Annotated in this window: 49 protein-coding genes and 1 pseudogene (1 of these 50 running past the window's edge); 23 read left to right on the top strand and 27 right to left on the bottom strand. The window is 66.7% G+C overall.

The window, feature by feature from the left end; all coding sequences use genetic code 11:
• Positions 1-148 precede the first annotated feature (148 nt).
• Positions 149-478, bottom strand: coding sequence for a DUF4148 domain-containing protein (locus DIE03_RS10195; protein WP_124449906.1), 330 nt, complete (start codon positions 476-478; stop codon positions 149-151).
• 511 nt (positions 479-989) lie between these two features.
• Here DIE03_RS10195 and DIE03_RS10190 point away from each other — a divergent pair.
• On the top strand, positions 990-1388 hold the full coding sequence (locus DIE03_RS10190; protein ID WP_124449904.1) for a GreA/GreB family elongation factor: 399 nt from the start codon (positions 990-992) through the stop codon (positions 1386-1388).
• 181 nt (positions 1389-1569) lie between these two features.
• Here DIE03_RS10190 and DIE03_RS10185 read toward each other — a convergent pair whose 3' ends face one another.
• Complete coding sequence (locus tag DIE03_RS10185; RefSeq protein WP_124449902.1) at positions 1570-2652, bottom strand: porin; 1083 nt, start codon at positions 2650-2652, stop codon at positions 1570-1572.
• 577 nt (positions 2653-3229) lie between these two features.
• Between DIE03_RS10185 and DIE03_RS10180 the strand changes: the two genes are divergently transcribed.
• Entirely contained in the window at positions 3230-3601 is a 372-nt protein-coding gene (locus DIE03_RS10180) for a YXWGXW repeat-containing protein (RefSeq protein WP_124449900.1), read from the top strand.
• Between the two features lie 292 nt (positions 3602-3893).
• Here the strand turns inward: DIE03_RS10180 and DIE03_RS10175 are convergent, their stop codons facing one another.
• Positions 3894-4280, bottom strand: coding sequence for a helix-turn-helix domain-containing protein (locus tag DIE03_RS10175; RefSeq protein WP_124449898.1), 387 nt, complete (start codon positions 4278-4280; stop codon positions 3894-3896).
• Between the two features lie 336 nt (positions 4281-4616).
• Between DIE03_RS10175 and DIE03_RS10170 the strand changes: the two genes are divergently transcribed.
• The 3 genes from DIE03_RS10170 (at position 4617) to DIE03_RS10160 (ending at position 8051) form a co-directional block, all read left to right on the top strand.
• Positions 4617-5093, top strand: coding sequence for a nuclear transport factor 2 family protein (locus tag DIE03_RS10170; protein ID WP_124449896.1), 477 nt, complete (start codon positions 4617-4619; stop codon positions 5091-5093).
• Positions 5094-5219: 126 nt separating this feature from the next.
• Positions 5220-6035: a helix-turn-helix transcriptional regulator gene (locus tag DIE03_RS10165; RefSeq protein ID WP_124449894.1), complete on the top strand. Its 816-nt coding sequence runs from the start codon at positions 5220-5222 to the stop codon at positions 6033-6035.
• A gap of 390 nt (positions 6036-6425) precedes the next feature.
• Complete coding sequence (locus DIE03_RS10160; protein WP_124449892.1) at positions 6426-8051, top strand: amidohydrolase; 1626 nt, start codon at positions 6426-6428, stop codon at positions 8049-8051.
• A 19-nt stretch (positions 8052-8070) separates the two neighbouring features.
• On the opposite strand, the gene DIE03_RS10155 is transcribed toward DIE03_RS10160, so the two are convergent.
• Entirely contained in the window at positions 8071-8682 is a 612-nt protein-coding gene (locus DIE03_RS10155) for a cysteine hydrolase family protein (protein WP_124449890.1), read from the bottom strand.
• Positions 8683-8861: 179 nt separating this feature from the next.
• Positions 8862-10112, bottom strand: coding sequence for an MFS transporter (locus DIE03_RS10150; protein ID WP_124449888.1), 1251 nt, complete (start codon positions 10110-10112; stop codon positions 8862-8864).
• Between the two features lie 245 nt (positions 10113-10357).
• Here DIE03_RS10150 and DIE03_RS10145 point away from each other — a divergent pair, with 245 nt between their 5' ends.
• Both DIE03_RS10145 and DIE03_RS10140 read left to right on the top strand, forming a co-directional pair.
• Positions 10358-10894 carry a VOC family protein gene (locus tag DIE03_RS10145; RefSeq protein WP_124449886.1) on the top strand — a complete coding sequence of 179 codons (537 nt, stop codon included), beginning with the start codon at positions 10358-10360 and terminating at the stop codon, positions 10892-10894.
• Positions 10895-10937: 43 nt separating this feature from the next.
• Complete coding sequence (locus DIE03_RS10140; protein WP_124449884.1) at positions 10938-11693, top strand: glucose 1-dehydrogenase; 756 nt, start codon at positions 10938-10940, stop codon at positions 11691-11693.
• Positions 11694-11787: 94 nt separating this feature from the next.
• Here the strand turns inward: DIE03_RS10140 and DIE03_RS10135 are convergent, their stop codons facing one another.
• The 6 genes from DIE03_RS10135 to DIE03_RS10105 all read right to left on the bottom strand — a co-directional run bounded on the left by DIE03_RS10135 (position 11788) and on the right by DIE03_RS10105 (position 20895).
• Positions 11788-13305 carry a cytosine permease gene (locus DIE03_RS10135; RefSeq protein ID WP_124449882.1) on the bottom strand — a complete coding sequence of 506 codons (1518 nt, stop codon included), beginning with the start codon at positions 13303-13305 and terminating at the stop codon, positions 11788-11790.
• A gap of 202 nt (positions 13306-13507) precedes the next feature.
• A complete protein-coding gene (locus DIE03_RS10130) occupies positions 13508-14158 on the bottom strand; it encodes a glutathione S-transferase family protein (RefSeq protein ID WP_124449880.1) in 651 nt (216 codons plus the stop codon).
• Between the two features lie 249 nt (positions 14159-14407).
• The gene (locus DIE03_RS10120; protein WP_124449876.1) at positions 14408-14863 is read right to left on the bottom strand and encodes a MarR family winged helix-turn-helix transcriptional regulator; all 456 of its coding nucleotides are present in this window, start codon (positions 14861-14863) and stop codon (positions 14408-14410) included.
• A 128-nt stretch (positions 14864-14991) separates the two neighbouring features.
• Positions 14992-16509 carry an efflux transporter outer membrane subunit gene (locus DIE03_RS10115; RefSeq protein ID WP_124449874.1) on the bottom strand — a complete coding sequence of 506 codons (1518 nt, stop codon included), beginning with the start codon at positions 16507-16509 and terminating at the stop codon, positions 14992-14994.
• The gene (locus tag DIE03_RS10110; RefSeq protein WP_124449872.1) at positions 16506-19679 is read right to left on the bottom strand and encodes an efflux RND transporter permease subunit; all 3174 of its coding nucleotides are present in this window, start codon (positions 19677-19679) and stop codon (positions 16506-16508) included. Before DIE03_RS10110 ends, DIE03_RS10115 begins: the two co-directional genes overlap by 4 nt.
• A 13-nt stretch (positions 19680-19692) precedes the next feature.
• On the bottom strand, positions 19693-20895 hold the full coding sequence (locus DIE03_RS10105) for an efflux RND transporter periplasmic adaptor subunit (RefSeq protein WP_124449869.1): 1203 nt from the start codon (positions 20893-20895) through the stop codon (positions 19693-19695).
• 81 nt (positions 20896-20976) lie between these two features.
• On the opposite strand from DIE03_RS10105, the gene soxR reads away from it, so the two are divergent.
• Positions 20977-21456, top strand: coding sequence for a redox-sensitive transcriptional activator SoxR (gene soxR / locus DIE03_RS10100; protein ID WP_124449867.1), 480 nt, complete (start codon positions 20977-20979; stop codon positions 21454-21456).
• Positions 21457-21691: 235 nt separating this feature from the next.
• Here the strand turns inward: soxR and DIE03_RS10095 are convergent, their stop codons facing one another.
• Complete coding sequence (locus DIE03_RS10095; protein WP_124449865.1) at positions 21692-22345, bottom strand: TetR/AcrR family transcriptional regulator; 654 nt, start codon at positions 22343-22345, stop codon at positions 21692-21694.
• A gap of 149 nt (positions 22346-22494) precedes the next feature.
• Between DIE03_RS10095 and DIE03_RS10090 the strand changes: the two genes are divergently transcribed.
• Both DIE03_RS10090 and DIE03_RS10085 read left to right on the top strand, forming a co-directional pair.
• Positions 22495-23787, top strand: a complete 1293-nt coding sequence (locus DIE03_RS10090) for an NAD(P)/FAD-dependent oxidoreductase (RefSeq protein ID WP_124449863.1) — start codon at positions 22495-22497, stop codon at positions 23785-23787.
• Positions 23788-23831: 44 nt separating this feature from the next.
• A complete protein-coding gene (locus tag DIE03_RS10085) occupies positions 23832-24230 on the top strand; it encodes a DUF3331 domain-containing protein (RefSeq protein ID WP_124449861.1) in 399 nt (132 codons plus the stop codon).
• A 29-nt stretch (positions 24231-24259) separates the two neighbouring features.
• Here the strand turns inward: DIE03_RS10085 and DIE03_RS10080 are convergent, their stop codons facing one another.
• Positions 24260-25588 (bottom strand): dicarboxylate/amino acid:cation symporter, encoded by a 1329-nt coding sequence (locus tag DIE03_RS10080; protein ID WP_124449859.1) that lies wholly within the window; start codon positions 25586-25588, stop codon positions 24260-24262.
• A gap of 184 nt (positions 25589-25772) precedes the next feature.
• Positions 25773-27524, bottom strand: coding sequence for a gamma-glutamyltransferase (gene ggt, locus DIE03_RS10075; protein ID WP_124449857.1), 1752 nt, complete (start codon positions 27522-27524; stop codon positions 25773-25775).
• A gap of 364 nt (positions 27525-27888) precedes the next feature.
• On the opposite strand from ggt, the gene DIE03_RS10070 reads away from it, so the two are divergent.
• Positions 27889-28767, top strand: coding sequence for a MurR/RpiR family transcriptional regulator (locus DIE03_RS10070; RefSeq protein ID WP_124449855.1), 879 nt, complete (start codon positions 27889-27891; stop codon positions 28765-28767).
• Between the two features lie 27 nt (positions 28768-28794).
• On the opposite strand, the gene DIE03_RS10065 is transcribed toward DIE03_RS10070, so the two are convergent.
• The 3 genes from DIE03_RS10065 to DIE03_RS10055 all read right to left on the bottom strand — a co-directional run bounded on the left by DIE03_RS10065 (position 28795) and on the right by DIE03_RS10055 (position 33580).
• The gene (locus DIE03_RS10065; protein WP_124449853.1) at positions 28795-30144 is read right to left on the bottom strand and encodes an AAA-associated domain-containing protein; all 1350 of its coding nucleotides are present in this window, start codon (positions 30142-30144) and stop codon (positions 28795-28797) included.
• An 11-nt stretch (positions 30145-30155) separates the two neighbouring features.
• Entirely contained in the window at positions 30156-31910 is a 1755-nt protein-coding gene (locus DIE03_RS10060) for an ABC transporter permease subunit (RefSeq protein ID WP_124449851.1), read from the bottom strand.
• Between the two features lie 80 nt (positions 31911-31990).
• The gene (locus tag DIE03_RS10055) at positions 31991-33580 is read right to left on the bottom strand and encodes an inorganic phosphate transporter (RefSeq protein ID WP_124449849.1); all 1590 of its coding nucleotides are present in this window, start codon (positions 33578-33580) and stop codon (positions 31991-31993) included.
• 255 nt (positions 33581-33835) lie between these two features.
• Between DIE03_RS10055 and DIE03_RS10050 the strand changes: the two genes are divergently transcribed.
• The 4 genes from DIE03_RS10050 (at position 33836) to DIE03_RS10035 (ending at position 36987) form a co-directional block, all read left to right on the top strand.
• Positions 33836-34780: a metallophosphoesterase gene (locus DIE03_RS10050; RefSeq protein WP_124449847.1), complete on the top strand. Its 945-nt coding sequence runs from the start codon at positions 33836-33838 to the stop codon at positions 34778-34780.
• 19 nt (positions 34781-34799) lie between these two features.
• Positions 34800-35141, top strand: a complete 342-nt coding sequence (locus tag DIE03_RS10045; RefSeq protein WP_124449845.1) for a cupredoxin family copper-binding protein — start codon at positions 34800-34802, stop codon at positions 35139-35141.
• A gap of 94 nt (positions 35142-35235) precedes the next feature.
• Positions 35236-35697, top strand: a complete 462-nt coding sequence (locus tag DIE03_RS10040; protein ID WP_124449843.1) for a cupin domain-containing protein — start codon at positions 35236-35238, stop codon at positions 35695-35697.
• Positions 35698-35847: 150 nt separating this feature from the next.
• Entirely contained in the window at positions 35848-36987 is a 1140-nt protein-coding gene (locus DIE03_RS10035) for a patatin-like phospholipase family protein (protein WP_124449841.1), read from the top strand.
• Between the two features lie 40 nt (positions 36988-37027).
• On the opposite strand, the gene DIE03_RS10030 is transcribed toward DIE03_RS10035, so the two are convergent.
• The 7 genes and pseudogenes from DIE03_RS10030 to DIE03_RS10000 form a co-directional block, all read right to left on the bottom strand.
• Positions 37028-37339, bottom strand: coding sequence for a 3-phosphoglycerate dehydrogenase (locus tag DIE03_RS10030; RefSeq protein ID WP_124449839.1), 312 nt, complete (start codon positions 37337-37339; stop codon positions 37028-37030).
• Positions 37340-37398: 59 nt separating this feature from the next.
• Positions 37399-38595: an alpha/beta fold hydrolase gene (locus DIE03_RS10025; RefSeq protein WP_124449837.1), complete on the bottom strand. Its 1197-nt coding sequence runs from the start codon at positions 38593-38595 to the stop codon at positions 37399-37401.
• Between the two features lie 85 nt (positions 38596-38680).
• A complete protein-coding gene (locus tag DIE03_RS10020; protein WP_185658135.1) occupies positions 38681-40033 on the bottom strand; it encodes an MFS transporter in 1353 nt (450 codons plus the stop codon).
• Positions 40034-40067: 34 nt separating this feature from the next.
• Complete coding sequence (locus tag DIE03_RS10015) at positions 40068-40760, bottom strand: HAD family hydrolase (protein WP_124449832.1); 693 nt, start codon at positions 40758-40760, stop codon at positions 40068-40070.
• Positions 40761-40842: 82 nt separating this feature from the next.
• Positions 40843-41154, bottom strand: coding sequence for a winged helix-turn-helix transcriptional regulator (locus DIE03_RS10010; protein ID WP_226196263.1), 312 nt, complete (start codon positions 41152-41154; stop codon positions 40843-40845).
• 259 nt (positions 41155-41413) lie between these two features.
• Positions 41414-43651: an exo-alpha-sialidase gene (locus DIE03_RS10005; protein ID WP_260434842.1), complete on the bottom strand. Its 2238-nt coding sequence runs from the start codon at positions 43649-43651 to the stop codon at positions 41414-41416.
• A 157-nt stretch (positions 43652-43808) separates the two neighbouring features.
• Positions 43809-46081: pseudogene (locus tag DIE03_RS10000) on the bottom strand (LamG-like jellyroll fold domain-containing protein).
• A gap of 724 nt (positions 46082-46805) precedes the next feature.
• Between DIE03_RS10000 and DIE03_RS09995 the strand changes: the two are divergent.
• Both DIE03_RS09995 and DIE03_RS09990 read left to right on the top strand, forming a co-directional pair.
• Positions 46806-47633 (top strand): AraC family transcriptional regulator, encoded by an 828-nt coding sequence (locus tag DIE03_RS09995; RefSeq protein WP_124449828.1) that lies wholly within the window; start codon positions 46806-46808, stop codon positions 47631-47633.
• Positions 47634-47710: 77 nt separating this feature from the next.
• Positions 47711-48136, top strand: a complete 426-nt coding sequence (locus DIE03_RS09990) for a cupin domain-containing protein (protein WP_124449826.1) — start codon at positions 47711-47713, stop codon at positions 48134-48136.
• A gap of 258 nt (positions 48137-48394) precedes the next feature.
• Here the strand turns inward: DIE03_RS09990 and DIE03_RS09985 are convergent, their stop codons facing one another.
• A complete protein-coding gene (locus tag DIE03_RS09985; protein WP_124449824.1) occupies positions 48395-49297 on the bottom strand; it encodes an NAD(P)-dependent oxidoreductase in 903 nt (300 codons plus the stop codon).
• 58 nt (positions 49298-49355) lie between these two features.
• Positions 49356-50684 (bottom strand): MFS transporter, encoded by a 1329-nt coding sequence (locus DIE03_RS09980; RefSeq protein WP_124449822.1) that lies wholly within the window; start codon positions 50682-50684, stop codon positions 49356-49358.
• A gap of 387 nt (positions 50685-51071) precedes the next feature.
• Between DIE03_RS09980 and DIE03_RS09970 the strand changes: the two genes are divergently transcribed.
• From DIE03_RS09970 to DIE03_RS09955, 4 genes are all read left to right on the top strand, one after another.
• Entirely contained in the window at positions 51072-51992 is a 921-nt protein-coding gene (locus DIE03_RS09970; protein WP_124449819.1) for a LysR family transcriptional regulator, read from the top strand.
• Between the two features lie 322 nt (positions 51993-52314).
• The gene (locus tag DIE03_RS09965; RefSeq protein ID WP_124449817.1) at positions 52315-53418 is read left to right on the top strand and encodes a tartrate dehydrogenase; all 1104 of its coding nucleotides are present in this window, start codon (positions 52315-52317) and stop codon (positions 53416-53418) included.
• Positions 53419-53421: 3 nt separating this feature from the next.
• A complete protein-coding gene (locus tag DIE03_RS09960) occupies positions 53422-54870 on the top strand; it encodes an aldehyde dehydrogenase family protein (protein ID WP_124449815.1) in 1449 nt (482 codons plus the stop codon).
• A 66-nt stretch (positions 54871-54936) separates the two neighbouring features.
• Positions 54937-55158 carry a hypothetical protein gene (locus DIE03_RS09955; RefSeq protein ID WP_260434841.1) on the top strand — a complete coding sequence of 74 codons (222 nt, stop codon included), beginning with the start codon at positions 54937-54939 and terminating at the stop codon, positions 55156-55158.
• Here DIE03_RS09955 and DIE03_RS09950 read toward each other — a convergent pair.
• Complete coding sequence (locus DIE03_RS09950; RefSeq protein ID WP_124450177.1) at positions 55143-56621, bottom strand: sensor domain-containing diguanylate cyclase; 1479 nt, start codon at positions 56619-56621, stop codon at positions 55143-55145. The two genes, DIE03_RS09955 and DIE03_RS09950, sit on opposite strands and share 16 nt — an antisense overlap.
• Before the next feature lie 378 nt (positions 56622-56999).
• Here DIE03_RS09950 and DIE03_RS09945 point away from each other — a divergent pair, with 378 nt between their 5' ends.
• Together DIE03_RS09945 and DIE03_RS09940 are read left to right on the top strand one after the other, a co-directional pair.
• Positions 57000-57320, top strand: coding sequence for a helix-turn-helix transcriptional regulator (locus tag DIE03_RS09945; RefSeq protein WP_124449813.1), 321 nt, complete (start codon positions 57000-57002; stop codon positions 57318-57320).
• 69 nt (positions 57321-57389) lie between these two features.
• On the top strand, positions 57390-57671 hold the start of the coding sequence (locus tag DIE03_RS09940; protein ID WP_124449811.1) for an alkene reductase. 780 nt of this gene lie beyond the right edge of the window; 282 of the gene's 1062 nt are visible here — the first part of the coding sequence; it begins with the start codon at positions 57390-57392; its stop codon lies off the right edge, out of view.

Raw genomic sequence — 57671 nt, 5'->3', positions numbered from 1 at the left:
GCGAAAAAGGCCCAAACGCGTCAGCGTCTGGGCGGAAAGCCGCCGACATGCGGCGACGGAGGTTCTGCTCCTGCGGGCGAACGACGCGCGCACATGGCGCGCGTGTCGTCGATTGAATGGTGCGCTCGGGCAGACCGGGGACGTTCGATTAGTTGCCGAAGTAGACCGAGTTCACGGGGTTCGGCGCGTCATGCGTGACGCGGCGGCCTGCCTGGCCGGCACCCGTCGCCACGGCACCGTAGCCGCTCGTATCGGCCTGCGCGAGCGTCGGCTGGTTCGGCTGGACCCGCTGTTCGGCTGCCTGGATGTCGTTCGGGTACTGCGAATCGCTCGCCAGCGGCTTGTAGCCGTTCTGTTCGAGTTGCACGAGTTCAGCCTTGACCTGGTCGCGCGTCAGCCCCTGCTCGGACTGTGCAAACGATGCGATCGGTGCGGCAAGGACGGATGCGGCGATGGCTGCGTAGATGATCGACTTCATGATTTACCTCCGGAATATGTTCTCTTTTGACGTCGCCTCGGCAGGACTGTCTGAAGCGATTGAGTCCAGTGTAGTGCTCGCCATTCCAAGGGGAAACCCTTAGTTTGAACATACAGCGTTGCGATTTTGGAAAAAATCGTCGCGTGTTTCTGGGCGCAGCTCTTGCGACTTGCTTCATCTGCACAACAATTGCTGACGAAACGCCGACAGCCGAATCACCTATCCCGAAGGTTGTGTTGTAGAATCGTAAGGTTTTATTCGCCAGTCGATATCCCATCCACCATGTACGCGCTCACGCCCCTTTCGGTTTCGCCGTCCGGCCCGGCCGGCGTGCGCGCGCACGCCGGCCATCCGGCGCATCCCCTCGCTCGACGCACGGCCCAGGCGCCGCTCGCCCCTGCCCGGCGCCTGATCTGACGGCTCGGCCTCCTCCCGGAGCCAGGTCAGACAGGCTCCGGGCGATCCCATAGGCACGCCACGCCTGCCCTTGCCGATCATTTGGAGAACTGCCATGAAACAACGCCTTTACCAGTTGACTGAACTCGACGTTGCACGCCTCGAAAAGCACGCCGAACACAACCCGCGCTTCCAGGCCATGCTCGACACGCTGCTCGAGCGTGCCGACATCGTCCAGCCCGACGCCATCAAGGCCAATGTCGTCACGATGAACTCGCAGATCACGCTGCTCGACGAGGCGACCCAGGAACAGGCCACCTGGACGATCGTTTATCCGGACGCCGCCAATCTCGAACTCGGCCGCCTGAACGTCTTCTCGCCTGTCGGCATGGCGCTGCTGGGCACGCAGCGTGGCCAGATGGTCAAGGTGATGCAGCCGAGCGGCGCCGAAAAGCTGATGAAGGTCTCCGCGATCGTGTTCCAGCCGGAAGCCAACGGTGAATACACGCGCTGACGTCACATCTGCAGCCCGCGCCACGTTCGACACGGGCGCAGAATTAAAAAAGCGAGGCACCGGCCTCGCTTTTTTTGCATCCGGGCGACCCGAATCGTCGCCATTGCATTCCGCAGACGAAAAAAAGGCGCCCGAAGGCGCCTTTTTCGATGCTGCGAAGCGGGTTACCCCGCCGTCACGCTTAGAAGCGGTGACGCAGACCAACCGTTGCTGCGGTTTGGTTGATCGACGAGCTCGCTGCCGTCGTGTTGTCGCCGTTGTAGATCGACGTGCCGAACGCATTGCCCTTCGCGCCGCGCTGGTACACAGCTTGTGCGTACACGTCGGTGCGCTTCGACAGAGCGTAGTCAGCTTGCACGCCGAACTGGTTCCAGTGCGAGCTGCCACCGTCTGCCTTCGTGTTCGTGTACGTGTATGCTGCGCCCAGGCCGAGAGCCGGCGTCAGGTTGTACTTTGCGTTGACTTCGTAGTTGTCCGTACGGAACGCACCAGCTTGACCCGGAACGTTGTCGATACGCGATTGCGTCCATGCAGCGCCGACTTGTGCCGGGCCGAATGCGTAGCCAGCACCAGCACCGTACGTGCGGACGCGACCTTGCGAAGCGATGTTCGTCGCGCCGTTTGCGTTCGTGCCGTCGCCCAGGTTAGCTTGCGAGTACGCTGCACCCAGCTTCAGGCCTTGGAACTGGTACGACGCACCAGCGCTGTACGCACGGTTGTTGCCGAAGTTCTGGTTGTTCGAGAACGAGTACGTGCCGCCGAATTGCAGGCCAGCGTAGTTAGCGCTCGTGTACTTGATCGAGTTGTTCAGTGCGACGTCGCCGTTCGTGCTGAGACGGTCGTTGTTGCCGCGGTGCGCGAAGTACGTGCCGCCCCACGTGCCCGTTGCCGTCAGCGGCGCCAGGTAGTCTTGCGTTGCGTCGTACTGCTTGCCCAGCGTGACCGTGCCGTACTGGCTCGACAGGCCGACAAATGCTTGACGGTTGAACATGCCGCCGTTGTTGCCCAGCTTGCCGTTACCGATGCCGAAGCCGCTTTCCAACGTGAAGATTGCCTTCAGGCCGCCACCGAGGTCTTCCGAACCACGCAGGCCGAAACGGCTCTGGTCGATACCCGAGCCCATCGACCACAGCGACTTGCTGGCGACGTTGCTTTGGTAGGTGATGCCTGCGTCCAGCACGCCGTACAGCGTGACGCTGCTTTGCGCGTGAGCGACGGTTGCGAACGATGCTGCAGCTGCTGCAACGATCAGAGTCTTGTTCATTCGTGGAGCTCCCTTCTAAAAAGAGGCAGGTCTCGCGACCTTGTTCATAAACGGTCTGCAACCGCCCGGGAGTGCCATCGGTCCTGCTGGCGACGCCCGGATAGTTGCCCGTTTGGGAACCGTGAGTTTAGGGGTGTACCCTAGGGGAGCGATCCGCAAATAAAGAAATAAGCTTTTCCAGAACTAGAAATAATGAAAGTGGGGGTCGTTCATAAGTATTTGTTTTAACGTTTGTTTTTGACTTCTTGACGACGGCATTTTGGAGGCATTCATCGCACCATTCTTACATGTCATCGTCTTGACGGTTGCATAGAAACAACAAACGGATCTGGCTCAGCACCCCGAAATCGGTAATTTGTACCTATTTCAGCCTCGATTCCCCGGTGTCGGACGCCTAAAACGCACTCGCCCATCAGTAAACAGGCCGCCTCGGGCGACGTCTCCGTCAGCCGACAGAAAGGAACGGGCGTCGGCCGCCTGCCGTGACGCGCAGTAACAGCCTTAACCGCTCGCGTAACCCGGCCGGCGCACCGGCAGGCTAATGTAAGGCAGCCTTCGATACTGAACAGGACACGCCATGAATCGACGCTCGTTGTTGCGCGCCATCGGATTGACCGCCGCCTTCGCCGGCACCGGCTGGCTGCGCGCCGCCTCGGCTCAGCCCGCGCCGCCCGTGTACCGGCCGTCCGGCCCGAACCGCGTGCCCGGCGGGCCGCCCTACGACGATCGCCCGCGCGCCGGGCCGCCGGCAGCCCGGCACGATCGCCGGCCGCCGCCGCCCCGGCCACACGGCTATATATGGACGGACGGCTACTGGCGCTGGCAGCGCGGCCGCTATATATGGGTGTCCGGCCGCTGGGTCGCACGGCGCCCCGGCCGTCGCTGGGTACCCGGCTACTGGCGCCGTCAGGGGCCGGTGTGGGTCTACGTGGACGGTTCGTGGCGATAAGCCGCCGCCCGGCTCCGGCCGATGAAGGTCCGGAGCCGGACGGCGCGCGGGTAGCGGCGCCGTTCGCGCCGTTGCATCAGGATGCGTGGCCGCCGTCGGCGCGTCGTTGCACCAGCGCCCTGCCGGCTCCGCGCCGAACACCTCGGCGCATCATCGCAGCGCTTCGTCGTGACGGGATCCTTCGGATAACAAAATCAATCGATGCCGATGCGAACGCATCCGGCCGTGCGCCATCCCATCGCGCGTCATCTTCGGTACGCCGTGCACCGGCGAAGCGGTCAGTGCGCGCTGCTCAACGCCCGTCGCCCGCCGGTTCCCGCGCACGACGACGCGCCGCGCAGATCGCGCGATGGTGTTCGTCGGCCCACCGGATCATCGCCTGCATCGGCGTCAGGAACGAGCGCCCGAGATCGGTCAGCGCATATTCGACGCGCGGCGGCACTTCGGCAAACAGCGCGCGGCTGACGAAGCCGTCCTGCTCGAGCCGCTTCAGCGTACGCGACAGCATCTGGTTCGACACATCGCCGATCGCGCGACCGAGTTCGTTGAAACGCATCGTTCCGCCGGACAGCGCTTCGAGCACGAGCAGGCTCCACTGGTCGCCGATGCGGTCGAGCACATCGCGGATCGGGCACGGCTGGTCGAGTTCGACGGATTCGTCGGCAGACGGCAACGGCATGACTGGATTCTCTTTCACGGGCAACGCACGGTCATCGCGGTGTGACCTGTTCACACCGCGGTGACTTCTTGTGACGGGTTCGCGGCAACTGTACCATTCGATCGGCCCGACAGCCGTCACGATTCGCCAGTTCAACGAAACATGACGATGACGCGCGGCGTCGGCGTATCGGCCGCAGCGACGACACATGCGTTGCGGCGAATCCTTCGCATCGGGACCGCACGCGTGCCGGCAGTTTCGCGCCGCGGGCCGCCACGCGTCACGATCTGCGCCGCCCCGCAGTCGCATATCGCGCGTCGTGCGTCCCCACGAACCGTCAGTCAAGGAAACCGCTACATGTCATTGTTCCGCTCCCCCGCTCGCGCCGTTGCCGCATGCGTGCTGCTGGCCGCATCGACGGCCGCGCCGGCTGCCGGCCCGGCCACCCGCGACCTGGCCGCCGAGGAAGCCAACCGCCAGCTCGTGCTGACGTTCTACGACCGCTTCTTCAACAAGCACGAAGCGGTCGAAGCCGCCGCCGTCGTCGCGGACGACTACAAACAGCACAACCCGCACGTACCGGACGGCAAGAAGCCATTCGTGTCGTATTTCGTCGGCGCGTTCCAGAAAAACCCGGCATCGCGCGCACGCATCGTCCGCAGCGCGACCGACGGTGACCTCGTATACCTGCACGTGCATGCGACCGAGCGTCCGGGCGATCGCGGCGAAGCGGTGGTCGACATCTTCCGCGTGAAGGACGGCAAGATCGTCGAGCACTGGGACGTGATCCAGCCCGTGCCCGAGACGGCCGCGAACGGGAACACGATGTTCTGACGCGCGCGCCGGGCAAGCGCGGATGCCCGGCGCCGGCGAAGTCTCCTACAATCGTGCTTCGCCGCCGCTCCGGCGCAGGCGAAGCACGGCCCGCACCGGCGGCCGTTCGCGCAGACGGTGTCAACGATGAGCCCCGCCCATATTTCCCTGAGCAGCGCCGGCGACCTGGTCGCCAGCCTCGGCAGTCCGCAGTTTCCCGCCCGGCTTTGGGCGTGGCTGCGCGAAACCGTCGATCCGCAATCCCATTACAGCGTCGCGACACGCTACCGGCGTGACGCGCCGTCGCATTCGGTCGACAGCGTCGACGTGCTGTTCTTCGCCGGCGGCGACGATCCTGACGGCACGCGCCATGCACTCGATCTGTATACACGGGGCGACTGGCGCACCGACACGCTGCTCCCGCATATCGAGCGCGCTACCGATTCGCAGCTCGTGTTCTCCTGCAACGAGGACATCGACACGGCCACCGAGTACGGCCGCCAGTTCGCGCTCGGCGATCTCGGCGAGGACTGCACGCTGCTCGGCAGCGAGCGCGACTATGTCTACGCGTTCTCGCTGTTCCGCCGACGCGGCCAGCCGTCCTATACGCTGGCCGAACTGGCGCTGCTGCGGCAGCTCGGCGATTTCGTGCTGCCGCTGCTGATCCAGCACGCGCGGCTCGCCCGCCTGACGCCGCGCTCGGACGACGGCGCGCTGCTGCGGCGCTTCGAACAGCGGCTGGCGGCCAGCGGTGCGGCGCTGTCGCAGCGCGAGCGGCTCGTCTGCCGCGCGGTGCTGCAAGGGCAGCCCGTGCCGCAGATCGCCGACACGCTCGCGCTCAAGCCGAGCAGCGTGCGCACCTATCTCGGGCGTGCGCTCGCGAAGCTCGGCGTCGCGAACCGCGCCGGGCTGTTCGCGTGGTGCGTGGCCGAAGAAGCCGCGCCGGAAGACCGCAGCCAGTAGGCGCCGCCCCCACCGCCTTTGTCGCGCGTTGTCCTCAAAACAATGACAGACAGCCGCCCGCCCCGCTCCTAGTATCTGACTCACCCGAGCGCCGCAGCGCGTCGGATACCACGGAGATACGGAATGCCGAATACCGGTTCGACGCCGGCCCGCGCGGCCGCGCGCCCGTCGCCCCTCGATTCGCCGATACGAATTCATCGGCGAAACCGGCATGACGCTCCGGCAACCATAGCCGGCGTCCGGCACGGCGCTGCGCCGCCCGGGCCGCGCAGCGCCGGCACGTAACGCCCCTATCCCCTTCCAACCCGACCGGGTTCACGCGACCGGACGAGCCATACGGCCCGCCTGCCGGACACGTGCGTCCGTCGATCTCCCTACCGGAGCAGACACATGCAATACGCCGATACCGTCTATCTGAACGGCCTGCTTTACACGGGCGACGCGCAGCGCCGCTTCGCGCAGGCGCTCGCCACCCAGGACGGCAAGATCGTCGCGGTCGGCCGCGACGACGACATCCGCCCGCTGGCCGGCCCCGCGACGCGGATGGTCGATCTCGCCGGCCGCCTGATGCTGCCGGGCCTGATCGACGGTCACGTGCATCCGCTCGAAGGCCATCAGATCCTCGGCGACTTCGACCTGTCCGGCATCAACGATCCCGAGACGATCCTGCAACGCATCCGTGCGTGTGCCGACGCGACGCCGAACGAGCCGTGGGTCTACCTCGGCGGCGCGAACCTCGCTGCGTTCGGCGCATATCCGACCCGCGCGCTGCTCGACCGCGTCGTGCCCGACCGGCCGCTGCTCGTGGTCGGCTTCGACGTGCACAGCGGCTGCCTCAACACGAAGGGGCTCGAGGCGGCCGGCATCCAGGCCGACACGCCCAATCCGTCGGGCGGCGTGATCGAGCGTGATGCGTCGGGCGCGCCGACCGGCGTCGTACACGAAGCGGCGTTCTACCGCGTGTGCCCGATCATTCCCCAACTGAGCCCGGCCGGCTACCCGAAGTCGCTCTCCAAGGCGCACGCGATGGCGCACGGCTACGGCATCACCGGCTGGTTCGATGCCCGCGTCGAGGAAGACCAGCTCAAGGCCTATGCCGATGCGCAGCGTGCGGGTACGCTGAAGGCGTACATGAGCGCGGGCCTGTACGCGAACCCGCGCCGCGACCCACGCGAGCAGGTCGAACGCTTCGTCGCCTGGCGTCGCGAATACGAACGCGACAACCTGCGCCTGCATACGGTGAAGATCTTCGTCGACGGCGTGCCGGAATCGAAAACCGCCGCGTTGCTCGAACCGTACGCGGGCACCGACGACTGCGGCCTCGCGCTTTGGAGCCAGGACGCGCTGAACGACATCTGCCTGCTCGCCGATACGGCCGGCTTCGACCTGCACTTCCATACGCTCGCCGACCGCGCGGTGCGCATGACGCTCGACGCGCTCGAACACATCCAGCGCCGCAACGGCATGCGCGACCGGCGCGCGCAGCTTGCGCACCTGCAGCTCGTCGATCCGGCCGACATGAGCCGCTTCAACCGGCTCGGCGCGATCGCGAGCGTGCAGACGCTGTGGACGGCCGCCCGCGACGAGCAGCAACAGCTTTACCGCGACCTGCTCGGCGACGAGCGCACCGCGCGCAACTATCCGTTCCGCAGCCTGCGCAACGCGGGCGCGATGCTCGCGGCCGGTTCCGACTGGTCGGTCAGCACGATGGACCCGATGCAGATCATCCAGACGGGCGTCACGCATCTGCTGATCGACCAGCCCGACAGCCCGCCGTGGAATCCGCACGAACGGCTCGACCTGCTCACGATGCTCGAGGCCTATACGGTCAACACCGCGTACGCGCTGCGATTCGACGACTGCACGGGTTCGCTCGAAGCGGGCAAGGATGCAAGCTTCGCGATCCTCGACCGCAATCCGTTCGCGCACCCGGTCGAGACGTTCGCGCAGGCCCGCGTGATCGAGACGTGCTTCCGCGGCGAAGTCGTGCACGCCGCGCCGGGCTGGGCCGACTGAGCGTCGGCCCGGGCCGTCGTCAGGCGACGCCGAGCGCCAGTACCTGCTCGGTCGTCAGCACGTCGCCGAACGTGTCCGACAGCGCGGCCAGCGTCGCGCGATGGAGGTCGCGGTGCGGCACCGTCCCGCCGTCCGCGACGTCGAGGTCGCGCGTCGCGCACGCGTCGTCGACGACGATCACCGCATAGCCGAGCGGCACCGCGTCGCGTGCCGCGCCGGCCACGCACGCATGCGTCATCAGGCCCGTGACGATCAGCGTGTCGATGCCGGCCGCCTTCAGGCGCGCATCGAGGTCCGTCGTCGGGAACACGCTGACCGACGTCTTCTTCACGACCGCGTGGTGCGGCGCCGGCTGTAGCTCCGCGTGGAAGCGGAAGCCGTCGCTGCCTTCGGCGAAGATCGGGCTGTCGGCCGTATCGACGTGCTGGACGTGAAACACCGGAATGCCCGCGCGGTCGGCGAATGCGATCACGCGCCGCGCATTGCCCAGCGCGCGTGGCCCTTCCGGAATCGGCAGGCGGCCGCTGAAGTACTCGTTCTGGAAATCGATCACCAGCAGCGCGCTGCGGGCGGCGTCGATCGACGTCGGCGCGGTCGCGCCGGCCAGGGTACGGATGGTCGGGTGTTGCATGGGTCGCTCTCTTTCGGTTCGCACATCGATCGGACGGCGCGCCGGGCTTGCCGGCGCCGCCGGACGCGGCCCGATCCTTCACCGGCCGCGAGGCGCCAGTGTCGGGCCGCGCGGCCGTGCGCGACAGCGGCGCGCGGGACAACGTCCGACAGGATCGGGCCAACGTGCGCACGGGCCGCTTACGACAGCGCGGCCGTACGGGCGCCCGGCCGCGTCCGCCCGTACGCGACCATCATCGCGAAGCTGAGCAGGAAGCCCGCACCGCCGATCAGCAGCAGGCCGGTCTCGCCGAACACCGGCAGCAGGTTCGTCAGCGCGCCCGTCACGACCCACGCGACCGCCATCACCGAGCCCGCGACGCCGAGCGCCCAGCCTTGCCGGTCCTCGCTGACGGCGTCGGAGAACGCCGTATACATCGTCGTGTACGCAATCATGTCGAAACAGCCGACGACCATCGCGAGCGCCCACAGCACCGGTTCGTGCGGGAACAACGCCGACAGGACCTGGCCCAGCCCGGCGACGAGCAAGCCCGTCTTCGCGATGTCGATCACGCGCCACACGCGCAGCATCAGCCGCACGACGAACAGCAGGCCGAACACGAAGCAGATGCCGATCACGCCGCTGAACAGCCCGAGCCGCGCGCTCGTATAACCGAATTTCGCCTGCAGCAGCAGCATGATGGTCTGCAGGTACAGCCCGTAGCCGACCTGCATCAGGAAGAACACCACCGACAGGAACGCGACGTTGCGCTGGCGCGCGGCCTCCCAGATGATCCGCAGCGGCAGCAGCGGATCGATGCGCGTGTCGCCGCGCGGCGCGGCCGAGTCGCGATACGACGCCCACGTCCAGAACGCGCAGGCGAGCGACAGCACGGCGACCAGCACGAACGGCGTGCCGTAGTCGAACAGCGGCGAGATCGTCCGGTCGGACGTGACGCCGCCGAGCACCGGACCGACGATCACGCCCGCGCTGAACGCGAGCGACATGATGCTCATGTTGTACGCCTTGTTCTCGGGCGTGCTCAGGTCGGTGATCGCCGCCTGCGCGATGCCCTGGCAACCGGCCATCAGGCCGGTGAGCCCGCGCCCGGCCAGCAGCAGCGCGATGCTGGCGTGCCACGCGCCGGCCGCCATCATCGCGTAGCCGGCCGCGAGACCGAGCACGCACAGCAGCAGTATGCGGCGGCGGCCGTAGCGATCGGACAGTTCGCCCATCAGCGACGAGCCGAAGAACATGCACAGCGGGTAGATTCCGTAGCCGAGACCGAGATAGAAATTGCGCGCGTGCTCGCCGGCGTCGGCCGGCAGGATGCCCGCGTGCGGATCGCTGAAGATCGCGGACATCATCGGGTAGACGAGCCCGAACCCCATCGCGTCGAGCGCGATGGCGAGCAGGCAGGGGCCGAGCAACCTGTAGTCGAGACGGGACATGGGGACCTTCCGGACGGAGTGGATGATCGCCCAAGCGTAATGACCGTGCGGCGGCCGCGGTAGGCCGCCGCCCGCGATGCTAACCATCGGCCGTGCCGATACCCGCCATGCCGCCCGCGCCGATGGGTCGCCGGCGCAGCCCACGCGTACTCGTCCGTTTGGACGGCACGGAGCACGCGCTTTGTTGCGATCATGGCCGTCATTCATCGCGCGGCACGCATCGATGCGTCCGCCACGGAGACGACATGAACGCCCCACTCCCCGGCCCCGTCGACCAGATCGGCTACGTGGTCGCCGACCTCGACCGCAGCATCGCGCGCTGGCGCGCCCGCCACGATGTCGGCCCGTGGACCGTATTCCGCAACGTCCGCCTCGACGGCCGGTATCTCGGCGAACCGGTGACGGTCACGATGGACGTCGGCCTCGCGTATCGCGGCGATCTGCAGATCGAACTGATCCACGTAACGAACGACGCGCCGTCGCCGTACCGCGATGGGCACGGGCAACCGCTCGCGGGCCTGCATCACGTCGCGTGGGTCGTCGACGATCTCGATGCGGCGGTCGCACGGCTCACCGCGCTCGGCCTGCGCATCGTGTTCGAAGCGTGCAACCCGGCCACGCGCCTCGCGTATCTCGACGACGCCGACGATCCCGGCGTGCGCGTCGAAGTAATCGAAGGCGCGGGCATGCGCGACATGATCGCGCACGGCATCGCCGAAGCACACGCCTGGGACGGCACCGATCCGGTTCGCATCGTCGACGCGGCGGACGCCTCCGCATGAGCGGCCCCGCGCGCGCCCCCTCTCACTCACAGGAGCAAGCAGAATGAAACGACTCGAAGGCAAGGTGGCGCTGATCACGGGCGGCGCCCGCGGCCAGGGCGAAGCGGAAGCACGCCGGTTCGTCGCCGAAGGCGCGCGCGTGGTGATCGCCGACGTGCTGGACGACGCCGGCCGGCGTGTCGCGGCCGAACTCGGCGACGCCGCACGATTCCAGCATCTCGACGTCACGAGCGAAGCCGACTGGCAGGCGGCCGTCCAAGCGACGCTCGCGCAGTTCGGCCGGCTCGACGTCCTCGTGAACAACGCGGCGATCCTGAAGCTCGTGCCGATCGAATCGTGTTCGCTCGACGACTATCGCAAGGTGATCGACGTGAACCAGGTCGGCTGCTGGCTCGGCATGAAATCGGCCGTGGCCGCGCTGAAGGAAGCCGGCGGCGGCTCGATCGTCAACGTGTCGTCGACGGCCGGGATGGAGGGCGTCGCGGGCGGCAGCGCATACGTATCGAGCAAGTTCGCGGTGCGCGGGATGACGAAGGCAGCCGCGCTCGAATTCGGCCGCTACGGCATTCGCGTGAACTCGGTGCATCCGGGCGGCATCGACACGGTGATGGCGCGCCCGCCCGAGTTCGCGGATTTCGATCCGTCGTCGATCTACAGCGGCCTGCCGATCGCACGCATCGGCAAACCCGACGAAGTGGCCAGCCTCGTGCTGTTCCTCGCGTCCGACGAATCGGCGTATTGCACGGGGGCGGAATTCATCGTCGACGGCGGGTTGCTCGCGGGCAGCACGTTCCACTGAGCCACCGCGCCAGCCGGCAACGGCAACGCCAACGCCGCCGGCGGCTCGATCCGCACGGCGGCGTTGGCGCTTTGCGGCAAGGAGCAAGCGCCGCTCAATACCCCTTCGGCTGGATCGCCGGCGCACCGGCTCCGCGCGCACCCTGCTTGCCGCCGCGCACGAAGCGGCGCCCGTACGGGCCGTACACGCCGTCCGGCTCCGGATACAAAGTCAGCAGCACGAAGTACAGCAGCCCGCCCACCGCCAGCGATACCGGCACGCTCAGGTCGAGCCCGCCCGCGAGGTGACCGAGCGGCCCGACGAACTGGCCCGGCAGGTTCACGAACGCGAACCCGGTGAACGCGGCCGGTAGCCATGCGCCCATCGCGCGCACGTTCCAGCCGTGCGTGAACCAGTAATGGCCGCCGTGCAGGCCGCGGTTGAACACCTGCAGGTCGTCGGCGAGATAGTAGCCGCGGCGCGTCACGTAGCCGATCACCATGATCGCCATCCACGGGCAGCTGAACGTGTCGATCAGCGTCGAGAACGTCGCGACGCTTTCGACGAGGTTGAACCAGAAGCGGCCGACGAAGATGAACGCGATCGCGATCGTGCCGATCAGCAGCGTCGCACGCACGCGGTTCAGGAAGCGCGGAAACATGCTCGACACGTCGAGCCCGGTGCCGTACAGCGCGGTCGTGCCGGTCGACATCCCGCCGATGATCGCGATCAGGCACATCGGCAGCAGGAACCAGCGCGGCGAAATCGCAAGCAGCCCGCCGACGTAGTCGTTCGATGCGATGAACGCGGGCGCCTTCGCCGCGATGATCGTCGCGGTCGCGAGGCCGAAGAAGAACGGCACGAACGTCGCGACCTGCGCGGCGAACACGGCGCCCATCACGCGATGCTTCGGCGTGTGCTGCGGAATGTAGCGCGCCCAGTCACCGAGCGTCGACGCGAACGATACCGGGTTGCTCAGCGCAACCAGCACCGCGCCGACGAACGCGGCCCAGAAACCTGCGCCGCCCGGCTGCAGCGTGCCCGCATAGTTGATGTCGAACAGGCCGGCGAATGCGAACAGGCCCGCGACGAACAGCACGCTCGCGGCCCACACGGCGATCTTGTTGACCCACAACATGAAGCGGAAACCGTAGATGCAGACGATCAGCACGAGCACCGCGAACACCATGTAGGCCGCGCCGAGCGTGACGCCGTTGACGGGCACGCCGACCATGTCGTGCGCGCCGCCGACGAGCGCATCGCCGGAGCTCCACACCGCGAGCGAGAAGAACGCGATCGACGTGAGCAGCGCGAGAAACGAGCCGACGATCCGGCCATGGATGCCGAAATGCGCGCCGGACGACACGGGGTCGCTCGTGCCGTTGCGCGGGCCGAACAGGCTCATCGGCGCGAGGATGCACGTGCCGGCGAGCACGCCGAGCACGATCGCGCAGACACCCGCCTTGAACGACAGTCCGACCAGCACCGGAAAGCTGCCGAGCACCGATGTGGAAAACGTATTGCAGCCGCCGAACAGCAACCGGAACAGATCGATCGGCCGCGCGTAGCGCGATGCATCGGGAATGCGCTCGAAACCGAACGACTCGACCTGCGTAATCCTGCCTTCACCCATTTGTCTCCCACTCCTCTGGTGCACCTGTACGGCCCGGGGCTGCGGCCATACGACACATCGTCATCGATTCGCGGCCACTCTAAACCGGATCGCGCGGCGCAAATATCACGCATTCGAGACGTTTACGACGATGGGGAACAATGTTTCCGGGCGGGCAACCGGCCGGATTCCGCGCCGCCCGTGCGGCGCGGGCGATGCGACGTCAGTGCGCCGCCGCTGCCGCCGCCGGCGCGCGGCAGGCGATCAGGCCCCGCTGAACGGCCGGCCGCGCGGCGATGTCGGCAAGCCAGCGCTCGACGTGCGGGAAGCCGGCGACGTCGATATCGAGCTCGGCTGCCGAGCGCAGCCACGGGAACGCCGCGATGTCGGCGATCGAATACCGCGGCGATGCGAGGTACGCCGATTCGGACAATCGGCCGTTCACGACCCCGTAGAGGCGCGTGGCCTCCTTCCGGTAGCGGTCGATCGCTTCCGCATTGGCCGTCTTCGATGCACGCAGGAACCACCAGAGCTGGCCGAGCATCGGCCCGATCCCGCCGATCTGGAAGTGCAGCCACTGCTGGACCGCCGTGCGCTCGGCGAGCGTGTCCGGATGCAGGCAACCCGTCTTCGCGGCGAGATAGCTGAGGATCGCGCCGGATTCGAACACGGCCAGCCCGGTATCGTGGTCGACGATGGCCGGGATCTTGCCGTTCGGGTTGATCGCGAGGAACGCCGGGCTGCGCTGCTCGCCGGCGGACAGGTTCACGTGCACGAGGTCGTGCGCGATCGCGGCCTCTTCCAGGTAGATCGCGATCTTGTGCCCGTTCGGGGTGTCTGCCGTATAGAACGTGAGAGAGTGATTCGAGGTCATGTCGGTCCTTGTCGTCGGATTATCGTTGCAACTGCAATCGTTGCAATTGCAATCCTATGCCGAAACCGATGGCACCGGCGACATGCCAGTACTCGAAGGAGGGGCATACGGCTGCGCGACCCGGTCCGCCCGTGCGGACGCCCGACACCCGCCGCGCCGCCACGGCCTGCCTCGAACGGCTGACGACGCGGCGGCTCGCGCCGCCGGGCGCGCGACGTCTGCGCTCGACGCGCCGTGTGCCGGATACCGTTACTTCACGTCGGCTGCCGCGTCGCGCGCGGCAGCGGTCGCACGGTCAAGCGCGGCGACCATCGCCGCCCGGTCCTTGCTGGTGAACTGGTCGAGAAATAGCTCCGCGACCGTCGTTTGATACACCTTCCACATCTTTTTGCGCAGCATCCGCCCCTTGTCGGTAATGCTTGCGTATGCGGCACGGCCGTCGTCCGCCGAACGGGTGCGCGCGACGAGCCCCTCGTGTTCGAGCCGGTCGACGAGCCGCGTGAGGTTGTAGCGCTCGATCACGAGCACGTCGGCCAGTTCGTGCATGCGGCGCGTGCCTTCGGGCCCGCTTTCAAGCCCCCACAACGCGTCGTACCACGCGTATGCAGGCAGGCCGGCATCCGCGAGACGGCGCTCGATCTCGCGAATCATCGTCCGGTGCGCGCGGACGAACGAAAACCACAGATCGGGTTCAGGTGCGCTCATGTCAGGTCATTCCTCTCATTTAATTGCAGTTGCAATTAAATCTTACCGCGATGCTACCGCCCGCGACACGATTGCATCGCGACGCGGCAGGCACGCTCCCTCCGGCCTGCCGCGCGGCGCCGCCCGCGCTACGGCTGCGACTGCGACTGCGCGAGCGGTGCCTGTACGCCCTGCTCCGCGCCCGACGGCCAGCCGCCCGCGAGCGCCTTGTACAGCGCGACCGTCGACGCCGCGCTGCGCATGCGTCCGTCGGCCGCCGCGTCCTGCGCCTGCAGCAGCATCCGTTGCGCGTCGAGCACTTCGTAGTAGTCGATCGCACCGGCCGAGAAGCGTGTCTGCGCGAGCTGCGCGGCGCGCGCGCTGTCGTCCGCCGCGCGCACGAGGTGCGTGGTCTCGTCACGCGTACGCGCGACACGCAGCAGCGCGTTCTCGGTTTCCTCCAGTGCGCCGAGCACGGTCTGCCGGTACTGCGCGAGCTGGCCGGCCGCTTCCGCGTCGCTCGCGGCGATCCGCGCACGCACGCGGCCGACATCGAGGAACGACCAGTCGATGCCGAGCGCGATCAGGTTCGTGTCGCTGCCGGCGCGGAAGAACCCGTAGCTGCTCGTCGCACTGCCGAGCAGCCCCGACAGCGTGAAGCGCGGGAACAGGTCGGCCGTCGCGACGCCGACGCGCGCGGTCGCCGCGTGCAGCCTGGCCTCCGCCGCCGCGACATCGGGGCGCCGGCGCAGCAGGTCGCCCGGCGTGCCGGGATCGATGTCGGCAGCCAGCGCCGGCAGCGGGATGGGCTTGCCCGGCGGCATGCCGGTTGTCGGCGGATCGAAGCGGCCGATCAACGCATCGGGCGTCTGCCCCGTCAGCACCGCGAGTCGATGCTCGTCGACGCCGATCGCGGCTTCGTATACGGCAATCCGCGACGTCGTCGATTCGTACTGCGCACGTGCACGCGCCGCATCGAGTTCGGACCCTCGCCCCGCACCGACGCGCGCATTGATCAGCGCAAGCGTCTGCTTCTGGTTGTCGGCGTTCTCGCGGGCGATCCGCAGCCGCTCCTGCGAGCCGCGCAGGTCGACGTACGTGCTCGCCACTTCGCCGGCGATCGCGACGCGTACCGCGCGCACGTCGGCCGCACTCGCCGCGGTTTCGGCGCGCTGCGACTCGATCGAACGACGCACGCGGCCGAACAGGTCGAGTTCCCACGCGGCATTGATCCCGACGCTCGACGTCGGTGCATCGCGCTGGCTGCGCGGCGCGCCGAACGCCTGGTCCTTGCTCATCAGCTGGTGGCCGATCCGGCCGCTTGCGGTGAGCGTCGGATAGCGATCGAAGGTTGCCTGCGACAGCAGCGCATTCGATGCATCGTAGCGCGACACCGCGACCTGCAGATCCTGGTTGGCCGCGAGCGCCGCATCGATCAACTGCGTCAGCACCGGATCGCCGAAGCCGCGCCAGAACGTCGCATCGGCGGCGGCCGATGCATCGGGCGGCGTAGCGGACGGCGACGCGTCGTGCTGCGTCGCCGGATGCCCGTCACGCGCGAACCGCGCGGCCGTGGCCGTATCGGGCCGCTGGAAATCGGGGCCCACCGCGCACGCGGCAAGCGTCACCGACATCGCGAGCGCGGAAAGACGAAAAGCGGCGCTCATCGGTTTTCTCCTTCGAGGGTGCCGTGCTGTTCGCTCCAGACGGCCGGCGTGCCGCCCGCGAGCTTGCGGATCGCCACATAGAACACGGGCGTCAGGAACAGCCCGAACAGCGTGACGCCGAGCATCCCCGCGAACACGGTGACGCCGGTGGCCGCACGCACCTCGCTGCCCGCGCCGCTGCCGATCAGCAGCGGCACCGAGCCCGCGATGAACGCGACCGACGTCATCACGATCGGGCGCAGCCGCAGCTTGCATGCCTCGAGCGCCGCCTCGATCGCGCCCTTGCCCTGGATTTCGAGTTCGCGCGCGAATTCGACGATCAGGATCGCGTTCTTGCACGCGAGCCCCATCAGCACGACGAGGCCGACCTGCACGAACACATTGTTGTCGCCGCCGGACAGCCATACGCCGAACAACGCCGCGCACATGCACACCGGCACGATCAGGATCACCGCAAGCGGCAGCGTCCAGCTTTCATACAACGACGCGAGCACGAGGAACACGAGCATCACGGCCAGCGGGAACACGACGATCGCCGCATTGCTCTGCGTGACCTGCTGGTAGCTGAGATCGGTCCATTCGAGCGTGATGCCGGGCGGCAATACCTCCTTCGCGATCTGCTGGAGCTTCGCGATCGCCTGCGACGACGACATCACCTTCGGATCGGCATCGCCGATCAGGTCGGCGGCCGGATAGCCGTTGTAGCGAACGACCGGATCGGGCCCGTACGCCGGCCCCACCGTCACCATCGAGCCGATCGGCACCATCTCGCCCTTGGCATTGCGCGTGCGCAGGTTCGCGATGTCGGCGGCCGTCTGCCGATGGCCGGCATCGGCCTGCGCCATCACGCGATACACGCGGCCGAAGAGGTTGAAGTCGTTCACGTACATCGAGCCGAGATACACCTGCAGCGTATTGAACAGGTCGGTTAACGCGACGCCCTGCGCCTTCGCCTTCAGCCGGTCGACCTTCACCTCGAGCTGCGGGATGTTCGCCTGGTACGAGCTGACGGGATAGCTCATCCCCGGCGTCTTCGCGACCGCGGCCTGGAACGCCGACAGCGCCTTCTGCAACTCTCCGTAGCCGAGGCCGCCGCGATCCTCGAGGTACAGCGAATAGCCCGAACCGTTGCCGAGGCCCTGGATCGGCGGCGGCATCAGCGCGTAGGTGATGCCGCCGCCGATCGCCGCGAAGCGCGCGTTCAGGTCCGCGTTGATCTGCGCGGCGCTGCGGTGACGCTGGTCGAACGGCTTCAGGATCACGTACGAGTTCGTGATGTTCGGCGTGTTCACGGCCTGCAGCGCATTCAGCCCCGCGAACGCCGGCACCATCTCGACGCCGTCGGTGCCGAGCGCGATCTTCGTCATCTGCTCGGTCACCGCGCTGGTACGCGCGAGCGACGCGCCTTCCGGCAGCTTTGCGCCCGCGAATAGGTACAGCTTGTCCTGAACCGGGATGAAGCCGCCCGGCACCGCGTTGAACAGCAGCGCGGTCGCCGCGAGCAGCGCCGCATAGACCGCGAACACCACACCGCGCCGCTTCAGCGTACGGCCGACGACGCCGTGATAGCGGTCGGAGCTGCGCTCGAAGAAACGGTTGAACGGATGGAACAGCCAGCCGAATGCGCGATCGAGCGCGCGCGTCAGTGCATCCTTCGGCGCGCCGTGCGGGCGCAGCAGCTTCGCGGCGAGTGCGGGCGACAGCGTCAGCGAGTTGATCGCGGAGATCACCGTCGAAATCGCGATCGTCACCGCGAACTGCCTGTAGAACTGGCCCGTGACGCCCGACATGAACGCCATCGGCACGAACACCGCGCACAGCACGAGCGCGATCGCGACGATCGGCCCCGACACCTCGCGCATCGCCTGGTGCGCGGCATCGCGCGGGCTCAAGCCCTGCGCGATGTTGCGCTCGACGTTCTCGACGACGACGATCGCATCGTCGACGACGATCCCGATCGCGAGCACGAGCCCGAACAGCGTCAGCGTATTGATCGAATAGCCGAGCAGGTAGAGCCACGCGAACGTGCCGACCACCGACACGGGCACCGCGACGAGCGGAATGATCGACGCGCGCCAGGTCTGCAGGAACAGGATCACGACGAGCACGACCAGCACGACGGCCTCGATCAGCGTGTGCTGCACCGCGCGGATCGATTCGCGCACGAACACCGTCGGGTCCCACACCGGGCGATACGCAACGCCGGGCGGGAACCGTTTCGACAGCTCGTCGAGCTTCGCGTACACCGACTTCGCGACGTCGAGCGCGTTCGCGCCGGGCGACAGGAAGATGCCGACCACGGCCGAATGCTTGTCGTTGAAGTACGAGCGCAGCGTGTAGTCGCCGGCGCCGAGCTCGATGCGCGCGACGTCGGACAGCTTCACGACCTGGCCGTCGTCGCCGTTGCGCAGCACGATGTCGCTGAACTCCTGCACCGTGCGCAGGCGGCCGCGCACGTTGATCGACACGAGAAAGTCGTTTTTCTTCGGCGACGGTTCCGCGCCGAGCTGGCCGGCCGACACCTGCACGTTCTGCTCGCGCACGGCCGCGATCACGTCGCTCGCGGTGAGCCCACGCGACGCGAGCCGGTTCGGGTCGAGCCACAGCCGCATCGCGTAGTCGCCCGAACCATACACGCCGACGTCGCCGATGCCGGTGAGCCGCGACAGCTCGTCCTTCACGTGCAGCGTCAGGTAGTTGCGCAGGTACAGCGAATCGCGGCTGTTGTCCGGCGAGTAGAGGCTCACGTACATCAGCGGCGTCGGCGACTGCTTCTGCGTGGTCACGCCGTACTGCCGCACCTCGTCGGGCAGGCGCGAGAGCGCCTGGCTCACGCGGTTCTGCACGCGCACGGCAGCCGTGTCGGGGTCGACGCCCTGCAGGAACGTGACGACGACCTGCAGGCTGCCGTCCGACCCGGCGACCGACTTCATGTACATGATGCCTTCGACACCGTTGATCGCCTCTTCCAGCGGTTCGGCGACCGATTCGGCGATTTCCTTCGGGTTCGCGCCCGGATACGTCGCACGCACGACGACGCTCGGCGGCACGACTTCCGGGTATTCGCCGGCCGGCAGCATCGGAATCGAGATCAGGCCGATCGCGAAGATGACGATCGACAGCACGACCGCGAAGATCGGCCGGTCGATGAAGAATCGGGAGAAATCCATTGCGTCTCTCCCGTCACTGCGCGGCAGGCGCGCCGGCATCGGCCACGGCCTGCGTGCCGTTGCCGCCACCTGCATCGGCGCGCGCGGGCAGCGCCTTCGGCTTCACCTGCGCGCCCGGATAGTAGATCCGCTGCACGCCGTCGACGACCACGCGATCGCCCGCCTGCAGCCCCTTCTCGACGATCCGCTCGCCTTGCATCTCGCGGCCGATCGTCACGTCGCGGCGCAGCGCCTTGTCGCCGGGGCCGATCACGTACACGTACTTGCGGTCCTGGTCGGTCAGCACGGCCTTGTCGTCGACGAGCAGCGCGTCCTGGTCGCGGCCGCTGACGAGCTGCACGCGCGCATACAACCCCGGCGTAAACGCATGGTCCGCATTCTGCAGCCGCACGCGCGCCCGGATCGTGCCGGTTTGCGGGTCGAGCCGGTTGTCGAGGAAATCGACGGTGCCCGCGTGCGGGAAGCCCGTCTCGTTCGCGAGGCCCACGCGCACCGGATCGGCGCCGATCGCGCGATGCTTCGGATCGGCACGGCGCGCGTTGTAGCGCAGGTAGCTCTGCTCGTCGCAGTCGAAGTACACGTAGACGGGGTCCTGAGAGACGACGGTCGTCAGCAGCGTGTCGTCCGCGCGCGCGAGGTTGCCGACGGTCGCGACCGCGCGGCCGACACGGCCCGCGATCGGCGCGCGCACTTCGGTGAAGCCGAGATTGAGCTTCGCGTCCGCGACGGCCGCGTCGGCGGCCTGCAGGTCCGCGCGGGCCTGCTCGGCGGTGGCGCGCGCGTTGTCGAGTTCTTCCTGCGACGTCGCATGCGCATCGATCAGCGTCTGCACGCGCTTGAGCTGCACCTGAGCGAGGCTCGCGGCCGCACGGGCCCGCTGCTGCTGCGCGTTGGCACGGTCGAGCGCGATCCGGTACGGACGCGGGTCGATCTCGAACAGCAGCGCGCCCTGCGCGACGAGGTCGCCTTCCTTGTAGGCCACGCGCTGCAGATAGCCGCTCACGCGCGGCCGCAACTCCACCGCGTCGACCGCTTCGACGCGCCCGTTGAATTCGTCCGCGAGGCGGACCGTGCGCGGCGCGACGGCGGCGACGCCGACTTCGGGAAGGGGCTGGGCCGACGCTGCGCCTTTGCCGTCGTGACAGCCGGACAACGCCAGCAACAGTGCGCAGGCGGCGCCCAAAGGCGACGTCCTGCGTAGGGATAAGGAGAGCATGGTGCCTCGCGACGGGTTAAACTGCCGCGTAGCATAAAAGTTGAAGTTAACTTCAAGTCAAGCTTTCCCCCGGAGAACGTCATGGGTACCCCGGAAGAATCGAAATGGCCGCTGATGTCGATCCGCGAAGTGGCCGCGCGCAGCGGCGTGCCGGCGTCGACGCTGCGGTTCTACGAGACGCGCGGGCTCATCAAGTCGCACCGGAACGGCTCGAGCCATCGCCACTATTCGCGTGCGGTGCTGCGGCTGATCGCATTCATCGTGTTCGCGCAGAAGATCGGCTATTCGCTCGACGAAATCGCCGAGCAGCTCGTCAGCCTCCCCGAGGACACCGCGCCGAGCAACAAGGACTGGCAGCGGCTGTCGCGCGGCTGGAAGCAGCGCGTCGCGAGCCGGATCGAGGAGCTGCAGCGGCTCTACATCAACCTCGACGAATGCATCGGCTGCGGCTGCCTGTCGCTGAAGCGCTGCAAGCTGACCAATCCGGAAGACCGCGCGGGCCGCAACGGGCCCGGCGCGCGGCGCTGGCTCGGCGACAAGCCGCCGACGGATCCGGAGTGACGGGCTAACCCGCGCCCGCCGCTGGCGCGGTGCGCATCACCCGACGCGCCACCGCATGGCATTACGTTGTGCGAACTGAATGACGCGGGCAGCCTGCTTGCGTACGAGCCGGCGATCGCTTGCCGCACGCGCGTCACCGCTCGTCGATGCGCCGTGCGGAACCGCGCGAAACGCGGCGACCGAACTGGCGCCGGTTGCCGCGACGCGACCGCGCGCGTTGCGCGCGCGGCGGCGCTCAGTCGGCGATCACGGTACGCACGACCGCGAGCACGGCCTGCCGGAATGCCTCCGGCCGCGTGGGCAGCGACGTGTACTCCAGCATCATGTGGCTGTACGACACCGTGGTGCCGATCGCGCTCGCGATCATGAAGAACAGCAGGTTCGGATCGACCGGGCGGATCGCACCGGCCTCGACCGCCTCCGTCAGCAGCGGCAACATCGCATCGTGATAGGGGCGCACGATCCGCTCCTGCAGCCGGTCGAGCCGTGCGCCCTCCTCGGTCGCCGCGGTCGAGAAGAACATGCCGATATCCGGCTCCGCGAACTCGTGATCGACGCATAGCTCGAACGCGCGCCGCACGCGGTCGCGATGCGGCAGCGACGACAGGTGCAGCTTGCGCAGCGCGTCGAACATCGGCTCGGCTAGCTCGACGATCTGCTCGACGACAGCCAGCCACAGCGTTTCCTTCGTGCCGAAATGATGGGCGATCAGCGCCGCGTCGATGCCCAGCTCGCGCGCGACTTCGCGCACGCTCGTCGCGTCGTAGCCACGCTTCGCGAAGGTGCGGCGCGCGGCCCGCAATATCACGTCCGGACCGACGGACGCATCCGCCAGCGGCCGCCCGCGCGTACGTCGCTTCGACGGCTCGCGCTCAGTGACTTCAGCCACGTTTTCCTGCTCCCCTTTGAATGGTTCGAATGCCCGTGTCCGGGCCCCGGTTTCATTTCCCCGGAATGGGATGGCTCGCCCTGCTCCGTTGACACGCGGAGCCGGGAAGCGCTAGGATCATACCTTATTCATCACGTGATGATTTATCCATGACAACCCCTACGCGCATCGTCATCGTCGGCGGCGGGATCGCCGGATTGCAGCTCGCCACCCGCCTGGGTGAGCGTCTCGGCCGGTCCGGCCGGGCCCAGGTCACCGTCGTCGACCGCAGTCCGACCCACATCTGGAAGCCGATGCTGCACACGATCGCGGCCGGAACGCGCGACGTCCAGCAGCAGCAGGTGATCTTCCTCGCCCATGCCCGCGACCACGGCTACACATACCAACCCGGCGAACTGAAAGGGCTCGATCGCGCGCGCCGCCGCGTGCAGCTCGGCGAGATCCGCTCGCAGGACGGCGAGGTGGTAATCGAGGCGCGCGAGCTCGAATACGAAGTGCTGATCCTCGCGCTCGGCAGCCAGGCCAACGACTTCGGCGTGCCGGGCGTGCGCGAGCACTGCTACTTCATCGACAGCCAGCAGCAGGCCGAGACCTTCAACGAAGCGTTGCGGATGCGCGTGTTCCGCAGCATCGCGCGCGACGAGCCGTTCCGCGTCGCGATCGTCGGCGCGGGCGCGACGGGCGTGGAACTCGCGGCGGAGCTCAGCCGCCTGCTGGAAGTCGCGCAGGCCTACGGCGACGAGACGGTGCGCGAGCGGTTGCAGCTCACGCTGCTCGAAAGCGGCCCGCGCATCCTGAATGCGTTTCCGCCGCGGATTTCCGCGTCGGCGCAGCGGCGCCTTGAACAGATCGGCTTTCACGTGCTGACGTCGACGCGCGTCACGTCGGCCGACGCCAACGGTTTCCATTACGGCGACGGTTCGTTTGCCGAAGCGGACCTGATGGTCTGGGCCGCCGGCGTGAAGGCGTCCGATTTCATGCAGGCACTCGGCGGACTCGACACGAACCGCGCGAACCAGGTCGTCGTCGGGCCCACGCTGCAGGCAACGGGCGACGCGCACGTGTTCGCGATCGGCGATTGCGCGAGCCTGCAGCTCGACGGCCAGGAACGGCCGCTGCCGCCCACCGCGCAGGTCGCGACGCAGCAGGCCGAGCATCTCGCGAAGCACCTGCCCGCGTGGCTCGACGGCACGCCGATTCCGCCGTTCGCGTTCCACGATTTCGGCGCGCTCGTGTCGATCAGCGACTACGACGCATTCGGCACGCTCGGGCAGTTCGGGTTCTTTCGCGGCGGCTTCATCCAGGGGCGTTTCGCGCAGTTCAGCCACCTGATGCTCTACCGGCGGCACCAGCAGGCGCTGCACGGCTTCTCCAAGGCGACCCTGCTGTGGATCGCCGAACGGATCAACGGCTGGGTGCAGCCGCGCATCCGCCTGTCGTGATGCCGCGCTTGGCGGTGTCGCGTAACGTTTAGAGGAAAACTGACATGAACAACCGTTTAGCGCCCTGGCTCGTGACCGTCGCAGCAATCAGCAGCTTCGACATGCCGTCCGTCTCGTGGGGCGTGCCGCGTCGGCGCAGCATCACGCGCGACCGGCTGCCGTCGTGGGACGCGACGAGCAAGCCGTCGATCAGCGTGCTCGAGCGGCCCACGGCCGACACCGTGATGATTTCATGGCGCGACGCGTGCACGGGGCACTACGGTTATCAGAAGTGGCGGCTGTTCACCACGCGCAAGCGCGGTGTGTGCGCGCTGTCGGGGCGGCCGATCGAGATTGGCGACAGCGTCTACGCGCCACAATTGCTCGGCTCGGCACCGGGCAACGCCGCCGCGATGGTGCTGGCCGCGTGCATCGACGCGGCCCGCCCCGCCGAAGCGGCCTGAAAGCCCGTGATTCGACCCGGGAATCCGCTTCAGGCCGTAGTGACGCGATCCGTATCGCGAACCGCCTCGTTCATGCGTGCTTCGGCTTCCGCATCCAGCCGCGCCGCATTCGCTTCGGCTTCCGCTTCCGGCATCAGCGCGCCTTCCCACTTCGCCACCACCGCGCTGGCGATCGAGTTGCCCACCGCGTTCGTGGCCGAGCGGCCCATGTCGAGGAACGTGTCGACACCGAGAATCAGCAGCAGCCCGGCTTCCGGGATGTTGAACTGGTGAAGCGTCGCCGCGATCACGACGAGCGACGCGCGCGGCACGCCGGCCATCCCCTTCGACGTCAGCATCAGGATCAGCAGCATCGTGACCTGCGTGCCGAGCGACAGGTGGATGTTGTAAGCCTGCGCGATGAACAGCGACGCGAACGTGCAGTACATCATCGAACCGTCGAGGTTGAACGAATAACCCATCGGCATCACGAAGCTCGAGATCTTGCGCCGCACACCGAAACGGTCGAGCGCGTCGAGGATCTTCGGGTACGCGGCTTCCGAGCTCGCGGTCGCGAACGACAGCATGAACGCTTCCTTGATCAGCACGAGCAGCCTGAACACGCGGCGGCCGAGGAACAGCAGCCCGGCGGCGACGAGCGTGGCCCACAGCAGCACGAGGCTCACGTAGAAATCGCCCATGAATACCGCGAACTTCAGCAGGATCGACAGCCCGTTGATCGCGACGGTCGACGCCATCGCGGCCATCACCGCGAGCGGCGCGAGCTTCATCACGTAGCCGGTGATCTTCAGCATCACGTGCGCGAGCTGGTCGATCGCGGCGACGAGGATCTTGCCGCGCTCGCCGAGCGCCGACAGCGCGACGCCGAAGAACATCGAGAACACGACGATCTGCAGGATCTCGTTGTTCGCCATCGCCTCCGCGAACGACTTCGGCACCATGTGGCCGACGAAATCCTTCAGCGTGAACTTGGACGTCGCCAGATGCGCGGACGCGCCGATGTCCGGCAGCGGCAGGCCGAGGTTCTCGCCCGGTCGCAGCAGGTTCGCCATCAGCAGGCCGAGCAGCAGCGAGACCAGCGACGCGGTGACGAACCAGCCGAGCGCCTTCACGAACACGCGCCCGACCGACGACGCGTCGCCCATGTGTGCAATGCCGACGACGAGCGTCGAGAACACCAGCGGGCCGATCACCATCTTGATCAGCCGCAGGAACACGTCGGACACGAGCGAGATGTAGCCGGCGATTTCGGCGGCCGATTGCTTGTCCGGAAGCTGCGTGTAGATCAGGTAGCCGATGAGGATGCCGGCCGCCATCGCGAGCAGGATCCAGCCTGCCGCAGACATTCGTTTGTTCATGACGGAATTCACCGCACGGTGAAAGAGTTGACGGATGAAAGACGCGCGCCCCGCGCCGTGCCACGACGCGCGCGCGGCGCGCCGGTCAGGCTTGCGGATGTCCGCGAACGGACGCGCTGCCGCGGCTACGGCATTCGCGCAGACGCGAACGCCGGCGGCAGCGGTTCGGCATGAAGCGATCAGGTCAGTAGCCGATCGCGGAGCCGGCCGGACGGCGCGGATCGTTGACGCCGTAGACGTAGCCGACGCGCACGTTGCCGGACACCGACGAATCGTTGCCGGAACTCTGGCGGCTCGCCGCTTCGGTGCCGGGCAGGCCGACCATGATCAGCTCGGCCGCGCCCCAGGGCGTCTGCTCGACCATCTTGTAGCCCATGTTGCGCAGGATCGCGAGCGTGTCGGGCGACAGGCCGCGCGTCTCGTAGTAGACCGTGTCGGGCAGCCACTGATGGTGGACGCGCGGCGCATCGACCGCATCCTGCGGCGTCATCCCGTAGTCGATCACGTTCAGCACGGTCTGCAGCGTGATCGTGATGATGCGCGACCCGCCCGGCGAGCCGACCACCATGAACACCTTGCCGTCCTTCTTCACGATGGTCGGCGCCATCGACGACAGCGGACGCTTGCCCGGTGCGATCGAGTTGCGCGTGCCCTGCACGAGGCCGAACAGGTTCTGCGCACCGACCTTCACCGTGAAGTCGTCCATCTCGTCGTTCAGGAAGAAGCCCGTGCCCGGCGCGATCACCACGGCGCCGAAGCGGCCGTTGACCGTATAGGTCGTCGACACCGCATTGCCATCGCGGTCGATGATCGAATAGTGCGTCGTTTCCGGCTTCTCGTGCACGCCGACGCCCGGCTGCACGTCGACCGATGCGGTCGCCATGTCGCCGCTGATCTGCTTGCGAAGCTCGGCCGCATATTGCTTGCTCGTCAGCTTCGCGACCGGATTGTCGATGAAGTTCGGATCGCCCAGCAGCGTGTTGCGGTCCTCGTACGCGTGCCGCATCGCCTCGGTCATGTAGTGCACCACCGCGGCCGACTGGTAGCCGAGCTTGCGCAGGTCGTACCCCTCGAGGATGTTCAGCGTCTCGCACATCGTCACGCCGCCCGAACTCGGCGGCGGCGCCGACACGAACTCGTAACCGCGATACGTGCACGTCAGCGGCGCCATGTCCTGCGCGCGGTAGGACGCGAAGTCGGCGGCCGTGATCACGCCGCCGCCGCGCTTGGCCGCGGCCTCGACGATCTTCGGGATCTCGCCGTGATAGAACGCGTCGGGCCCCTGCTCCGCGATGCGCTCGAGCGTGCGGGCCAGGTCCTTCTGCACCAGGCGGTCGCCCGGTTGCAGCGGCGTACCGTCCGGGCGCAGGAAGATGCGCGCGGCTTCCGGGTCCTTCTTGAAGCGGTCGACCGTTGTGTCGAGGATGTCCGTGTCGCCGCGCGTCAGCACGAAGCCGTCGCGCGCCAGCCGGATCGCCGGCGCCATCACCTGCTTGCGCGTCAGCTTGCCGTACTTGCGCTGCGCGAGATCGAGGCCCGCCACCGTGCCCGGCACGCCGACCGCGCGATAGCCGTACAGGCTTTCGTCCGGAATGACGTTCCCTGCCGCATCGAGATACATGTTCGCGGACGCCGCGGCCGGCGCGGTCTCGCGGAAGTTGATGAAGCGGTCGCGGCCGTCGGCCAGGTGGACGGTCATGAAACCGCCGCCGCCGATGTTGCCGCAGCAGGAGTTGGTCACGGCCTGCGCATAGCCGACCGCCACCGCGGCGTCCACCGCGTTGCCGCCTTCCTTCAGGATGTCGACGCCGATTTGCGACGCAAAGTGCTGCGACGACACGACCATGCCGTTCTTCGCTTCGACCGCGGGGGTCGACGCAGCGAACGCGCTCACGCTCAGGGCCGACAACAGGGTGAGTACTACGAGCCGCCTCATGACGGAATCCTCCAGACAAATAAACCGGGCCGGGCCGGGCTGCGCGACCGTGCAATCGTGTGCCGACGCAGCGCATCCGGACATGTAATAAACAATACATTCCCGCAAGGCCGCGATCATAACACTCGTCTTTTTGCGTCAAAAACTAGGGTTATTACTCAATTATGAGCGATGATCCGCCGAGACGACGACCGACATATGTTTGTTTTATTACATCGATGCACGAAGCAGGCGGCAGGGCGATGCGTCCCTCTAATACCGGGACGTACTCGGCCCGCCGTACGTCAATCGGCTAACATGCGTGGAGTCGTCGGCAGATTGCGGTCTGCCGTTTGTCATACAGATAAGAGAGCTGGAGTGCCCGATGGGGACGAGCATCAGGGCGTTGCTGTTATCCCAGATGGATAGCTTCACGCCGTCGGAACAAAAGGTTGCACAGGCGTTGCTGGATCGCTATCCCAGTCTCGGGCTGGGCCCGATCGCGCAGTTTGCGAAGCAGGCGGAAGTCAGCGACCCGACCGTATTCCGCTTCGTCGTCCGGATCGGTTTTCCGAATTACTCGTCGTTCCAGCAGGCGCTGCACGACGAGATCGACACTGCGATGAATTCACCGCTCGCGCGGATGGACGCGTTCCATTCGGAAACGGGCACGCGCGACAGTCATTCGGCGATCTTCCAGCGGCTGTCCGAATCGCTCGCGACCACGATCGAAGGGCTCGACGCGGCCGCGTTCGACGCAGCCGTGGCGGTGCTGGCCGATCCGGATGTTCGCGTGTTTTGCGGTGGCGGGCGCTATACGGCGCCGCTCGCGTCGCTGTTCTCGTTCATGCTCGCCTATACGCGGCCGCAGGTGCAGTACGTCGAGCCGAACGTGAATCTCGCGTCGGTCGCGCTGGCCGACATGGGGCGTGACGACGTGCTCGTGATCTTCGACCTTCGCCGCTACCAGAAGGACAGCATCCGCTTCGCGCGGGCCGCGCACCGGCTCGGCGCGCGGATCCTGCTGATCACCGACGAATGGCGCTCCCCGATCAGCGAGTTCGCGGAGATCGTGCTGCGGATCCAGGGGCGCCCGTTCGCGATGCTGCAGACCAACGTACCGGCGCTGGCGCTCGCCGAAGCGCTGGTGATCGGCGTGACGAACCAGTTGCCGGAGCTGGCGCGGCAGCGGATGGAGAAGATCGAGCGGCTCAATGCGGACGGAACCGAGTGGGATATGAGCCGGCGCGATCTGCCCGAATGACGATCGCTCGCCATCCGGGCGCAGGCGTCAGCTCTCGACGTCCTCCAGACTGAACACTTCCGTCTTGTCGTTGTACGAGAAGACCTCCCCGTACCGCCCCCAGTCGATCACCGCATCGAGCGTTTCCTCGGCCGCTTCGTCGGACAGGAAATCCTCCAGCTCCTGCTCGAAGCGCACGCGCGGCGCGCGATGGCCCGGACGCTCGTTCAGCACCTTCCTGATCCGGGCAGCCAGCGGCACGTGCTTCAGCAGATGGTCGGCGAACATCAGCTTGCGCTCCTGCGTGCCGAATTCCGCGAACACGCGGGCGGGCGGCGTCAGGAACACGTCGCCTTCGCGCACGTCCGCGAAGCCGAGGTACTGCAGCACTTCCGCGATCGGAAACAGTTCGTCGACCTCCAGATGCAGCGTGCGCGCGATTTCCGGCATGTCCGCACGGCCGTGGTACGGCGCCATCGCAAGCGTCTCGATCAGGCCGGCCATCAGGTTGGTCGACACGCGCGGCATCCAGCTGCCAAGCTCGAGCCCCTTCTTCGTCGCCTCGCCGGTCTGGCGCGCGGTCATCTTCGCGTAGATGTCGTCGACGAGCTTGCGGAAATCGGTGTCGAGCCGGTTGCGCGGATGCTTGAACGGCACCTTGATCTCGGCGATCACGCGGCCCGGGTTCGACGACAGCACGAGGATCCGGTCGCACATGAACACCGCTTCCTCGATGTTGTGCGTGACGATCAGTACCGACTTGATCGGCATGCGGCCCTGCGTCCACAGGTCGAGCAGATCGGTACGCAGCGTCTCGGCCGTCAGCACGTCGAGTGCGGAGAACGGCTCGTCCATCAGCAGGATCGTCGGGTCGACGACGAGCGCGCGCGCAAAGCCCACGCGCTGGCGCATGCCGCCCGACAGTTCGCGCGGGTACGCGTTCTCGAAACCGTCGAGGCCGATCAGGTCGATCGCCGCGAGCGCACGCTCGCGCCGCTCGCGTGCGCCGACACCGAGCGCCTCCAGCCCGGCTTCCACGTTCTGCAGCACGGTGAGCCACGGGAACAGCGCGAAGGTCTGGAACACCATCGCGACACCTTCGGCCGGGCCGCTCAGCGGCTTGCCGAGGTAGGTCACTTCGCCGCCGGTCGGCTCGATCAGGCCGGCGATGATGCGCAGCAGCGTCGACTTGCCCGAGCCGGACCGGCCGAGCAGCCCGACGATCTCGCCTTCGCGCAGCGACAGGTTCGCATCGTCGAGCACGAGCAGTTCGCCCTGCGACTTGTTGAAGCCGCGGTTCACGTGCTCGACGCGCAGGATTTCCTCGCCGAGACGCGGCGGCTGCAGCGGCTGGGACGTCTTGGCGGGAGCGTTGATAACAGTCGAATTTTGTTGCATCGCGCTTACTCTCAATCGAGACGGAGCCGGGATTCCGCGTAGGCATACATCGGACGCCACAGCAGACGGTTGAACAGGGTGACGAACAGGGACATCACGGCGATGCCCAGGATGATCTTCGGGAAATCGCCGGCGGCCGTGGTCTGCGCGATGTACGAGCCAAGGCCGTGCGCGACGACCTTCGTGTCGCCCCACTGCACGAACTCGGACACGATGCTCGCGTTCCACGCGCCGCCCGACGCGGTGATCGCACCGGTCACGTAGTACGGGAAGATGCCGGGCAGGATCGCCTGCCGCCACCACTGCCAGCCGCGGATGCGAAAATTCTTCGTCGCTTCCTTGTAGTCGTTCGGATAGGACATCGCGCCCGCGATCACGTTGAACAGGATGTACCACTGCGTGCCGAGCACGATCAGCGGCGACAGCCAGATGTCCGCGTTCAGGTGGAAGTGGACGATCACGATCACGAACACCGGGAACAGCAGGTTCGCCGGGAACGCGGCGAGGAACTGCGCGAGCGGCTGGATCTTCTCGGCCAGCGCCGGGCGCAGCCCGATCAGCACGCCGAGCGGCACCCAGATCACCGACGCGATCGCGATCAGGATCAGCACGCGCAGCAGCGTGATGAGCCCGAGCACGAGCACGTGGCCGACCTCGCCCATCGTCACGCCGGTCGACACGAAGCTGACGACACGCCACACGACGTACACCGTCAGCAGGATCACGAACGCCCCCCACACGATGTCGCCGATGCGCGACGAACGGCGCGCCGACGCACCGCGCGAGCGCGTGCCCTGCAGCGACGGCAGGCGCAACGGAATCCGCGCGGCCTGCGACAGCAGCCAGCCGGCCGGCACGAGCAGCTGATGGATCAGGTGCGTGCGGCGCATCATGTCGAGCAGCCAGGACTGCGGCGCATCGCCCGACGCGGTGTTCTCCATCCGGAACTTGTCGGCCCATGCGACGAGCGGGCGGAACAGGAACTGGTCATAGGCCAGGATCACGACCGACATCGCGACGATCACCCAGCCGACGGCACCGAGGTTCTTGTCCGAGATCGCCTGCGCGAGATACGCGCCGATGCCCGGCAGCGTGATGGTCTGGTTGCCGACGGTGATCGCCTCGGACGCGACGACGAAGAACCAGCCGCCCGACATCGACATCATCATGTTCCAGATCAGGCCCGGCATCGAGAACGGCACCTCGAGCTTCCAGAAGCGCTGCCACGGCGTCAGGTGGAAGCCGCGCGACACTTCGCTCAGGTCGCGCGGCACCGTGCGCAGCGACTGGTAGAAGCTGAACGTCATGTTCCATGCCTGGCTCGTGAAGATCGCGAAGATCGCCGCGAGCTCGGCGCCGAGCACGCGGCCCGGAAACAGCGCGAGGAAGAACGTGACGGTGAACGAGATATAGCCGAGCACCGGCACCGACTGCAGGATGTCGAGGATCGGGATCAGGACCATGCCCGCGCGGCGGCTCTTGGCCGCGAGCGTGCCGTAGACGAGCGTGAACGCGAGCGACGCGACCATCGCGGCCAGCATCCGCAGCGTGGTGCGCAACGCGTATTCGGGCAGGTTCGACGGATCGAGCGAGATCTTCTGCGTCTGCAGCACGCCGATCGGCGCCATCGTCTGGTGGAAGCCGACGATCGCCATCGCGAGTATGCCGATGATCAGCGGAAACGCGACCACGTCCCAGCGGTTGGGCAGCACGCGCCACGCGGACGCGTTGGCGGTGCGATTCGGATCGAAGAAACTGATATCCATCGGTAGCGTCTTGTGTTGAATTGAAAATCGATGGGTCCGGCCGCGTGCCGCGCGGCCGGGCGTCGCGCCCCCGGCGCGAATCAGAACAGCCCGTGCAGCGCCCAGTACAGGACGGCCGACAGCGCGATCGACGCGGGCAGCGTCAGCACCCACGCGAGCACGAGGTTGCGCACGGTATCCCAGCGCAGGCCCGCGCCGCTCGCCGTCATCGTGCCGGCCACGCCCGACGCGAGCACGTGCGTCGTCGATACCGGCAGCCCGTACGCGTCGGCCATCCCGATCGTCAGCATCGCGACGGCTTCGGCCGACGCGCCCTGCCCGTAGGTGAGATGCGACTTGCCGATCTTCTCGCCGACCGTCACGACGATCCGCTTCCAGCCGACCATCGTGCCGAGGCCGAGCGCAATCGCGACCGCGACCTTCACCCACGTCGGGATGAATTTCGTCGCGCGGTCCATCTGCTTCTTGAACGCTTCGAGCGCGCTCGCATCCTCGATCGGGAACGCCGGCGTCTTCGCCTTCTCCATCAGGCGGATCGCCTCGGACGCGACGTACATGTTGTTGCGCACGTTGTCGACGAGGTTCTGCGGCACGCTCGAAATGCCGCCTGCTTGCGCGACCTGGTCGGCGATCGTGTCGGTAAGCTTGCCCAGCGCCGGAATCGTCGCGGGCGTCAGCTTGTGCGTGCGCACGTAGGCTTCGACCTCGGCACGCGGGTTGGCGGACTGCACGGCCGGGTCCGCGTACTTGACGAGCGTCGTCGATGCGTGGCGCGCGACCGCGACGAACGTGCTCGTCTGGTCCGGCGTCACGGCCTTGTTCAGCGCGTAGGCGGTCGGCATCACGCCGATCAGGATCAGCATGATCAGGCCCATGCCCTTCTGCCCGTCGTTCGAGCCGTGCGCGAACGACACGCCCGTGCAGGTCAGGATCAGCAGCAGGCGAATCCAGAACGGCGGCGGCTTGTTGCCCTTCGGCTCCTGGTACAGCGCCGGCACGCGCACGAGCGCCTTCAGCAACAGCAATACGAGCGCGGACAGCACGAAGCCGATCAGCGGCGAGAACAGCAGCGCCTTGCCGACGCCGAGTGCCTGGTTCCAGTCGACGCCGCTCGTGCCCGACGGGCCGCTGACGATCTGGTTCATCAGGCCGACGCCGATGATCGAGCCGACGAGCGTGTGCGAACTCGACGACGGCAGGCCGAAATACCAGGTCGCGAGGTTCCACGTGACGGCCGCGATCAGCAGCGCGAACACCATCGCGAAGCCCGAGCCGCTGCCGACCTGCAGGATCAATTCGACCGGCAGCAACTGCAGGATGCCGAACGCGACCGCACCGCTCGACACGAGCACGCCGAACAGGTTCCAGAGGCCCGACCAGACGACCGCGAGGTGCGGGTCGAGCGAATGCGTATAGATGACGGTGGCGACCGCGTTCGCGGTGTCGTGAAAGCCGTTCACGAACTCGAAGCCGAGCGCGATCAGCAGCGCGACGATCAGCAGCAGGAACGGGAGGGCCGAGCTTTCCTTGACGGGACTGAGATCGGCGCTGAGATGAACACCGACATAGACGATGCCGCAGGCAATGATCAGGAAAAACAGCGCAAGGCTGATGGTGCGCGTGCGATGGCTGACCGCACCGCTGGTTTCCGTTGCCGCGAGATTCGGCATGAAGGGGCTCCGGAGAGGTGACTCGGAGTGGCAGGCTATCGATCGGTCGTGACGCAAATGTGACGTGTCACTTACAGGACATTGACAGGTCATCCTCGAGGCATCGCACGTCGCCCGCCAAGCCGAAAACACGGGTGTTCGACCTTGTCACGCGCGGGAATAAATCCGCCGCTTCGCCGGTATGGCATGCGAAGGCGCCGGCTTATTCCAGGACGATCCGGCCGTCCGGTTTCGTCATACGATTGCGAGGCTCACATGTCTTCATCGACCCCTACCCGCCCGTCGCGCCGCAAAGCCCTGCAATGCATGGCCTTCGGCGGCCTCGGCACGCTGTTTACGCTGTCCGGCGGCATCCTGACGCCGTTCGACCTCGCGCTCGCGCAGACCGGCGACGCGCGCCCGGCCGATGCGGGCAAGCCGCTGTTCGTGCAGATCAGCGATACGCACATCGGCTTCAACAAGGACGCGAATCCCGACGTGTCGGCCACGCTGAAGCAGACGATCGAACTCGTCAACGGGATGCCCGCGATGCCCGCGCTGGCCATCCATACGGGCGACATCACGCACCTGTCCAAGCCGGAGGAATTCGACCACGCATCGCAGCTGCTGTCCGCGCTGCGCGTGCCGGAGCTGCACACGGTCCCCGGCGAACACGACGTCACCGACGGTTCGGGTGCCGAATATTTCGGCCGGTTCGGCAAGGCATCGGACAACCGCGGCTATTACAGCTTCGATCACGCGGGCGTGCATTTCATCGGCCTCGTCAACGTGATGCATTTCAAGCCGAACGGGCTCGGCAGCTTCGGCGACGAGCAGCTCGCGTGGCTCGCGCAGGATCTGAAGGGGCGTTCGTCGAGCACGCCGATCGTCGTGTTCTCGCACATGCCGATGTGGACCATCTACGAGCCGTGGGGCTGGGGTACCGGCGACGCGCCTCAGACGATGGCGCTGCTGCGCCGCTTCGGCTCGGTCACGGTGCTGAACGGGCACATCCACCAGATCGTGTCGAAGGTCGAGGGCAACGTGACGTTCCACACCGCGCGCTCGACCGCGTTCCCGCAGCCGACGGCCGGCAACGGCCCGGGCCCCGTGCCGCTCACGGTGCCGCACGACCGGCTGCCGTCGATGCTCGGCGTGACGACCGTCGAATTCGCCGGCCATCCGGCCGCGTCGTCGCTGCACGATGCGACGCTCGCCTGACCAATATGAGGAGACCGACATGATCCGCTTCAAGCCATCCCGAATCAGCGCGGCACTGATCCTGTGCGCGGCGACCGCCGGTACGCCGCTCGCCGCGTTCGCGCAGGGTCCGGACGGCCCGCTCGTGACGATCCGCAATTTCATGTTTTCGCCGATGTCGACCACGATCAAGGCCGGCACGACGATCACGTGGAAGAACCTCGACGGGGAGCCGCACACCGTCGTCAACGACGCCGGCATCTTCCATTCGAAGGCGCTCGACCAGGACGAGACGTACTCGTTCCGCTTCGACAAGCCGGGCGTCTACAAGGTGTTCTGCGGGATTCACCCGTACATGAAGGAGACGATCACCGTCGAATGACGCGGCCCGCGCTGCAACGCGCGGACGAACGGCGGACGGCAGCGGCCTACAATGATCGCCGTCCCATTCGCCCGCGTGGCAGACGGAGCCGTCCATGCCCAGGATCGACCTCAGCACCGTGCCCGAACGCCGCGGCAGCGGCTATCCGCGGCCGTTCGACGCGCCGTGCGCGCAGCGCATCCGCCAGCGTCTCGGCGACGCCGGCGGGCTGCACGATTTCGGCGTCAACCTGATGCGCGTGCCGCCCGGCGGCTGGTCAGCCCAGCGCCACTGGCATTCCGACGAGGACGAATTCGTCTATGTGCTCGAAGGCGAACTCGTGATGATCGAGGACGATGGCGAAACCGTGCTGCGCACGGGCGACTGCGCGGCGTTTCCGAAGAACTCGGGCAACGGGCATCACCTCGTCAACCGGTCGGATGCGGTCGCCGTCTATCTCGAAGTGGGCTCGCGCTCACCGGACGACGTGATCACCTGCCCCGACATCGACATGATGAGCCCGAGCCGCGACGGCCGGTTCCTGCACAAGGACGGCACGCCCTACCCGGACGCGTGACGTCCGTCGCCGGGCCGGCCCGCCGCTTCAAAGGGCCGGAAGCGACCGGCGCGGCAGGCAGCGCACAGCGGGTGGTCCCGCGCCGTCGATCGCCTAAACTGAATCGAACTGTTCGGTTCCGACCCACCGTCACACGCAGCGAGGCAAGCCATGACCGCGAGCCAGCCGGCACGAATGGACCTCCCAGGGCAAGTCGTGCTCGTGCTCCAGGGCGGCGGCGCCCTGGGCGCGTTCCAGCTCGGTGTATTCCAGGCGATGGATGAAGCGGGGATCCGGCCCGACTGGGTGGTCGGCACGTCGATCGGCGCAATCAACGCGGCGCTGATCGCCGGGAATCCGCCGGAACGGCGCTACGAGAAACTGTCGGCGTTCTGGCATCGCGTGACCGAACGGACGCGCTTCGACGTCCCACCGCTGATGCCTGGCTGGGACCGGGCACTGGCCGAACTGATGATCATCGGCGGCGGCATCGCGGGCTTCTTCCAGCCCAATCCGGCGTCGTGGCTCGGGCCGATGGTGCGGCTCGGCGTCGATCGCGCGTCGTACTACCGGATCGCGCCGCTGCGCGACACGCTGGCGTCGCTGATCGAACCCGACCTGCTGAACGCGGGCGAGCCGCGCCTGACCGTCAGCGCGGTCAATGCCTGCACGGGGACGATGCGCTATTTCGATTCGCGCGATACGCGGCTCGGCATCGAGCACATCATGAGCTCGGGCGCGCTGCCGCCCGCGTTCCCGGCGATCCGGATCGACGGCGCGCCGTACTGGGACGGCGGCGTGTATTCGAATACGCCGGTCGAGGTCGTGCTCGACGACAACCCGCGCCGCAGCTCGATCATCTTCTCGGTGCAGATGTGGAATCCGGCCGGCCCCGAGCCCGAGAGCATCTGGCAGGTGTCGGAACGACAAAAGGACATCCAGTACGCGAGCCGCACCGACAGCCACATCGCGCGCCAGCAGCAGATTCACCGGCTGCGTCACGTGATCCGCGAACTGGTCCGGCACGTGCCGGAAGCCGATCGTGCGTCGCCGGCCGTGCGCCGGCTCGCCGCGTGGGGATGCGAAACCACGATGCACCTGATCAAGCTCGCCGCGCCGCGGCTCGACGGCGACAATCAGCTGAAGGATATCGATTTCACGCCGGCCGGCATCGCGGCCCGCCGGCAGGCCGGCTACGACGCGGCGAAACGGGCCATCGCCGCCCGGCCGTGGAACCTGCCGATGGACCCGACGGAAGGCTTGACGGTGTTCGATCCGGATGCCCCGCCGATCGCGGAAAAAACGGCATGACGCGCGGGAAGCACCACCACGCGCCGACTGCCCCGCACGGTCAGGCGCGCGCGGCCCGGACATGCGCGCGACCGGCCTCGCTCACTTCGACCTCGGCCACGCCGCCCGGCGCATGATGGCGGACCACGTAGCCGCGCGCGCAGGCCTCCTCCCACACCGGCAGGCGCGGGCACGACGTGCGCCACGCGTCGATCACCTCGGCATACGGCCGCGCGCCAGCCCCGATCCATTCGAGCAGGTCGAGGATCAACGGCTCGATCGAAGCCGCTTCACGCTCGGGTACGTCCGGGGGCACTACGTGGATCGGCTGCCCATCCGGCTTGAGGTCATCGTCGACGATCGTGATGTTCATGGGGACGCTCCTGGGAACGCCGTCATCCTGAACCGCGAACGCCACGCAGGGAAATGAATTTATCTTGCCGACTCCTGCATTTTTCTGATCGATCGATTTTCGTCGGGCGCCTGCAAGTCCGCCGCGGTGCCGGCCACTACCGGACACGACTGCGGCAATGCCTGCCCGAACAGCACGGCCAGCCCGCAAGCAGACGTGAGCATGCCGAGCCCGTCGTGCCCGACGCCCGGCACTTCGACGACCTGCTGCGCGAGATCGTCCGGGTGCCGCTTCTTCAGGTAATCGAAATAGGCAAGCCCGCGCGCGAGCCGGTACGGGCCCTGCGCCATCGCCGCACACGAACGGTCGATGAAATGCGTGGTCGGGTTCGTGTCGGCCTGCCCGAGCAGATACACGACATGGCGCGCGACGTAGCGTGTTTCGAGTTCGCGCACGTCCTGCGACGCAACGTAAGGCGGCGCCGACTTCAGCCCGTATTTCCATTCCGTCGCGCGCGGGCAGGTGCCGCCCGCGATCGCGTCGGCATTCGGACGTTCGTCGTCGAAGTACAGGTAGCTCGACGGATTCGCGACCACGTAGCGCACGGCGATGCCGGCCCGTGCGAGCGCGTCGCCTTCGCGACCGGCCACTGCGTAACGCTGCAGCAACTGCGCGCCGGCGGAGTGGCCGATCACGACGACCGTCGTCAGTGACGGATACAGGCCGCGGTCGGCGAAATGCGCGAGCAGCGCGTCGAGCGCGGCAAACGAGCTGACCGGGCCCGGCTGGCGCGCGGGTTCGCCGCCCTTCCATCCTTCCTGGGTCCACGCGAGCGTCGAGGCGGGCAACGAGAAAGCACGCGTATCGGCACGTGTCAGGAACTGCGGCGCGACGACCATCGTGCCGTTGCCGGCCGCGCCGGCCTTCTCGACGACCTTGCGCCCCGACGCGTAGTAACCGTCGGCATTGCGCAGCGTGCCGTGAATCACGATGAACACGCGCGTGACGTCGGGTGCAGCCTTGTCGACCGGATGGTCGGCATACACGGGCAGCATCGCGCTGCCCTGCGGCGTGTCGACGGCCAGACGCTGGTCGGCGACGGCCTTCACCGGCGCGTCGAGACGTTCGCGCTGGGTGGGCGTCGCGGCTTCGACCCGGTGCGCGCCACCCAGGACGCCGATGGCCGCGGCGAGCGGAATCGCAAACGACAGGAATCGGGCGGCCGGCAGCACGCGTGAGCGCCGGACGCTTGCAAAGGCAACGGAAATGAGGGACATGGCGGCAGATCGAGTGGCGGATATCGTTTTAACGGCGATGGTCGCAGAATCCGTCGCGCGCTGCCGGCCCGTTGCGAAACCCGGGTCAGTCGGCCGGCTCGGAAACCTGCCCGGCGTCGGCTCGGGTTTGGCGCGCGTCGCCGCGCCGCGCGTTCCGGCCCCCGGCCGCCGGCGGCACGCCGCCCGCCGCCACGGCGAGCAACGGGCGCTCGGGATGCACGAACAGCCACAGCACCGCGCCACAGGCCGCCGCGGCGCCGATCACGACCATCCCGCTGCCCCAGCTGCCGGTGACCTTGACGACGAGCGCGAGCGCCATCGGCCCCGCGACGTTCGACAGCGCGCCCCACACGTTGGTCCAGCCCGACATCACGCCGGCGAACGGCCGCCCGAGATCCTGCGCGGCCGACCATACGACGACCTGCACGAACCCGACGGCCGCAAACGACAGGCACAGCAGCGCGATGACCGCGGCGATCGCCTCCGCGCGCGACGCGGCGACGAGTGCCAGCGCGCTCACGACGAATCCCGCGATCGCGACCGGCGTGCGCGCCCAGTAGATCGAGCCCGTTTTCCTCAGCAGCCGGTCGCTGACGGCGCCCGCGACGAATACCGCCACGAACACGGCAACCCACGGCAGCGACGCGTATATCCCCATCGCCTTCAACGACAGCCCGCGTGCGCGCATCAGGTAAGTCGGCAGCCACGTCGTGTAGAAGCTCTGGATCAGCACGAGCAGGAAATACTGGATGCCGAAGATCCAGAAGCGCCCCAACCGCAGGCAACGCACGAGCGAACCCGACGCGGCCGCGTGGCCGGGCGGCTGGCCGGCCGCGATGTAGTCCGCCTCGGCCCGCGTGATGAGCGGATGCGACGCCGGCGCATCGCGGTAGCCGAACCACCAGATCGCACCGAGCAGCAGGCCAAGCGCGCCGAATCCGTAGAAGACGGCATGCCAGCCGAAATGGACGATCGTCCAGGCCGTGAGCGGCGCCGACACGATCGGGCCCAGATACAGCCCCGCGAGCAGCACCGCGTTGCCTTTCGCGCGCTCGCCGGCCGGAAACCAGCGCTTGAGCGCGACGACGCTGCTCGACCAGTCGGCCGACTGCGCGCCGCCGAGCACCAGCCGGCAACCGAACAGCCAGGCGAACGAACCGCCGAGCGGCGTGACGATCATCATCAGCGACCACAGCGTGCTCGTGCCGAACAGCACGCGGCGCGATCCGAAGCGCTCGGCCGCGCGACCGGCCGGAATCTGGCCGATCGCATAGGCCCAGAAGTAGATCGTCAGGATCATCGACATCTCGACGATCGACAGGCCGAGTTCGCCCTGGATCGTCGGTGCGGCCACGGCCATCGCCGCGCGATCGAGCGTCATCACGAAGGTCAGCGGCGCGACCAGAAACGCAACGATCGTCCAGCGGAGATGGTTCACGTGGCGCGGCATCGTGTGGCTCCCGGATCGGCCGTCAGGCGTCGTGCGGGCCGGACGCCCGGCCCGGTTCGCACTGCATCCGCTGCACGAGCGCGGCCAGTTCGCCGATATGCGTGGATACTGCCTGCTTGCCGGCGCGCGCCCACGCATCGAACGACGTCATGCCGGTCACCGCGCCGACGAACGGCACGCCGGCGCGCTCGGCCGCCTGCGCGTCCACCGCGTGGTCGCCGACGTAGATCGCCGCGCGGGCCGGCAGACCGAGCCGCGCCAATGCCTGTACGAGCCCCTCGGGATCCGGCTTGTGACGCTGCACGTCTTCCGCGCCGATCAACACGTCGACCAGCGGTCGCAGGTTGTTGCGTTCGAGAATCGCGTCGATCCGGTAGCGAAACTTGGACGACACGATCGCAACGGCGAGCCCCTGCTCGCGCAACCGCGCAAGCAGCGAAGGCACCTCGGGATAGATGCGCGTACCGGGCACCATGATCTCGTCGGCACGCGCGACGAAGTGCCGTGCGAACGCTTCCGCCCGCGCCGGTTCCGTTTCGTCCGTCAACGCGCGGAACATCTGCGGCAGCGGCAGCCCGATCACGGCGGCGATCTGCGCCGGCGTCGCGCGTGCCGCGCCGAGCTGACGCAACGCGTATTCCGTGCACTCGATGATCGCCGCGGACGAATCCGCTAGCGTCAGGTCGAAGTCGAAGATGACGGCCCGGACAGACATGCAAGGACTCCGCAAACAAAAAATGGATCACGCTCGACGCGTGACCCGGAACGATGTCGCGAGGCGCACCGGGCGCGGACGATCAACGCGCCTGGCCCGATTGCTCGCGATCGGCCGCGTCCAGCCCCTCCGGGTCGCGCTTCGCCCACTGTCTTGCCCATCCCAGCAACGGCTGCAGCGCCGCTTCGAGCCGCCGGCCTTCGGCGGTCATGCAATAACCGCCCTCCCCGTGCTCGACGAGGCCCGACGCCTTGAGCTCGGCCAGCCGCGTGTTGAGCAGGCGCGCGTTCGTTTCGCAGGCTTCCTGCAATGCGCGGAACGTGAGCGGCGCGCCTCGCAGCTCCCACAGGATGCGCAGCGCGGTGCGGCGCCCGAGCAGATCCAGCACGACCATGATGGGCCGCCCCGTCGTCGATCCGCGAACGCGTTGTCCGATTCTTGGTGTCGTCATGCTTTACTTTTTAAAGCAATCGGCAGGCAGAGTCAATCGCCTGAACCGAGCCTCTCTTCTGCTTTACTTTTTAAAGCACGGTGTCTACGCTGCCACTGACGCTGAACCGGAACGGGTCCCGGTCGGAAGTGGAGATTTCCGGCTTGGATTCCTCTCCGTCCGGTTGCAAACCGCAACCGGACGGTCGACAGGTCGATCAACCTCAATTGCTGAAGATCAGACCGCGAGCGGCGCCATTGACGTAAATCCGGCCATAGGTGTTCCAGTCGCCGGCCATCACGCCGGAGTCGCCGAATTGGTGCGCGTCATCGTTGAAGCGCGACCACGTTGCACCGCCGTCGTCGGAATGGTAGATGCCCCAGACGCCGTTCATCGTGCCTTCCACGTAGACCGCGGCCGAGTATGGCGAACCGGTCGGCGCCCTGCCCAGCGCGATCACGGTGGCGCCCGGTGTGTTGCTGGTCGACGCAAAGGCGCCGAGTTTCGTCCAGGTCGCGCCCGAGTCCACCGAGTGGTACACGGCCGTGCCGTCGGCCAGCCAGAGGTCGCCCTCGGCGTTCGGATTGACCGCCATCGACGTATCGCGCCACGAATTCCAGGCCAGGTTCGCGTTCACCGAGCCCTGGCTCAGCGTGAACGTGTGGCCGCCGTCGTTCGACACGTAGATCTTGCCGCGCTGCCAGCTCCACGATGCGCCGCCGGAGTCGTACGCATAGACCTTCTTCGGGTTCTTGCGGTCCGCGGCCAGGCGATAGGCACGCTGGAAGCCGTTCCAGGTCGCACTGAACGCCGGCAGGTTGGTCGCGGTCCAGCTGGCGCCATTGTTTGTCGTGTACGACGGCACCGAGTCCGGCGGTGCCCAGGTCACGTTGTTGCGGGACGGGACGACCAGGTTGCCCACGTTGCTCTGGCTGGCCGCGGCGCCGTTGGGCAGCGACGCGAACGTCGCCCAGCTGTTGCCGCTGTCGCCCGACCAGAAGCCCTTGGTGGCATGGCCGTTGGCGTTGTCGACGCCCGCGGCGGCGATGTACGTCGGATCGGACCACGACATGTCGGCCGAATTGCCGCTGCTCCATGTGTTCAAAGGGCCTTTCGTCGGCCTCGTCGAGAGATCCGTATTGACCCACGTGCCGATGTCGCCGGCGCTGTTGATGAACTTGTACGACGCACCGGGCGGCGCCGTGACGAGCGCCAGCGTCACGGTTTCCTCGAGGTTGTCGACCTTGGCGCTCCAGGTGGGCGTCGGCGACGACGCGTTCATGGTTTCGCAGATACCGCCGCCGTGGACGTGCATGACGTGATCGCGATTGGCCGGGTCGATGGTGACGCCCTCGACCCAGCCGGCGCAGCCACCCGCGGCAAGGCCGGTGTGCGGCATGCCGGCCTCGATTTCACGCCACGTACTGCCGCCGTCGTCGGACAGCTGGATGGTCTTGCTGGTGTCGCTCCAGCCCGTCATGCCCAGTGCGATGCGGGCGGACGCGCCCAGACCAGAGACGGACAGGCCGCCAAAACCGTTGCTGCTGGAGCTCTTGAGCAGCGTCCAGTTGCTGTTGTTGCTTCCGCCGAACTTGTAGAGATAGCTCGGTCCGCCGATGCCCTGGCCGACGCCTGCGTTGAACACCACGTAGAAGTTGCCGTCGGACGTGCGCACGACGTGCGGGATGTAGTAGCCGGACACCGTCGGCGGGACGGGCACCGGCGTCCACGAGAAGCCGCCGTTGGTGGACTTGTACAGCGTCGACGTCAGGCCCGCCGCGTTGGCGTAGTCCGGGGCGACGGTGGCCCACATGATCCAGGTCGGCTGGCCGCCGCCCGTGCCCGACGTGTCGAAGATGACCTGCTCGACGCCCAGCGGAGAGCCGCCGCCGCTGATCGTGGTGGAGGACAGACCCGTGACCTGCGTCCAGGTGCGGCCCGAATCGGCACTCTTCCACAGGCCGGCCGTGCGCGATCCGTAGAACAGCGTCGACGGATTGTTGGGGTCGACCTGCAGACGCTCGCCCGTGGCGCGGCCGTTGTCGTTGCCGCCCACCGGGAACGGCAGGTCGTAGTGCGTCCAGGTGTTGCCACGGTTGCTCGAGATGTAGATGCGGCCGTTGTGACCCTGCGTCACGGTAATGCCGGTCATCATGTAGACGAGCTGATCGTTGTTCGGGTCGAGCGCGAGGCTTTCGACGCCGTGGAAATCGCCCTCGCCTGAGCCGAAACCGATGCCGTCGGTAATCGGCGTCCACGTCGAGTTGGTCGCGTTCCAGCGGTACGCGCCGCCAACGTCGGTGCGTGCGTACAGCAGGCTCGCGTTGGCTGGATGGTAGATCAGGCCGGTGACATAGCCGCCCCCGCCCCACTTGACGCTGGTCCAGCTGGCCGCCGGCAGGTTGCTGCCGCTGCCATTTCCGCCGATCTGACTACGATTGGCGGCTACGTTGGCCCCCACCTTGGTCACGCCTGTCGCGCTATCGGATCCGTCACCACAGCCCCATAACGTACACGCCATCGCCGCCGCGGCAATCCATCGTCGAGAAAACATAGTCATCCGAAAGGTCCTTGAAGGGAGAGGTCCATCGCAGGGCCCGCCACCGGGCCCCGCGCAATCAATGCGCCATGAGCGATGCAATCTGCGCAGCGCCGAGCGCACCGCGATAGATGCGGAAATCGTCGATCAGACCGTGGAACGTGGCGTCGGCACTGTATTGCGATTTGCCCAGCCAGTTCTGCGTGGTACTGCCCAGGCGGAACGGCGCCTGGAACATCGCCGTGTTGGTACTGACGGGCGTGCCGTCCACGTATATCGTGCCGGTCGAACCCGACAGCGTGACGGCCACATGCACCCATCTCTTGCTCGGCAGCTCGGTGGGGGCGTCGATGATCTGTTCCGGCGGGCCGTCACCGGGGCCGTTGGCCGTCATGGCGAAGCGCATGCCGGTCCAGCCGCTGCGCAACTGCGCGCGCGGCGTGAACATCATGTAGCGGTGGAAGCCCGTGCCGAAGTCGAACAGGCGTGCCCACGTTTGCGCGCCGTTCCAGAACACCCAGCTGGCGATGGTGAAGTCCGACACATCGACCAGCAGATCGTTGGGCAAGGCCACATACGCGCCCGAGCCGTTGAGCGAGACCGCGTTGCCGCTGTGCCCCGCCGCCCACGTTGCGCCGTTGAGCGTGCCATTGCGCCCGTTGCCCGAGCTATCGGCGGCCGTGATGCCGCTGCCTTCATCAAACGTCAGATGCGCGAGCAGCTGCTGCGCCGTGATCACTTTCACTTCGTTGGAGAGCGCCGATTCGCCCGCAATCGTTTGCGCTGTCACGACATAAAAATACGTTCCGGCACCGGCTGGCATATCGGCATAGGTCAGCAGATCGGTGATACCGCTCTGGATGGTGCTGTACGGACCGTCGGCAATGGTGGCGCGCTTGACGTTGTAGCTGACGGCGTTGCTGCTGCCCCACCACGACAGCACCACCTTGCCAGCGCTGGCGTAGCCGGTCAGGCCGGTCGGCGTTGCGGCTGGAGTGCCGGGGTCGAGCGTGCAGGTGAGCGTGCCGTAGCCAAGCTGGTCGAAGCCGCCACTGTTGGGGCCGTAGTTGCCGCCGCCGCCTTCCGGCGCCACAAGCTCGGCAGCGCGCTTGGTGTAAGGCGCCGCCAGGCCTTTGCGGTTGATGTAATGGTTGGCCACCAGCGCCCAGCAGGGCCGCCCCAGGGCATTGCCTTGCCCGCCGGCGGCGAACTGCGTCTGGATGACGCCGGCGCTGTTCTGGTACGTGACGAAAGGCACCGTGTAGAACGCGCCGCCTGCCTGCTTCAGGTTGGCCTTGGCCACGTATTCCGCGCCCGCCAGAAAGCGATTGTTGTCGTAGCCGTACAGGTCGATGCCCTGGTTCCACGCCATCTCGCAAATGGCGCCCGTCAATGCAATGCCGAGCGTGCTGTGGCCCTGGTCACGGCCGGCTTCCTGCCATTGCCCGAGGTTGCCGGGGTGCACGTAGTACACGGCTTGCCGGATACAGCCGTTGCTGCCACCGGTCTTGAAATGGGTGATGGCCTCGTTGACGAGGTCGGCATCGTCGCACAGCACGCCGATGGCCAGGACGCACGCGATGTTGGCCAGGCCCCAGTTGGCCCAGTAGTGCGTGTCCATCGCGGTGTCGATGCGGGTCAGGAAGGCATGGCTGACCGGGTAGAAGACATTGCGCATCATTGCCTGAAACGCCGCGAGTCCGCCCGGACTCCAGCCGCTGTAGCCGCGCATGATTTCGGCTGCGTTCGCGAACTCGTAGCCGTAGATGCCGGCGGCGAGCGCCACGTCGCTGCCGCCAAGCGTCGTCAGCGTCGACGCCCATTGGTCCAGATACTCCACAGCTTTGTCGGCATAGCGTTTGTCTCCGACACCTTCCAGCGCAGCGCGTCGCCATAGGCGGCGGCGATGTCGTTGTAGAGCGCGCCGTAGTTCTGACCATGCGTGGGATCATTGCCGCGATAGATGCCGACCTGCGGGTTCGGCTTGTTCGTCAGCCGCGTGTGACCGTTGGCGACGAGCACGTTCCAGCTGTCGATCCACGGGGAAGCGTGGGCGCCGACTTTGGCACGCATGCGTTCGAAATCCGCCTCGGTATGCAGCAAGCCGGGATGCGTGAAGGCGCGGGTTTGGGCAGTGCCTGCAGACGTCGCCCCTGCGTCGATACCGTCCGAAGCCGGAGCCACTCCGGACGGCTGGCCGGTGCCGTTTGCCGAGGTACGCTCACCGCCTGTAACCGCGTTGCTTCCGTCACCGCCGCATCCGGCCAGAAGCGTTGCACCGAGCCCCATCACGAAATGGCGTCGTGCAATATTCTCGATGTCGCCGAGTGGGACGACTTCCTCGGACAGCATCGTCGATGCTCCGTTGTCTCGCATGTCTGGATCCCCAGTTTTTTAGCTATGGTCGAAGCGGCACAAATGTACGAACCGTTCCGTATTCGTCAGGAACGCGTAGCATTCTATCCAGCACGACGGGGATGTAATCAAGCGAAAAAAAACATATTCGCTAATGACACGCAATTGTCACATCGGTGATGCACGGACTGAGGAATGCGCGACGCGGCTGGGCACCGCCGAAGAACAAGGCAAAGTTGTCACCGTTTGCGAAGTAGAAATGTCACTTCGCCGGTCGACACCGACGCGGGATCGGAAAAACTGTCGCGCAATCATGGATTTTTGTGCAGCGCCGGCAGTGAAAGTCCCACGTTGTGAGAAACCGGGGTTGATCGGACAACCCGATCGCAGGGGTAAGGTTCTAGCGCGTTTGCGTGCCGTCCGGCGATGTCTGCCAACGGTCGCGCGCAACACCAAAGGCCGCACTGGCGTCGCTCGAGCGGCTCTTTGCGACCCCACAACGGACACTCAGCTTTCCTGATAGCCGCCACTCAGGACCACGCTAACCTCCTCGGCAAATACCCACCAGGCTGACGGCCGCGTTTCAACCCGGCGCGGCGACCGTGGCATGTCATCGCTAGCGGACTATCCCGTGCGACAATCCGGATAGCGCTTTGCATCGTACAGCGCCTGAGCGCCCGTCCCGCGGCGTGATGCCTCAGGCCATCCAAGGTCATACATCTTGAACCGACAAACCACACTCTCATGCCCCGACTGGGTAAGGCGCGCCGAGCCGATAGAAGGTGTCGAACGCATCGAAGCGTGGTTTCACGGCAAGGCGTACGCCATGCACCGCCACGATACCTATGCGATTGGTCGCACGATCGCTGGCGTCCAGAGTTTCAACTATCGGCGCAGCATGCGAAACAGCCTGGCGGGCAACACGATGGTGCTGCATCCCGACGAGGCTCACGATGGTCAGGCGGGTACCGACGAAGGGTTTCAGTACCGGATGATCTACGTGGAACCCGCGCTTTTTCAGGACGTGCTCGGCGGGCGGGCGTTGCCGTTCCTCGAAGGCGGCGTGACGACCGATGCGCGCCTTGCGGCGGCAACCACAACATTGCTGCAGCACGTCGGCCATAGGCTTGAACCGCTTGAACAAAGCGATGCCCTCGCCGAACTGACGCATGCGCTTGCCGCTGTTGCCGGCACGCCCACACGCCGTCCGAAAGGCGACTTCCTCGCGGCGCGGCGCGCGCGCGACTATTTGCACGTGAACTGCGCGCGCGTCGTCACGCTCGCCGAACTTGAAGCAGCGACGGGCCGCGATCGCTGGAGTCTGTCGCACGACTTTCGCACCTTCTACGGCACGAGCCCGTACCATTATCTGACGATGCGGCGCCTCGATGCGGTGCGCCGCATGCTGCTCGCTGGCACCTCACTCGTTCACGCCGCTGCGGCCGCGGGTTTTGCTGACCAGAGCCACATGACGCGTCACTTCTCGAAAACATTCGGCATGACGCCGGGGCACTGGCTCCAGGTCACGGGCAGCATCCAACGCGGCTGAAAACACACACGATCGTTCAATACGGCCGCAAGGAGCATGCGTATTCTCGAAGCATTGCCCCTTGAAAGGAGAGAACGGTGTCCCAATCCTCGAAACACAGCAACGTGCCGGCCGAACGCGGCCAGTGCCAGACCATCGACTTGACCGGAAAGATCGCGCTAATCGACGGTCACTGGGAACCTCGTGTCATCGCGGAAATGAACGACTATCAGTTCAAGGTTGTGAAAGTCGAAGGCGAATTTCAGTGGCACCGCCATGCCGATACCGACGAAACGTTCATCGTGCTTGAAGGCGAGTTGCGTATCGATCTTCGCGCGGGTCCCTCGGGTGACGGTTCCATTGTGCTGCGTGCCGGTCAGATGGCGGTGGTGCCGAAGGGCGTCGAACACAAGCCCTGTGCAAATGCCGAAGTAAAGATGCTGCTGATCGAGCCGCGAGGTGTGGTGAACACGGGCGACGGCGCGGCGAGCGAGCGTACTGTCGAGAACGACCAGTGGATTTAATGCAGCCCCTGCGTATGCCAGCCGAGATAGTCAGGGCGGACGAGCTCGAGCAAGTCCGCGGAAACGCGATCGTCGTCGATCTGGACGCATCAGTTCGACGGCTCCTTCTGACCCGAGGCCGTCAGCCACCGCCCTGCGCCGCTCGACCGACAACTTCCAACCGTGGCTGTGCAGTTCGGCGTCCCGCTATGTGACGTGGCAGTCAATTTCGGCGAGCGGCGCGCTCGTCATTCGCCGAGCGCGCCGCCGCACGCCCCATCAACGCGACGCGCCCTCGTCGTGCGCGGGCCCCATCATCAGGACATCCGACAACTTCAGCACGGGACAATGCGCACCGGCGCCGGCAACGGCATCGCGGTACGTATCCGTGACTGCCGCCGCGATCGCATGGGCGGCCTCGACGCCTTCGGCCATCGCCGAGTAGTAGGACAGATCCTTGAGCGCATTCGCCATATGGAACGGCAGCGCGGACGTGTCGCCCGTCTCCAGGAACGGACGCAGCCGGCTCAGTGCGGCGCCGCCGCCACCGCCGTTGGCGAGCACGTCGGTCAGCACAGCGACGTCCACGCCCGAGCGCTTCGCGCACGCAACGGCTTCCGACAGCAGCGCGATGGTCCCGAGCGAAACAAAGTTGTGCAGCAGCTTCATGCTGTGGCCGGCCCCGACATCGCCGACGCGCGTGATGTTTTCCGCGAAGCACGCGAGCACCGGCCTGATCTCCGCGAACACCGCGGGCGACGCACCGACCAGCAGGTTCAGCCGGCCCTCGTGCGCCTCCCTGGCGCCGCGCGTCATCGGCGCGTCGACGAAACGGCCGCCCGCCGCTTCGACCCGCCGCGCCATCCTGACGGTCGACTCGGGAACGGCGGTCGAACAATCGACGACGATCGCGTTGTCCTTCAGGCCGGCCAACACGCCGTCGTCACCGGTGAGCACCGCTTCCACTTCGGGGGAGCCCGTCACGCAGAGGATGATGACGTCCGCTTGCGCGGCCAGTTCGCGCGCGGTCCGCACGGTCCGTACGCCGCCGCGCAGCAATTCGTCGAGCGGCTGGTTGCCCGGATGCTCGACGACCGTGAGCGGAAAGCCGTGCTTCAGCACGTTGCGCGCAATGCCATGCCCCATCAAACCCACGCCGATCAGGCCAATCTGCTGTTTCATGTCGTTCCCGTCAAAAGATGGCGCCGCGGCGCAGTGTCCGCGGCGAAATGGATTGCCGCTACCGGTCGACCAGCCGCGACGGCAGCAGCATCGTGAGGACGATGCCCGACAGCAGGCACCCGACCATCAGGAACAGCGGCGCGGCGAGACTGCCCGACATCTGCTTCAGGTAGCCGACCGCGTAGGGCCCGAAGAAGCCGCCGAGATTCCCGAACGAGCTGATCACCGCGATGCCCATCGATACCGACGCGGTGCCGAGCGCCGCGGTCGGCATGCTCCAGAACAGCGGCGGAAACGAGATGAGCCCCGCGTTCGCGATGCAGAGCGCGAACATGCCGAGCCACAGCTGATCGTGCCAGACGACCGACAGCCCGAGCCCGGTCGCGCCCATCAGCAAAAGCGCGGCGACGTGCAGCCGCTGCCGGCCGCGGCGGTCCGCGCTGCGTCCGAACAGGACCATCACGACCACGGCCACCGCATTCGGCAGCGCGGCGAGCAAGCCGATGACGAAATCGCTGCCGATGCCCATCTGCTTGATCATCGTCGGCGCCCAGAATGTATAGCCGTAAATCGCGAACACGTCGAGAAAGTAGATCACGCAGAATGCCCACACGAGCCAGTTCGATAACAGACCGCGGTGATCGATCGACTCGGTCGTCGCACGATCTTCCGCCAGCACGCGCGCCAGGATGGCGCGGTCCGCCGGCGAGAAGCGCTCGCTGCGCGTGACGTCGTCGTCGAGCCCCTTCCATACGTAGAAGGCGGCCAGGAACGCCGGCAGCGCCTCGAGGGCGAAGATCCATTTCCAGCCCGGGATCTGCAGCGCCCCGTCGAAATACTGAAGGATGAAGCCGGTCAACGGCGATCCGATCAACCCGGCCAGCGCGAGCGCCGCATAGAACATCGACAGGATTCGCGCGCGCCGCCGCCCCGGAAACGAGCGGGCCATGTAGAGCACGATGGCCGGGATGAAGCCGGCCTCGGCGACACCGAGCAGAAAGCGCATCACGTAGAACTGCATCGGCGTGGACACGAACGCCGTCAATCCCGACACGACGCCCCACGACACGACGATCCGGGTGATCCAGCGGCGCGGCCCGACGCGCACCAGCAGCATGTTGCTCGGCACCTCGAAGATCACGTAACCGAGAAAGAATATCCCTGCACCGAAGCCGAACACCGCATCGGAGAAGCCCAGGTGCTGGCTCATCTGCAGTTTGGCGAAGCTGACGTTCACGCGATCGATGTACGACGTGACGTACGCGAACATCAGGATGGGCAGGATTTGCACGGCGAGCCGACGAAAGATCCGGTCCTCCGTTGCGAGGTCGTGCGCCGATGCCGGGGCTGCGAGGTCGCCCGGGTTGCAGGTCGCGTCGATTTCCACGTTTGTCTCCGAAAGTTCTTGGATGGCCCCGCGTGCATGCTTGCATCGCCGCGCGTGCAGTCGCTGTCGAGATAGGAGTGTGCGACAGGGGACGGTTCGAATCTACCGGCTGCCCCGCGCACTCGATATGCGAAATCCTTCAAGCGGCACTTCGAATATCTCGAACGCACGGGCCGGCCGGCATCGTACGGTGCGATGCACAAGCCGCCGATAAAACGGATTCCAGCCGCCGATCGCTCGCACGACACGGGCCGGTGCAGCGTGACGGCGGCGTCGCGGTGTGCGGCGCACCATTCGCGGCCAGTCAGGGTTAGCACCACTTCGCTCGACACCGTGGAGCGCATCGATGAATGACATACTTGCCGCAGTTTCAACCGGAGTCCGCGCTTGTTCGATCTCACGTCCCTCGCCCTGTTCGTCCGTGCAGCCGAGCTGGGCAGCCTGTCGCGCGCCGCGCAGCAGTCCCACATGTCGCTTTCCACCGCAAGCCGCCGGATCGCGCTGCTCGAGCATCACTTTCGCGTGGTGCTGCTGAACCGCACGGTGGCCGGCGTCGAACTCACGCCTGCCGGCGAAGCACTGTTGCGCCACGCGACCGAGCTGCTGCTGCGCACCGATGCGATCTACAGCGAGCTGTCCGACTATACGAAAGGCGCGGTCGGCCGCGTCCGCGTGTTCGCGAACATCTCGGCGATCAGCCAGGATCTTCCCGATCAGTTGCGCACCTTTTCGCAACGCTATCGCGACATCAAGCTGCAGATCAGCGAGCTGAGAAGCTCCGACATCCTGCAGGCGCTGCGCGAAGGCCGCGCGGACGTCGGCATCGTCACGTCGCGCACCGCGCCCGAAGGGATTCACCTCGCCCCTTACTGCATGGACCGGGCCAGCGTGGTCGTGCCCGACGACTACCCGCTCACCGGCGACGCGATCGACTTCAGCGCGCTGCTCGACCACGATCTGGTCGCGCTCGACGACCGCTCGGAACTCACGCGTTCGCTCGTCCGGGAAGCGGCACTGCTCGGCAAGTCGGTCCGCTTCCGCGTGCAGGTGCAGAGCTTCGAAGCGATGTGCCGGCTGATCGCCGCAGGGCAAGGCATCGGCATCCTGCCCGAGCGCGCGGTCGCGCTGTTTCGCGAACCGATGCACCTGCGCTTCATCCGCCTCAACGATCCGTGGGCGAACCGCGTCATGTCGGTCGGCATTCGCGCCGGCGCCGTGCCGCTGCCGACGCGCAAGCTGTTCGAGTTCCTCGCATCGTTCGCGCCGCCCTCGCTCGTCTCCGGTGACGCCGGGCAATCGACCGACTGACTGTGCCGCCACGCGGCCGCGCGCGCCGGCGTGTTGCAGATTTTCGAAGGTCCCGTTCACGGATCCGCACTTCCTTGCGGCGCCTGCGACGCAGTAGATTCGACGGACAGATTCAACAGTCCGCCGGTTACCGCAACGGAAGAGACACAGGAGACACGCCGACGTGATCCGACGTGATCCGACGTGATCCGACGTGATCGGAGGCAGCGTCGCGTATCAACGGCCACCGCGCAGCAGTTCGATGCTGTCCGGCTCGCACACCCTCCGCGTGTCTGCCTCTCCCGTGCGGGACGCCAGCTTCGTCATGGAGGCTTCCCGCAAAATGAAGAACCCGCACCGCATCGCGGTCATCGCCGGCGACGGCATCGGCAAGGAAGTGATGCCCGAAGGCCTGCGCGTGCTTCGCGCTACCGCGGACCGCTTCGACATTCCGCTGGCGTTCGACGAGTTCGGCGACTGGTGTACCGATCACTACGTTCGCCACGGCACGATGATGCCGGCCGACTGGGCACGGCAGATCGGCGCGCACGACGCCATTTTCTTCGGCGCCGTCGGCACGCCCGATGTCGTGCCGGACCACGTCGCCGTGTGGGAGTCGCTGATCAAGATCCGGCGCGAGTTCGATCAGTACGTGAACCTGCGCCCCGTGCGCCTGATGCCGGGCGTGCCCGCGCCGCTCGCCGGACGTCGGCCGGGCGACATCGACTTCATCGTCGTGCGCGAGAACACGGAAGGCGAGTATTCGCCGGTAGGCGGCCGGATGTTCACCGGGACCGATCGAGAGATCGCCGTGCAGCAGTCGGTTTTCTCGCGCATCGGCGTCGACCGCGTACTCAGGTTCGCATTCGAACTCGCCCGCTCGCGCCCGCGCAAGCAGCTGACGGCGGCGACGAAATCCAACGGCATCTCGATCACCATGCCGTTCTGGGACGAGCGCGTCGCGGAGATCGCCCGCTCGTTCCCGGACATCGAAACGCGCAAATATCACATCGACATACTGTGTGCGCACTTCGTCCAGAATCCGGATCGCTTCGATGTCGTCGTCGCCTCGAACCTGTTCGGCGACATCCTGTCCGACCTCGGCCCGGCCTGCACCGGCACGATCGGCATCGCGCCGTCGGCGAACCTGAACCCGGAGCGCCGCTTCCCTTCGCTGTTCGAGCCGGTGCACGGCTCGGCACCCGACATCGCGGGCCGCGGCATCGCGAATCCGATCGGCCAGATCTGGTCGGCCGCGTTGCTGCTTCAACACCTCGGTCGCGGCGAATCGCGCTACGAAGCCGCGGCCGCCGAAATCGTCGCCGCGATCGAATCCGTGCTCGTCGCCGGCCCGCGCACCCGCGACATGGGCGGCACGGCCACCACCGAAGAACTGGGCGCCGCGATTGCGCACGCCATCGCGAATCCCGCATCGATCGAGGAATGACCCATGCAATTTGATCACTACATCGACAACGCCCGCGTCGCGCCGAATACCGGCGCGCGGATCGACGTCGTCGACCCGAGCACCGGCGAACCGTTCGCGACGATCGCGCGCGGCGATGCGACGGACGTGCAGCACGCCGTTTCCGCGGCACAGCGCGCGATGGGCGACACGCTCGACGGCCCGTGGGCGAGGCTGTCGCCGGTCGAGCGCAGCAACTTGCTGTTCGCGTACGCCGCCGCCGTCTCGCAGCATGCGGACGAACTCGCGCAGCTCGAGGCACGCGACACGGGCAAGGCGCTGAACACCGCGCGTACCGACGCAGCGGTGCTCGCGCGCTACCTCCAGTACTACGCCGGATGCGTCGACAAGCTGCACGGCGACACACTGCCCTATACCGCCGGGTTCACGGTATTGACGGTGCGTGAACCGATCGGCGTGACCGGCCACATCATTCCGTGGAATTACCCGATGCAGATCTACGGCCGCTCGGTCGGCGCGTCGCTCGCCGCCGGCAATGCGTGCGTGGTCAAGCCGGCCGAGGATGCGAGCCTGTCCATTCTGCGGCTGGCCGAAATCGCGGCCGAAGTCGGCTTTCCGGCCGGCACCGTCAACGTCGTCACGGGCTTGGGCGGCGAAGCCGGCGCGGCGCTGTCGGCCCATCCCGGCATTCGTCACGTCTCGTTTACCGGCTCGACCGGAACGGGTGCGCTGGTCGGCCGCGCGGCCGCCGAGCGTCACTGCCCGGCGGTACTCGAGCTGGGCGGCAAGTCGCCGCAACTGCTGTTCGACGATGCCGACTTCGACCAGGCGCTGCCCGTCATCATCAACGCAATCGTGCAGAACGCAGGGCAAACCTGCTCGGCCGGCAGCCGCCTGCTCGTCCAGCGCACCGTGTACGAGCGCGTGCTCGATCGTCTCGCCCAGCAATTTGCGCGGCTGCGTTCGGGGCCGCCGTCGATGAACCTGGAGATGGGGCCGCTCGTCAACGCAAAGCAGCATGCGCGGGTCCGCGCCATCGTCGAGCGTGCGCAGGCCGACGGCATTCGCGTGGCGGCGCGCGGCACCATCGCGGCCGGCGCATCGGGGGCAGGCTATTACCAGGAAGCGGTCCTGTTCCGCGACGTGCCGCCCGACAGCGAACTCGCGCAGGAAGAGGTATTCGGCCCCGTGCTCGCGGCCATGCCGTTCGACGACGAAGACGCGGCGGTCGCGCTCGCGAACGGCACGCAGTATGGCCTCGTCGCGGGCGTCTGGACGCGCGACGGCGCCCGCGCGCTGCGGCTCGCGCGCAAGCTGCAGGCCGGACAGGTCTTCATCAACAACTACGGCGCCGGCGGCGGCGTGGAACTGCCGTTCGGCGGCGTGAAGGCAAGCGGATATGGCCGTGAGAAAGGCTTTGAGGCATTGCTCGGCTTTACCGCGCTCAAGACCATCGCGATCAAGCACGATTGACCGCCGCAACGACGCTACGGCCGTTCGGGCCGTCGCCAGGGAATCGCCGGGTCCCGACTGACCATCGTGGGTGCCGGAGGCGGCGGCAAGACGCTCGGCAATCCGATCGTCGCGAACCCCGTTGTCGACGTCGGGCAGATCTACGCTCGCGACAACGCGTACGCGCGTGCCGCTGTCGAGATCGTCGGCACCGGACGGCCGGTCGATGATCTACAGCTGATCGAGCCCGCCGACATCTGGCTGCTGTCGGTGCCTGACACCCGGATTCCCGATCAATCGACGGACTGAAGGGTGGCGACTTTGTTGCGGCCCGTTGCCTTCGCGTAATACAACGCTTCGTCCGCCGCCTTGATCAACGAGCCCGGCTCGCCTTCCTGCTCCGGCGCCCAGCTCGCCAGACCGATGCTGGCCGTGACGCGCCCGTATTCGCTTCCGGCATGCTCGAGGCCGAGTTCATCGATGGCCGCACGGATGCGCTCGGCAATCTGCGCGGCGCCGGTTTGCGGCGTATCCGGGAGCAACACGACGAACTCCTCCCCGCCGTAGCGCGCCGCGGTATCGGCCGGGCGACGGATGTTCTCGCCGATGCAGCGCGCGACCGCCGCCAGCGCGTCGTCGCCCGCCTGGTGGCCGTACGTGTCGTTGTATGCCTTGAAGCGGTCGACGTCGACAAACAGCAGCGAGAAAACGGAATGCGCCCGGCGCGCGCGGCGCCATTCGCGGTCCAGCACTTCCCCGAACGTGCGTCGATTGTTCAGGCCGGTGAGCCCATCGGTGCGGGCCAGCAGCACGAGCTCGGACTCGGCACGCATCCGGCGCCGCAGCTGGATGCCCAGCATGACCGACACGGCGATGAACGCGGCGCCGAACGTGGCCACCAGCGCGCCGATCGTCACGGCGCGGTGCCGCCAGGCGGCATAAATGTCCTGTTCGGCCTCCGCGACCATGATGATCAGCGGCAGCTTCGGCAGGTGCTTGAAGTAGTAGAGGCGGCGCAGCCCGTCGATCGACGACGTTTCCGAAAAGGAACCCTCGGGTGCCGTCTGGAAACGCTGGAAGGTCGCAGCCTTGCTGATGTTTCGTCCGATCGTGTGCACGTCGTACGGGTAACGCATCACCATGATGCCGTCACTGCCGATCAGCGACATCGAGCCGTGCTGCCCAAGCGACAGGCCGGCAAACAGCTGACGGAAATACTCGAGGTTGATCGCGATCAGTGCGATGCCGCCAAACGAGCCGTCAGGGTTCGAGACCCGCCGCGACAGCACCATGCTGGGCGACCCGCCCCGCAACCGCGATGCGAACGGGTCACTGACGTAAAGCCCGACGTCGGGATTGTCGCGATGGACGGTGAAGTACTTGCGATCCGAAAAATTGCCCTGGCGCGGCACGTCGTTGGCGGAGTCCAGGACGATGTTGCCGCCCGCGTCGAGCACCAGCATCGAGCCGAGAAATCGGGCCGTCATCGCGTGGTCGAACAGCACGCCGCGGCGCAGGCTCGCGGGAGAATTCATCACGTCCTGCCGCTGCAGGCCCTGGAGCACCGCCTGTAGCGAGAGATCGTAGAGTTCGACGTTGCGCTCGATGTCGCGCTCGGCCATCAGGCCGAGATTGCGCGAGGTTTCGCGGGCGCGGTCGAGCGCATCGTCGCGGCTCTGGAACAGCAGCAGTGCGCACAGTCCCATCAGTGCACAGGCGATAACGATCCCAGTGACGACGACGGTGTAGGGGGCAGTCGACTTGGATCGCATGGAGGCTCTCGGATGTGGTGTGGGCGCACGTGCTGGCGCGTCTCCCGCATAGTAAAAAACCGATGGGGACGCATCAAGCCCGAGAAGACCCAGACGGGCCCCGTGCGACTTGGAAATATCTATCAATTTCCTCGATGGGTAACGCGTGCTCACGCCTGCCGACACTCAAGCCCACCCAACGCAGCGAGGCATAAAACACATTGATATCAACTGGTTACGTCGATTCACCACATAGTGAAATGCGAAGTACGTTCCTTTTGCATGTCAATACCTATCAACCCCATAGCCAGCAGTGCTTTCAAACATATCGTCGAAACACGATATAAGATTCGCCAATCGACGATACCCGTTTGCCGGACCGAAACGCCCTACCCTTCCATGCCGACCGAACTCGACATCGACGCCATCCTGAAAGCGCTCTCGAACCCCGTGCGCCGGGAGATCCTCGTCTGGCTGAAAACGCCCGGCGAGTATTTCCCGCAACAGACGCTGCCGTACGAACACGGCGTCTGCGCGGGCCAGATCGACGCGCGCTGCGGGCTGTCGCAGTCGACCGTCTCCGCGCACCTCGCCACGCTGCAGCGCGCGGGGCTCGTGACGTCGACGCGGATCGGCCAGTGGGCGTTTTTCCGGCGCAACGAGGCCGTCATCGACGCATTTCACGACGCCCTGCGCCGCGAACTCCAGCAAACGGCCTAACCGGCCATGCGGTGCGCCGCCGCACATGACGCGACGGTGCTCCCGCCTTTCGTGAAGAGGTTTTCCGATATGCCTACGCTGTTCGATCCCGTTACCCTTGGCGACCTGACCCTGCCGAACCGCATCGTGATGGCGCCGCTCACCCGCTCCCGTGCGGGCGAAGCGCGCGTGCCGAATGCATTGATGGCCCGCTATTACACCGAGCGCGCATCGGCCGGCCTGATCATTACCGAAGCGACGTCGGTCACGCCGCAAGGCGTCGGCTATGCAGACACGCCGGGCATCTGGTCCGACGAGCAGGTCGCAGGCTGGAAGCAGGTGACGCAGTCCGTGCACGCGGCCGGCGGGCGC

The sequence above is a fragment of the Burkholderia sp. Bp8992 genome, from assembly GCF_003853705.1.
GTDB lineage: Bacteria > Pseudomonadota > Gammaproteobacteria > Burkholderiales > Burkholderiaceae > Burkholderia.
This window is presented reverse-complemented; position numbering and strand designations above follow the sequence as displayed.

Coding starts and splice junctions, on each gene's coding strand:
- DIE03_RS10195 (WP_124449906.1), bottom strand. CDS start 478: ATGAAGTCGATCATCTACGCAGCCATCGCCGCATCCGTCCTTGCCGCA.
- DIE03_RS10190 (WP_124449904.1), top strand. CDS start 990: ATGAAACAACGCCTTTACCAGTTGACTGAACTCGACGTTGCACGCCTC.
- DIE03_RS10185 (WP_124449902.1), bottom strand. CDS start 2,652: ATGAACAAGACTCTGATCGTTGCAGCAGCTGCAGCATCGTTCGCAACC.
- DIE03_RS10180 (WP_124449900.1), top strand. CDS start 3,230: ATGAATCGACGCTCGTTGTTGCGCGCCATCGGATTGACCGCCGCCTTC.
- DIE03_RS10175 (WP_124449898.1), bottom strand. CDS start 4,280: ATGCCGTTGCCGTCTGCCGACGAATCCGTCGAACTCGACCAGCCGTGC.
- DIE03_RS10170 (WP_124449896.1), top strand. CDS start 4,617: ATGTCATTGTTCCGCTCCCCCGCTCGCGCCGTTGCCGCATGCGTGCTG.
- DIE03_RS10165 (WP_124449894.1), top strand. CDS start 5,220: ATGAGCCCCGCCCATATTTCCCTGAGCAGCGCCGGCGACCTGGTCGCC.
- DIE03_RS10160 (WP_124449892.1), top strand. CDS start 6,426: ATGCAATACGCCGATACCGTCTATCTGAACGGCCTGCTTTACACGGGC.
- DIE03_RS10155 (WP_124449890.1), bottom strand. CDS start 8,682: ATGCAACACCCGACCATCCGTACCCTGGCCGGCGCGACCGCGCCGACG.
- DIE03_RS10150 (WP_124449888.1), bottom strand. CDS start 10,112: ATGTCCCGTCTCGACTACAGGTTGCTCGGCCCCTGCCTGCTCGCCATC.
- DIE03_RS10145 (WP_124449886.1), top strand. CDS start 10,358: ATGAACGCCCCACTCCCCGGCCCCGTCGACCAGATCGGCTACGTGGTC.
- DIE03_RS10140 (WP_124449884.1), top strand. CDS start 10,938: ATGAAACGACTCGAAGGCAAGGTGGCGCTGATCACGGGCGGCGCCCGC.
- DIE03_RS10135 (WP_124449882.1), bottom strand. CDS start 13,305: ATGGGTGAAGGCAGGATTACGCAGGTCGAGTCGTTCGGTTTCGAGCGC.
- DIE03_RS10130 (WP_124449880.1), bottom strand. CDS start 14,158: ATGACCTCGAATCACTCTCTCACGTTCTATACGGCAGACACCCCGAAC.
- DIE03_RS10120 (WP_124449876.1), bottom strand. CDS start 14,863: ATGAGCGCACCTGAACCCGATCTGTGGTTTTCGTTCGTCCGCGCGCAC.
- DIE03_RS10115 (WP_124449874.1), bottom strand. CDS start 16,509: ATGAGCGCCGCTTTTCGTCTTTCCGCGCTCGCGATGTCGGTGACGCTT.
- DIE03_RS10110 (WP_124449872.1), bottom strand. CDS start 19,679: ATGGATTTCTCCCGATTCTTCATCGACCGGCCGATCTTCGCGGTCGTG.
- DIE03_RS10105 (WP_124449869.1), bottom strand. CDS start 20,895: ATGCTCTCCTTATCCCTACGCAGGACGTCGCCTTTGGGCGCCGCCTGC.
- soxR (WP_124449867.1), top strand. CDS start 20,977: ATGGGTACCCCGGAAGAATCGAAATGGCCGCTGATGTCGATCCGCGAA.
- DIE03_RS10090 (WP_124449863.1), top strand. CDS start 22,495: ATGACAACCCCTACGCGCATCGTCATCGTCGGCGGCGGGATCGCCGGA.
- DIE03_RS10085 (WP_124449861.1), top strand. CDS start 23,832: ATGAACAACCGTTTAGCGCCCTGGCTCGTGACCGTCGCAGCAATCAGC.
- DIE03_RS10080 (WP_124449859.1), bottom strand. CDS start 25,588: ATGAACAAACGAATGTCTGCGGCAGGCTGGATCCTGCTCGCGATGGCG.
- ggt (WP_124449857.1), bottom strand. CDS start 27,524: ATGAGGCGGCTCGTAGTACTCACCCTGTTGTCGGCCCTGAGCGTGAGC.
- DIE03_RS10070 (WP_124449855.1), top strand. CDS start 27,889: ATGGGGACGAGCATCAGGGCGTTGCTGTTATCCCAGATGGATAGCTTC.
- DIE03_RS10065 (WP_124449853.1), bottom strand. CDS start 30,144: ATGCAACAAAATTCGACTGTTATCAACGCTCCCGCCAAGACGTCCCAG.
- DIE03_RS10060 (WP_124449851.1), bottom strand. CDS start 31,910: ATGGATATCAGTTTCTTCGATCCGAATCGCACCGCCAACGCGTCCGCG.
- DIE03_RS10055 (WP_124449849.1), bottom strand. CDS start 33,580: ATGCCGAATCTCGCGGCAACGGAAACCAGCGGTGCGGTCAGCCATCGC.
- DIE03_RS10050 (WP_124449847.1), top strand. CDS start 33,836: ATGTCTTCATCGACCCCTACCCGCCCGTCGCGCCGCAAAGCCCTGCAA.
- DIE03_RS10045 (WP_124449845.1), top strand. CDS start 34,800: ATGATCCGCTTCAAGCCATCCCGAATCAGCGCGGCACTGATCCTGTGC.
- DIE03_RS10040 (WP_124449843.1), top strand. CDS start 35,236: ATGCCCAGGATCGACCTCAGCACCGTGCCCGAACGCCGCGGCAGCGGC.
- DIE03_RS10035 (WP_124449841.1), top strand. CDS start 35,848: ATGACCGCGAGCCAGCCGGCACGAATGGACCTCCCAGGGCAAGTCGTG.
- DIE03_RS10030 (WP_124449839.1), bottom strand. CDS start 37,339: ATGAACATCACGATCGTCGACGATGACCTCAAGCCGGATGGGCAGCCG.
- DIE03_RS10025 (WP_124449837.1), bottom strand. CDS start 38,595: ATGTCCCTCATTTCCGTTGCCTTTGCAAGCGTCCGGCGCTCACGCGTG.
- DIE03_RS10015 (WP_124449832.1), bottom strand. CDS start 40,760: ATGTCTGTCCGGGCCGTCATCTTCGACTTCGACCTGACGCTAGCGGAT.
- DIE03_RS10010 (WP_226196263.1), bottom strand. CDS start 41,154: ATGGTCGTGCTGGATCTGCTCGGGCGCCGCACCGCGCTGCGCATCCTG.
- DIE03_RS09985 (WP_124449824.1), bottom strand. CDS start 49,297: ATGAAACAGCAGATTGGCCTGATCGGCGTGGGTTTGATGGGGCATGGC.
- DIE03_RS09965 (WP_124449817.1), top strand. CDS start 52,315: ATGAAGAACCCGCACCGCATCGCGGTCATCGCCGGCGACGGCATCGGC.
- DIE03_RS09960 (WP_124449815.1), top strand. CDS start 53,422: ATGCAATTTGATCACTACATCGACAACGCCCGCGTCGCGCCGAATACC.
- DIE03_RS09950 (WP_124450177.1), bottom strand. CDS start 56,621: ATGCGATCCAAGTCGACTGCCCCCTACACCGTCGTCGTCACTGGGATC.
- DIE03_RS09945 (WP_124449813.1), top strand. CDS start 57,000: ATGCCGACCGAACTCGACATCGACGCCATCCTGAAAGCGCTCTCGAAC.